Here is a 53,484-nt window from a genome sequence, read left to right as displayed (position 1 = left end):
GATCAAAAGATCGCAGCCTCGTTTCACTCGGCAGCTCCTACAGGAATGTTGCCGGGCTCGGTCACCGAGTAGGAGCTGTCGAGCAACGCGAGGCTGCGATCTTTTCAGCATCACCAAAGAACCTGATGAAACACAGCTTGCCGATTCCCTAACAAATTCAAGATTGGAGAGAGCAATGGCCGAAGCAAAAGTATTGAGTGGCGCCGGGCTACGTGGCCAGGTTGCCGGGCAAACCGCACTGTCCACAGTCGGGCAATCGGGCGCCGGGCTGACCTATCGCGGCTATGACGTTCGCGAACTGGCTGCCGACGCGCGGTTTGAAGAAGTGGCTTACCTGCTGCTGTACGGCGATCTGCCGAACAAGGCGCAACTGGCTGCTTACATGAGCAAACTGAGCACGCTGCGCGACCTGCCGCAAGCCTTGAAGGAAGTGCTCGAACGCATTCCTGCCGACGCGCACCCGATGGACGTGATGCGCACGGGTGCTTCGTTCCTCGGCAATATCGAACCGGAGAAGGATTTCTCTGCGCAACATGACGTCACCGACCGGATGCTGGCCGCGTTCCCGGCGATCATGTGCTACTGGTATCGCTTCAGCCACGATGGCCTGCGGATCAACTGCGTCACTGATGAAGAATCCATCGGCGGGCATTTCCTGCACTTGCTGCATGACAAAAAACCGAGCGAGTTGCACCGCAAAGTCATGGACGTTTCGCTGATCCTCTACGCGGAACACGAGTTCAATGCCTCGACGTTCGCCGCACGGGTTTGCGCCTCGACCTTGTCAGACATGTTCTCCTGCGTAACGGCTGCTATCGGTACCCTGCGCGGCCCGCTGCACGGCGGCGCCAACGAAGCGGCGATGGAAATGATCCAGAAGTTCCAGTCCCCCGAAGAGGCCATCAAAGGCACCCTCGGCATGCTCGAGCGCAAGGACAAGATCATGGGCTTCGGTCACGCGATCTATAAAGACAACGATCCGCGTAACGAAGTGATCAAGGGCTGGTCGAAAAAACTCGCCGACGAAGTGGGCGACAAGGTGCTGTTCCCGGTTTCCGAAGCCATCGACAAGACCATGTGGGAGCAGAAGAAGCTGTTCCCCAACGCTGACTTCTACCATGCCTCGACGTACCACTTCATGGGGATCCCGACCAAGCTGTTCACGCCGATTTTCGTCTGCTCGCGCCTGACCGGCTGGGCCGCGCACGTGTTCGAACAGCGCGCCAACAACCGCATCATCCGCCCGAGCGCCGAGTACACCGGCGTCGAACAGCGCAAGTTCGTGCCAATCGAACAACGCTGACCGGTGGGTGCCGGCGCTGGCAGCTGAATGAAACCGAGAACCCTGTGGGAGCGAGCTTGCTCGCGATGACGGACTGACATTCAACATCAATGTCGACTGATACACCGCTATCGCGAGCAAGCTCGCTCCCACACTAAACCGAGTTCGCTTCAGCTCCAGTACCAGGCGCCCCCTCTGAATTTACCGTGACCGAGTCCTGACGATGAATACTGAATTCCGCAAACCGCTGCCCGGCAGCCATCTGGATTACTTCGACGTCCGTGCGGCTGTCGAGGCCATCCAGCCCGGAGCCTATGACACCCTGCCGTACACCTCCCGCGTGCTGGCGGAAAACCTGGTGCGTCGCTGCGACCCGGCCACGCTCACCGAATCCCTGAAACAATTCATCGAACGCAAGCGCGACCTCGACTTCCCGTGGTTCCCGGCTCGCGTGGTGTGCCACGACATTCTCGGCCAGACCGCGCTGGTCGACCTCGCCGGCCTGCGCGACGCCATCGCCCTGCAAGGTGGTGATCCCGCGCAAGTGAACCCGGTAGTGCCGACTCAATTGATCGTCGATCACTCCCTGGCCGTTGAATCCGGTGGCTCCGATCCCGAGGCTTTCGAAAAGAACCGCGCCATCGAAGACCGTCGCAACGAAGACCGCTTCCACTTCATCAACTGGACCAAAAAAGCCTTTAAGAACGTCGACGTGATCCCGCCGGGCAACGGGATCATGCACCAGATCAACCTGGAGAAAATGTCTCCGGTGATACAGGTGCGTGATGGCGTGGCCTTCCCTGATACCTGCGTCGGTACCGACAGCCACACCCCGCACGTCGATGCCCTGGGCGTGATCGCTATCGGTGTCGGTGGTCTGGAAGCTGAAAGCGTCATGCTCGGCCGCGCCTCCTGGATGCGTCTGCCGGAAAGCGTCGGCGTCGAGCTCACCGGCAAGTTGCAGCCGGGCATCACCGCCACCGACATGGTACTGGCGCTGACCCAGTTCCTGCGCCAGCAAAAGGTGGTTGGCGCCTGGCTGGAGTTCTTCGGTGAAGGTGCCTCGGCCCTGACCTTGGGCGATCGCGCGACCATCTCCAACATGGCCCCGGAATACGGCGCCACCGCGGCGATGTTCTATATCGACCAACAGACCATCGACTACCTCAAGCTCACCGGCCGTGAAGACGAACAGGTGAAACTGGTCGAGAGTTACGCAAAACTGACCGGCCTCTGGGCCGACAGCCTGAAGGGCGCCCAATACGAACGTGGGCTGACCTTCGATCTGTCCTCGGTGGTGCGCAACATGGCGGGCCCGAGCAATCCTCACGCCCGTGTCGCCACCTCGGACCTCGCGGCTCAAGGTATTTCCGGCCAGTGGGACGACGTTCCCGGGCAAATGCCGGATGGTGCGGTAATCATCGCCGCCATCACCAGTTGCACCAACACCAGTAACCCGCGCAACGTCATCGCCGCCGGCCTGTTGGCGCGCAATGCCAACAAGCTCGGGCTGACCCGCAAACCCTGGGTCAAGTCGTCCCTGGCACCCGGTTCGAAAACCGTTGCCTTGTACCTGGACGAAGCGGCCCTGACGACTGAACTGGAGCAATTGGGCTTCGGTATCGTGGCTTTCGCCTGCACCACCTGCAACGGCATGTCCGGCGCGCTGGATCCGCTGATCCAGCAGGAAATCATTGACCGCGACCTGTACGCCACCGCGGTGCTCTCCGGTAACCGCAACTTCGACGGGCGGATTCACCCGTACGCCAAGAATGCGTTCCTCGCGTCGCCGCCACTGGTGGTGGCTTACGCCATTGCCGGGACCATCCGTTTCGACATCGAGAAGGATGTGCTGGGCCTGGATGCCAACGGCAAGGAAATCCGCCTGAAAGACATCTGGCCAAGCGACGAAGAGATCGACGCGGTGGTCAAGGCTTCGGTGAAGCCGGAGCAGTTCCGTCAGGTCTACATCCCGATGTTCGCCATCGAGGAAGACACCGGTCCCAAGGTTGAGCCGCTGTACGACTGGCGCGAGATGAGCACCTATATCCGCCGTCCGCCGTACTGGGAAGGCGCGCTCGCCGGCGCTCGTCCGCTCAAGGGCATGCGCCCTCTGGCGGTGCTGCCGGACAACATCACCACCGACCACTTGTCGCCGTCGAACGCCATCATGCTCGACAGCGCAGCCGGTGAATACCTCGCCAAGATGGGCCTGCCAGAGGTGGACTTCAACTCTTACGCCACCCACCGCGGCGACCACTTGACCGCCCAACGCGCGACCTTTGCCAACCCGAAACTGTTCAACGAAATGGTCCAGGAAAACGGCAAGGTGATACAGGGTTCCCTGGCTCGCGTCGAGCCGGAAGGCCAGGTCATGCGCATGTGGGAAGCCATCGAAACTTACATGGAGCGCAAGCAGCCGCTGATCATCATCGCCGGCGCCGATTACGGTCAGGGCTCGTCCCGTGACTGGGCGGCCAAGGGCGTACGCCTGGCCGGTGTGGAAGCTATCGCTGCCGAAGGCTTCGAACGAATTCACCGCACCAACCTGGTGGGCATGGGCGTGCTGCCGCTGGAGTTCAAACCGGGCACCGATCGCAAGACTCTGGGCATCGACGGCAGTGAAACCTTCGACGTAATCGGCGAACGCATCCCGCGCAGCACCCTGACCCTGGTGATCACCCGCAAGAACGGCGAGCGTCTCGACGTGCCGGTCACTTGCCGCCTCGACACCGCCGAAGAAGTCTCGATCTATGAGGCTGGCGGCGTGCTGCAGCGTTTCGCCCAGGACTTCCTCGAATCGGCTGTTGCCGTCTAACCCGACGTGCAGCGGCGGGCCGACAAGGTCTCGCCGCTGCCAATAAGGAAACCCGCTCCATGGCTCACGCACCACAAATCAGGATTCCCGCCACCTATATGCGCGGCGGCACCAGCAAAGGCGTGTTCTTCAGCCTGCAAGACCTTCCCGAATCCGCACAGGTCCCGGGCGCGGCCCGCGATGCACTGTTGCTGCGGGTAATCGGCAGCCCCGACCCTTATGACAAACAGATCGACGGCATGGGCGCGGCGACCTCGAGCACCAGCAAGACGGTGATCCTGGCGAAAAGCACCCAGGCCGACCATGATGTCGATTACCTGTTCGGTCAGGTCTCTATCGACAAGCCGTTCGTCGACTGGAGTGGCAACTGCGGCAACCTCTCGGCTGCGGTCGGCGCATTCGCCATCAGCAGCGGCCTGGTGGACGCCAGTCGCCTTCCGCGCGACGGCGTGGCCATCGTACGCATCTGGCAAGCCAACATCGGCAAGACCATCATCGCCCATGTGCCCATCACTGATGGCGCGGTGCAGGAAACCGGTGACTTCGAACTCGACGGCGTGACCTTTCCGGCCGCCGAAGTCCAGCTCGAATTCATGGACCCGGCCGCCGAAGAAGAGGGTGGAGGGGGTTCGATGTTCCCTACGGGCAATCTGGTGGATGATCTGGAGGTGCCCGGCGTCGGTACGCTCAAGGTGACCATGATCAATGCCGGGATCCCGACCATCTTCGTCAATGCCGAGGACATTGGTTACACCGGTACCGAACTGCAAGGCCAGATCAACGGCGACCCCAAGGCGCTGGCGATGTTCGAGACCATTCGCGCTCACGGCGCATTGCGCATGGGCCTGATCGAACACCTCGATGAAGCTGCCAAGCGTCAGCACACACCCAAGGTCGCCTTCGTCGGCAAGCCTGCCGATTACCTCGCCTCCAGCGGCAAGCCGGTGGCCGCGGGTGACGTCGACCTGCTGGTGCGCGCACTGTCCATGGGCAAGCTGCACCACGCCATGATGGGCACCGCCGCAGTCGCCATCGGCACCGCCGCGGCGATTCCGGGCACCCTGGTCAACCTCGCCGCGGGCGGCACTGCGCGCAACGCGGTACGCTTCGGTCATCCATCGGGCACCCTGCGCGTAGGCGCCGAGGCTAGCCAGGTCAACGGTGAATGGACCGTGAAAAAAGCCATCATGAGCCGCAGTGCGCGGGTGTTGATGGAAGGCTGGGTGCGTGTGCCTGGTGATGCATTCTGAGAAAACCCATCCCCAAAGGAGCTGTGTAGGAGCTATGTAGGAGCTCCTACAGGGGGTAACGTTTCACCCTTAGCGGAGTAAATGGACCATGAGCGCCAACGTCGACCTGAACATCCGCCCCGACTACGACACCGTCCTGCAGGACATTGCCGACTACGTCCTGACCTTCAAGATCGAGTCCACAGAAGCTCTGGACACCGCCCGCAACTGCCTGATGGACACCCTCGGTTGCGGTCTGCTGGCCTTGCGTTTCCCTGAGTGCACCAAGCACCTGGGGCCTCTCGTCGAAGGCACCATCGTCCCTTTTGGCGCCCGCGTCCCCGGTACCAGTTTTCGGCTTGATCCAGTCAAGGCGGCGTGGGACATCGGTTGCATCGTCCGCTGGCTCGACTACAACGACACCTGGCTGGCGGCCGAGTGGGGCCATCCGTCCGATAACCTCGGCGGGATTCTTGCGGTCGCCGATCACCTGTCACAGAAACGTGTGGCCAATGGCGACGCGCCGTTGACCGTGCGCGCGGTGCTGGAAGCGATGATCATGGCCCACGAGATCCAGGGCGTGATCGCCCTGGAAAACTCCTTCAACCGGGTCGGCCTGGACCACGTGATCCTGGTCAAAGTCGCCTCCACGGCGGTCACCGCGAAACTGATGGGCGCCAACCGCGAACAACTGCTGTCCGCGCTGTCCCATGCATTCGCCGATGGGCAGGCGCTGCGCACCTACCGCCACGCACCGAACGCCGGTTCGCGCAAGTCCTGGGCAGCGGGCGATGCGTCCAGCCGGGGCGTGCGTCTGGCAGATATCGCCCTGCGCGGTGAAATGGGCATCCCCGGCGTGCTGACGGCAAAGCAGTGGGGCTTCTACGACGTGCTGTTCAGCCATACCAACAAGGATCTGGCGCTCAAGCCTGAAAACCAGCGGGTCTTCAGCATCACGCAGAAGTACGGCAGCTACGTGATGGAGAATGTGCTGTTCAAGATCAGCTTCCCCGCCGAGTTCCACGCGCAAACCGCCTGCGAAGCCGCGGTCACTCTGCATCCGCAGGTCAAGGATCGTCTGCACGAGATCGAGAAGATCGTTATCACCACCCACGAGTCGGCGATCCGCATCATCTCCAAGGTCGGTAAATTGGCCAACGCTGCTGACCGCGATCACTGCATCCAGTACATGACTGCCGTGCCGCTGGCGTTCGGCAATCTGGTAGCCGAGCACTACGAAGACGAGTTCCACGCGGCTCATCCAATCATCGACGAGTTGCGCGAGAAGATGGTCATCGTCGAAGACCCGCGTTTCACCCGCGAATACCTGGAAGCCGACAAGCGCTCCATTGCCAACGCGATTCAAGTGTTCTTCAGCGACGGCTCAAGCACCGAACAGGTCGTGGTTGAATACCCGATCGGCCACCGCCGTCGTCGCGTCGAAGGCATTCCATTGCTGGAAGACAAATTCAAGGCGAACCTGGCGACTCGCTTCACCGCCCAGCGCTCGGCGGAAATCTTCGCCCTGTGCAAGGACCAGGCTGCGCTTGAAGCGACGCCGGTCAACCGCTTTGTGGATTTGTTCGTGATCTGAGGGGTGTTTGCACCCTGTGTCATCGTGATGGATCTGTTGCATGTAACCCCCGTAGGAGCTGCCGCAGGCTGCGATCTTTTGATTTTGCTTTGGTGCAATTTTTAAAGATCAAAAGATCGCAGCCTCGTTTCACTCGACAGCTCCTACACAGCTCCTACACAGCTCCTACGTAGCTGCTACACCGACCGTGTGTCACCGTGATTGATCGGTTGCACGCAACCCCCGTAGGAGCTGCCGCAGGCTGCGATCTTTTGATCTTGCGGTTTATTCGAAACGCAAAATCACTCGCCGGTTGTGCTTGCTCTTTTTCTCGATTTTTTCGCAGAAGACCCGGCCAATTTCTTCGGTATTGATGACGTGGGTACCTCCGCAAGGCTGGATATCGACGCCGTTTATTTCGATGACCCGGACCGCGCCTTGTATGACCGGCGGCGCGACGGCTTGAGTGCGGGTTATCTGCAGCAGTGTGGCGTACTCGGACGCCGGCATGGACAGCTGTTTCACCTCCAGGGCTTGAGCCACGAGGGCGTTCAGTTGCTCGGTGATGCGTTCCTTTTCGAGGGTCATTTCTGGCAGGTCGAAATCCAGCCGGCCTTTGTCATGACTGATGCTGCACCCGGTGACTGGAGCATCGATGATCGAGCACAGCAGGTGCAGGCACGTATGCATTCTCATGTGCTGGTAACGTCGTTCCCAGTCCAGGCTTGCGTCGATCTTCAGGCCGGCTCGCAGTTGTGGGGGATAAGCCTCCAGTTGATGCCAGATGATCGAACGCAAGAGCGGGTCGCGCACCGTGCCGGTCACCTTGAGGCTGGTGCCGTCGGGCAAGGTGATCAGGCCGGTGTCCCCGGGTTGGCCGCCACCGGTTGGATAAAACAGCGTGTGCTCCAGGGCGATACCCTGATCGCTGACAGCCACGATCCTCGCGTCGAAAGCGTTCTGGTAGGGCGCGTTATCGTAAAGCGCCAGGGTTTCCATCGTGTGTACTGACATGTTCAACCTCCGACAGATTGAGGACGAGCTTGCATCAGGCGCCGGACCATTGCGCTCAAGCCCGGTGGGGCGATCAAGGTAATGTCCTGGTTGGGGCCGCAGACGTGCAGGTTCAGTGGCAGTCGCGGTGGGTAACCCCCATCTTCGCTGTGAAGAATCCGAAACTGCAGGTGGCTGCGCTCTTTGACGGTGACTTCCAGCGCAAGACTGCGCAGCGGTTGAAAGTCTGCATCCAGTAGGGTGACGTGCTGGCTGTTGCTGACTTCACCGACCAGGTGCAAGCGTTCGTTGAGCGCGAAGGCGCCGAGGAAACCGCCATGATCGGACTCTGAAAATTTCTGCAGCTGGATCTGGTTGACGATCTTCACCTTCGTGTCAGCCGGTACGTCATGGGTAATGACGCACGCCGGGGAGATGAAGACATTGTCGCCAATCGTCACGCAGCCAAGAATTCTGGCTCCCGCGCCGATCTCTACATTGTTGCCCAGGCGCGGGTGGCGTTTGCCATTGGGGTTGTTGGCAATTCCGCGCGCGCCCAGCGTCACGCCGCACAGGATGTAGCAGTCGTGGCCAATTTCGCAGGTTTCGCCAATCACCGTGCCGTAGCCATGATCAAGGACAAACCGGCGCCCGATCCGCGCGGCCGGGTGGATCTCGGCGCCCGAAAGCAGCTTGCCCTGGTTGCTGAGTTTTTGCGCGATACAGGGGAAGTAGCGGTCCTCTTCGCCGCCAAGCTTCAACACCTGATGAGCCAGGCGATAGTAGAGAACGGCCTTGAAGGACGCGTACGACTCCAGGATCAGGTTGCCGCGACCTTGCGATGCTGGGTCGCGGGAGGCGAAGGCCATCAGGTCCTCGGCGAGCCACTCGGCCACACAGGGCAGCAAGCTGTGCAAATGGCCGTCCAGCTGCAGCAAATCAGCAGGTTCCAGGGTGTTGATGAGGTGCGCAAGCAACTCATCGTGCAGCTGTTGCATATCAATGAAGCCCCCCATGGAGGCACCCCGCATTTGGATTATTCGAATAAGGGCAGGTAGGCGTCCGCGCTGTCGTAGACCATGGTCAGGACAGTGGAGTGCTCGGGCATTTCCTTGGCCAGGGTGGCAATGGCCACCAGGTTGGCCGCCGATGAAAGCCCCAGGCTGATAGCATCGGTGCGCATGACCCGTTGCATCATTTCCAGGCATTGATCCTTGGAAACCTTGAGCATGCCGTCCAGTACCGAGAGGTTGAGGATGCTCGGCACGATGCCGATCGACAGCCCCTGGATCTGATGCGGCGCGTGCTGGTCATTGAGCAAGTCGCATTCTTCGGGTTCGACGCCCAATACGCGGATGGCAGGCCAGGTCGCCTTGAGTATTTCGCCGATGCCGGTGATATGACCGCCGGTTCCGATTCCGCCGACAAAATAGTCTATCCGACGGCCGGCAAATGCCCGGACAATTTCCCGGGCGGTGCCTTGGCGGTGAGTTTCGGGGTTGGCCGCGTTACGCTGCTGATTGAGCATCACGTAGCGAGGATTCTCCAGTTGCAGCTCCATGGCTTTCTGGCCATGGGAGTTGTTGCCCAGGCGACTGTCGGACAGCACCACTTCGGCGCCATACAGACGCAGCAATTTTTGTTTTTCCGGGCTGTAGTTGTCCGGAATCACCAAAACCACTTTGTAGCCCAGCACGTTGCCCGCCATCACCAGGCCGATCCCGGTGTTGCCACCGCTGGGCTCGATGATGGTCTGTTGTGTGCCACGCACCAGAATGCCTTTGCGCTCGGCATCGAGGATCATGCCCAATGCGATGCGGGCTTTGTGACTGCCTCCGGGGTTCAGCGATTCGAGTTTGACGAAGACCTCGACGCCGAGGTCAGTGGAGAGTTTTTCCAGGCGCACGATCGGCGTTTGGCCGATGACGTCGAGGATCGAGTTATGCAACATCAGATAAGAGCTCATGGCCACCACCTGTCAATACAAAGGCATGTCGGGTTCGACGTCACGAACCCAGCGTTGCATGCCGCCTTCAAGGACCCGGGTATTGGCGAAACCTGCCGCGAGCAAGGTGCTTGCGGCACGTTCGGCGCGTTTGCCGGCGTAACAGATGACGTAGTGGTGATGGTCGCGATCGAGGGAGTCGAGTCGGGTTTCCAGATCTTCCAGCGGGATATGCAGTACGCCGGGCAATTGGCAGACTTCCAGCTCGGTGGCGTCGCGAACATCCAGCAAAATGTGGGCCTGGCCCCTGCATTCCAGCAGTTGCTTGAGCAGGCGCGGCTTTATGTAGCGTTCCTCGGCCAGTGTCGGCGTTGTCGGCACCGCGCTGGCGCAGCTGACGGCGGTTTGTTCGGCAAGCTGGCCGGTGCGCAGGGTCGAGCAGCACGGGCAATCGGCTCGCCGTTTGAAGCGTATTTCAGAGAAATTCATCGCTAGCGCATCGAAACACATCAGGCGCCCGACCAAAGGTTCGCCGATGCCAATGATCAACTTGATCGCTTCGGTGGCCTGGATCATTCCGACAACGCCGGGCAGGACACCGATCACTCCGCCGGCGCTGCAATTGGGCGCCAGTTCCGCAGGTGGGCTTTTCGGAAACAGGCAGCGATAACAGGGGCCGCCGCGATAGTTGAGGACACTGATCTGCCCGTCAAAACGGTAAATCGACCCATAGACCAACGGCTTACCCAGTTCGACGCAAGCATCGTTGATCAGGTAGCGCGTCGAGAAGTTATCGGTACCGTCGACGACCACGTCGTACTGCCCGATCAGTTCCAGGGCGTTGTCAGTGTTCAGCGCCGTGTTATGTGCGTTGATCTGGATATGTTCGTTGAGGTCTTGCAGGCGTCTTTTCGCCGACTCGACTTTGGGCAGGCCCAAGGTGCTTTTGCCATGCACGATTTGCCGTTGCAGGTTGCTGCTTTCCACCACGTCGAAGTCGACCAGCCCCAGTGTGCCGATGCCGGCAGCGGCCAGGTACATGCACACCGGCGAGCCCAGGCCGCCGGTGCCAATGACCAGCACCCTGGCGTTTTTCAGCTTCAGCTGACCTTCGCGGCCGACGCCCGGCAGGGTGATGTGCCGCACATAGCGCTGGACTTCCTCATTGCTCAAGCGGTCCTGATCGATGCCGCCGGACGTGGCGAGCAGGACGTCGATAGTGCCGCCCGCGGGGAATGCATCATCGGGTTCAATCAGCTCGCCATCGGCGGTAAACAGAAAATGTTCCTTGAATTGATTGTTCTCGTATTGGAGGTGCGCGCGCAGTTGCGGGTGCTCGGTGCAGATGCTTTCGAGCACTTCGCGCAACGTCGTGCCGCTGCCTTCAAGTTGCGAATCGGGCAATTTTGCGATGCGAGCCAGGATGTCGGGGAAAGAGACAGCGTTCATGCGCAACTCCGTGTGTAGGTCGGTGGTGGTTTCAAGAAAACGCCTGGCTGCAAATAAAACTCTGACCATTCCATTCGAACAGTTTGGAACCGGATGCCGTGCCGTCACGGACATCGATGACCAGGTAGCTGACCGGATAAATCGGTTCGCCCATGAACAGGGCCTTGTCCTGGTCCTCGTGGCTGAAATACGCACCGACATCGGGGTGCGAGTGATAGATGACCGTAACGGGGTTATCGCTGCGAAAGCTCTTGTTCATCATTAACGTATCGGCCACCGAGAAGGTGTAGCCCTCGGCTGCGGTGCGCTGATAGACCTCGGGGTTGCGCCGGTGCAGCTCGTTCTGAATGTTCTCGCCGATGTAGACGCTGCCATTTTTGAACACAAACCCGCAGCACTCGTCGGGGTAGGTGCTGATGGCGTGTCGATAGATCTGCTCAAGTGCTTGGGTGCAGAGGCCGTCCATGTTTCTCTCGCGAAGTCAGGTGGATCAGTTCTTTTTGGCCAGCAGTTTTTCGACCGGGAGTTTGGTGATTGCGAACCCCGCCAACAGAACTGCCGAATAGATCATCAGGTCTTTGGAGATCGGCTGGCCTTCGTACCAGGAACCGATGACCACGGCGAACACCGGAAAAATAATGAATACGAAGGACAGGATGATCGGGCTCAGGCGCTTGAGCAGCATGAAGTAGACGATGAAGCCGCCGACCGAAGCGACCAGCCCGAGATAGAACAGGGCACTCCAGGAGCGCAGCGTAATGTCACTGAACATCGGCGTTTCGAAGTACAACCCGGCAACGAACAGCATCAGGCCGGCGATGCCGATGGGCAGGGTGTTGTAGGTGATGACGCTGATGGCGCTGCCTTTCTGCTTGGTGATCACGTAGCACAGAGCGTGCATCACGGCCGCGGCGAGGATCGCAATGACCCCCAGGAACTCGGCATGGTCCAGGTGCAATCCCTGACTGCGGATGATCATGTACAGGCTGCCAAACCCGATGCCGATGCCGATGACTTGGGAAAAGTAGATTTTTTCGCGCAGAAACAGCGCGGAAAAAATCAGGATGAACACCGGCATGCAGCTGAACAGCAGCGCCGTGAGCCCCGAAGAAACGTGCATTTCACCGTAGTTGAGCAAGTAGTAGGGAACGCTGAAGTAGGTCAGCGTAACAAACACAAAGAACCAGCGGCTTTCCCTGGGGAACAACACCGGTTCGCGACGCACTTTGGCGAAGCACAGGAACAATGGAAAGGCGATCAGAAAGCGCAACCCCGCGGAGGTCAGCGGCGGCACGCTTTCCACGGCGATCTTGATGCCCAGCCAGGTGGTTCCCCAGCTCAGGCACACAATCAGGAACAGCACACTGGTGATGGCACCCGCCAGCCACTGTTTTTGAGTCTTTTCACTATTTTCGATGACGGCGGACATTGGCATGGCGACATTTCTTCCATGAGATGGAATTGACCTCTATATTGAAGGCTTCATCCAATAATTGAACCTGTTTAAACCACACTATTAGGGCGAATGATGGCTGTCAAAACAAATATTGACATGGTGTCAATTGTTCGAGAGGGGCTTTCGAACGGGCAGGGCGTGAAGTACAAGCGACTGTCCGACGCCATAGAAACGGGGATCCTCGATGGCCTGATCGAGCCCGGCTGCAAGCTTCCCCCCCACAGGACGCTGGCGGACAATCTCGGCGTGACCATTGGCACCATCAGCCGCGCGTACGGTGAGTTGGAGAAGCTCGGGTTGGTGGTGGCGCGGGTCGGTGATGGCACCTTTGTTCGCAAGCGTGGGCTGGAGCGCAAACGCGATGAGGGCTTTCGCAATGTCAGCGAGGAACCCCGGCAGTATTTCGACATGAGCCGCAACACCCACATTCCCGGTCAGGAAACCGCCTTTTTGGCACAGAGTCTTCAAGCCTTGGCCAACAACCCCAAGGTGCTGCAAGACATCAGTCTCTATACCCCGGACGCGGGATTGCCGCGCTATCGTGCCGCTGGCGCGCACTGGTTGAAGCAGAGTGAGTTTTCCCCGAGCGCCGATCAGGTGATCTGCGTCAACGGTGGCCAGCACGGCTTGCTGTGTGCGCTGATGGCGTTGTTACGCCCAGGGGATACGGTCGTCACCGAGCAACTGACCTACCCGGGGTTGATCACTGCGGCCCGCATGCTGGGCATTCGGTTGATTGGCCTGGATATGGACGACGAAGGTTTACTGCCCTCGGCGCTCGAAGAGGTGTGCCGCACGCACCGGGTTTCAGCCCTTTACTGCACACCAACGATTCAGAACCCGACGACCGCCGTGCTTTCGGTTGCGCGTCGAGAGGCGGTGGCCAGGGTTTGTCGCGAGCATAACCTGCTGGTCCTGGAAGACGAAGCCCACGGCGTGTTGGTTGAAGACCGTCTGCCGCCCCTCAGTTACTTCGCGCCGGAACGCACGATTCTCATCAGTAGCTTGAGCAAGGCAGTTTCGGCGGGTTTACGCGTGGGTTACCTGCATGCACCGCAGGCATTGATGAGTCGGCTGGCGGCGGCCTTGAGGTCCACCTGCTGGATGGCGACACCGCTGACCCTGGAGCTTGCAACCGCCTGGATAGAAAACGGAACGGCCGCCCACTTGTTGCAGCAGCAGATTATCGAGATGGGGCGTCGCAAGGCATTGGTCGAGGATCTGCTGGCCGGGCTTGCCTACAAGACGCATTTGAACAGTCCGCACTTCTGGATCGAGGTCCCGGAGCCATGGCGCGCCTCGGAAATCGAAGCGGAACTCAAGCAAAGCAATTACCTGGTCTCGACGGCTGAAGCCTTCGCGGTGGGGCATGCGGCGGTACCGCAGTTCATTCGGGCGAGTATCTGCAATACGTCGGGCGATGATCAAATGCTGCGCGAAGGATTTGAGGCGCTTGCCGCGGCCTTGGGGCAGGGCGCAGGGCGGTTTAGTTTGTGATTGCCTCACGCCAGTACCCACAGGTTATGCGCAAACCCTGTGGGAGCGAGCTTGCTCGCGATAGCGGTCGGACAGGCAAAACAAATTACTTGAATCGCCGCTCCACACCTTTCTCCACCAGAATCTTCGCTGAAATCTCTTCCACCGAAAAATGCGTGGAATTGATGTGCGCGATGTTTTCCCGGCGGAACAGGTTCTCCACTTCCCGGACCTCGAACTCGCACTGGGCATAGCTCGAATAGCGGCTGTTGGGCTTGCGCTCGTTGCGAATCGCGGTGAGGCGGTCCGGGTCGATGGTCAGGCCAAACAGCTTGTGCTGGTGGGCGCGCAGGGCGGTGGGCAGCTGCAGGCGCTCCATATCGTCTTCGGTCAGCGGGTAGTTGGCCGCGCGGATACCGAATTGCATGGCCATGTACAGACAGGTAGGGGTCTTGCCGCAGCGCGAAACACCTACCAGAATCAGATCGGCCTTATCGTAATAGTGCGTGCGGGCGCCGTCGTCGTTGTCGAGGGCGAAGTTCACCGCCTCGATCCGCTCCATATAATTGGAGTTGTGGCCAATTGAGTGGGACTTGCCGACCGAATACGACGAATGCTCGCGCAATTCCTGCTCCAGGGGCGCGAGGAAGGTCGAGAAAATGTCGATCATGAAACCATTTGACGTTGCGAGGATCTCACGGATGTCCTGATTGACAATGGTGTCGAATATTATCGGCCGGAATCCGTCCTTTTCGGCGGCATTGTTGATTTGTTGTACCATGGCCCGCGCTTTATCCACGTTGTCGATGTACGGCCGAATGACTTTGCTGAAGGTAATATTCTCGAATTGCGCCAACAGGCTTTGACCAAGCGTCTCGGCTGTAATGCCCGTGCCATCGGAGATAAAGAAAGCGGATCGTTTCATTTGCGCCTTGGGCCTTAAGCTAGTGACAATTCTTGGATATGATAGGCGCGGTTTGCCGGCCTCGAATGGCCTGCATTCTCACTTATTTTCCAGGTCCAGGCCATAACGCTGGCAAATGCTCCTCTGAGCCGCCGGCGTCCTGAGCTTTTCCAACACAGTTAGTGGAGAGATCACCTTGGTAGAGTACGTAGTTTCCCTCGATAAGCTCGGCGTCCATGATGTAGAGCATGTGGGGGGCAAGAACGCATCCCTGGGCGAGATGATCAGTAACCTTGCAGGGGCCGGTGTATCGGTTCCTGGTGGCTTTGCTACAACGGCTCAGGCTTACCGTGACTTCCTTGAACTAAGCGGTCTGAACGATCAGATCCACGCCGCACTCGATGCGCTGGACATCGAAGACGTGAACGCCCTGGCGAAAACCGGCGCGCAGATCCGTCAATGGATCATGGATGCCGAATTCCCCGAAAAACTCAACGCCGAGATCCGCACCGCGTTCGCCACGCTGTCGGCCGGCAACCCTGACATGGCCGTCGCCGTGCGCTCTTCGGCCACAGCCGAAGACTTGCCCGACGCATCCTTCGCCGGTCAGCAAGAAACCTTCCTGAACATCCGTGGTGTCGAGAACGTCATTCGCGCCGCCAAGGAAGTGTTCGCTTCGTTGTTCAACGACCGCGCCATTTCCTACCGCGTCCACCAGGGTTTCGACCACAAGCTGGTGGCCTTGTCTGCCGGTGTGCAGCGCATGGTGCGCTCGGAAACCGGTACTGCCGGCGTCATGTTCACCCTCGACACCGAATCGGGTTTCCGTGACGTGGTGTTCATCACCGGTGCCTACGGCCTGGGTGAAACCGTCGTACAAGGCTCGGTGAACCCGGACGAGTTCTATGTCCACAAGCAGACCCTGGCCGCCGGTCGTCCGGCTATTTTGCGCCGCAACCTGGGCAGCAAAGCCATCAAGATGATCTACGGCGAAGTGGCCACGGCCGGCAAGTCGGTCAAGACCATCGATGTCGACAAGGCCGATCGTGCACGTTTCTGCCTCAGCGACGCCGAAGTCAACGAACTGGCCAAGCAAGCGATGATCATCGAGAAGCACTACAAGTGCCCGATGGACATCGAATGGGCCAAAGACGGCGACGACGGCAAGCTGTATATCGTTCAAGCGCGTCCTGAAACCGTGAAGAGCCGCACCTCGGCCAATGTCATGGAGCGTTACCTGCTCAAGGAAACCGGTACCGTGCTGGTGGAAGGCCGTGCCATTGGCCAGCGCATTGGCGCCGGCAAGGTGCGGATCATCAAAGACGTCTCCGAGATGGACAAGGTCCAACCGGGCGACGTACTGGTGTCCGACATGACCGACCCGGACTGGGAACCGGTCATGAAGCGCGCCAGCGCCATCGTCACCAACCGTGGCGGGCGTACCTGCCACGCGGCGATCATCGCTCGCGAACTGGGGATCCCGGCCGTCGTGGGTTGCGGCAACGCCACCGAACTGTTGAAAGACGGCCAGGGCGTTACCGTGTCTTGCGCTGAAGGCGACACCGGTTACATCTTCGAAGGCGAACTGGGCTTCGATATCAAGAAGAACTCCGTCGACGCCATGCCAGATCTGCCGTTCAAGATCATGATGAACGTCGGTAACCCGGACCGTGCCTTCGACTTCGCGCAGCTGCCGAACGCCGGTGTAGGCCTGGCCCGTCTGGAATTCATCATCAACCGCATGATCGGCGTGCACCCCAAGGCGCTGCTCAATTACGCCGGGCTGCCGCAGGACATCAAGGACAGCGTCGACAAGCGCATCGCTGGCTATGACGATCCGGTCGGTTTCTATGTCGAGAAGCTGGTCGAGGGCATCAGCACCCTGGCTGCAGCGTTCACCCCGAAAAAGGTCATCGTGCGTCTGTCGGATTTCAAGTCCAACGAATACGCGAACCTGATCGGCGGCAAACTCTACGAGCCGGAAGAAGAAAACCCGATGCTGGGTTTCCGTGGTGCTTCGCGTTACATCAGCGAATCGTTCCGTGACTGCTTCGAGCTCGAGTGCCGCGCGCTGAAGCGTGTGCGCAACGAGATGGGCCTGACCAACGTCGAAATCATGGTGCCGTTCGTCCGTACCCTGGGCGAAGCCAGCCAGGTCATCGACCTGTTGGCCGAGAACGGTCTTAAGCGGGGCGAAAATGGCCTGCGCATCATCATGATGTGCGAATTGCCGTCCAACGCCATCCTGGCCGAAGAGTTCCTCGAGTTCTTCGACGGTTTCTCCATCGGTTCCAACGACCTGACCCAGCTGACCCTGGGTCTGGATCGCGACTCCGGGATCATCGCGCACCTGTTCGACGAGCGTAATCCGGCGGTCAAGAAGCTGTTGGCCAATGCCATTGCGGCGTGCAACAAGGCCGGCAAATACATCGGTATTTGCGGCCAGGGCCCTTCCGATCACCCTGATCTGGCCAAATGGCTGATGGAGCAGGGTATCGAAAGTGTTTCGTTGAACCCCGATTCCGTACTGGAAACCTGGTTCTTCCTGGCAGAAGCTCAGGCTCCGGTCTGATGTGTGAATGAAGTGTCGGTCAGCGCTGGCTGACCGACGCTTTTAGATTCAAGTAGGGCGGGCTCCATCTGGATGCCGCCCTTTTTTGTGCAAGAGCATTATGCAAAGCAGCAGCAACCTATTTCCTGTGGCCTTGATCAGCGCCGAACGTCGTGGCGATCTGAGTGAGGACGTCTATCGCTTGAAACCGGGCAACAGCCCGGATGGCACCGTGGAACTGGCGGTTACCCGGCTGGGCATGGCCGATGGACCACAAGTGCGCGGTGTTCCGGTCGTCCTGCTTCATGGCAGTTTTTCCAACCGGCGCTTCTGGTTTTCACCCAAGGGGCTTGGGCTGGGTGCCTATCTGGCGCGCGCCGGTTTTGATGTGTGGATTCCCGAGATGCGCGGTCACGGCTTGTCTCGGCGCAATCAGAATTATCGCAAGAACCGCGTCGCCGACTATGCCCGCTACGATCTGCCGGCGATTGCCGCCTTCGTTCGAGAGCAAAGTGGCCAGATTCCTCACTGGCTGGGGCATTCGCTGGGTGGCATTACCCTTGCGGCGGCCTTGGGTGGCCAGTATCTGGGCGAACCCGCGGTAGCGTCCGCTGCGTTTTTCGGCACCCAGGTCAGCCGCACCTACTGGCCCTTGAAAATTCCACCGGTGGAGTGGAGCGGACGCTTTATTTTGAAGCGTTTTGCCCAGATATCCGGTTCAAGGTTCAAACGCGGCCCCGAGGACGAGCCGATTGGCCTGGCCCTGGAAGGCATGCGCTGGTACGGGCTGTTCGGCCGTTTCGGCGATGCCGACAAGGATTGGTGGGCGGGGCTGGCCGAGGTTCAGGTGCCGGTGTTGGCGGTCAGTGCCGCCGGCGATCATCAGGATCCGACGTGGGCCTGCCGTAAACTTTTCGATCAGTTTGGCGGTGAACACAAGCAGTTCGTGTGCCTGGGGCGTGAACAGGGTTTTAGCGACAATTTTGGCCATGTCGAGATGCTGGTCAGCAAAAGTGCCCAAACGGAAGTCTGGCCATTGGTGGAGCGCTGGTTGAAAGATCAGCAGACACCATTACTGACCCAAGAGTCGAATCTGGCCGCAGCAGTCTGAGCCGAACGCTCTAACAAGGGCGTTTCGCTCTGCTCGACTAACGGCTAAGATATGACGCATAGAGCTGTTTTGGTCACTTTCGGTTACTGGGTCAGCATTCATGTTCGTGCCGCTTGAGCGTCTGAGCAATCTGCTAGAAGGCTACCGCCAGACCTTCCAGGTCGAGGGACGTAGCGTGCTCTTGCTGGTGCTGGATAATCAGCCATTGTTGCTCGAAGACCGCTGTCCCCATCGAGGCGCGCCGTTATCCGCTGGCACGGTGGTGGACAATGTATTGCGTTGCGCGCGGCACGGGATGGCGTTCGAACTGCCCAGCGGGCGCGCCTTGCAGCCGTCCTGTCCGGGCTTGAATATGCTCAATCTGGTCTATGATGGTGACCGCATAGGTGTTGAAGTCTAGGCTCGAACCTTGAATATTCGGCGCCGGAATTCGTTTATTAGCGTAATCGCTGCGATTTTCGACGCTTTCTATCGTGTGCTTTCCCTTACAGGAGTTTCTCGATGAACCATTACCTCACTCCCGACCTGTGCGACGCCTACCCGGACCTGGTGCAGGTGGTCGAACCGATGTTCAGCAATTTTGGCGGTCGTGATTCCTTCGGCGGCGAAATCGTGACCATCAAGTGCTTCGAAGACAACTCGCTGGTCAAGGAGCAGGTCGAACTCAAAGGGAACGGCAAGGTACTGGTGGTCGATGGTGGTGGTTCGCTGCGCCGGGCGCTGCTGGGCGACATGCTGGCCGAGAAAGCCGCCAAAAACGGATGGGAAGGGCTGGTGATCTACGGTTGCATCCGCGATGTCGACGTCATCGCGCAAACCGACCTGGGTGTCCAGGCCCTGGCCAGCCACCCGATGAAAACTGACAAGCGCGGTATTGGTGATCTCAACATTGCCGTGACCTTTGCTGGCGTGACCTTTCGTCCAGGCGAGTACCTCTATGCGGACAATAACGGCGTGATCATTTCGCCAAGCCTGCTGAAGATGCCTGAATAAAGCGTTCGACAAAGCAAAGGGGTAAGGATGTTCGAGGAAGAAAACGCGCAGTGGGGGCTGGTTCACGCCCTGGTGCTGGATGGTAAAGGCGGTGCGCGTTCGATTGCCCGGACTGAACTGGATGACCTGCAACTGCAGCCCTGCGAGAGTCTATGGCTGCATTGGGATCGCAGTCACCCGCAAACCCAGACCTGGCTGCGTAAATACAGCGGCCTGAGCGAATTCAGCTGCGACCTGCTGCTTGAAGAAAATACCCGGCCACGGCTGCTGCCGTTGCCGGACAGCGAGCTGCTGCTGTTTTTGCGCGGAATCAACCTCAATCCCGGGGCCGAACCGGAAGACATGGTCTCGGTACGGATTTTCGGTTCCGCCCAGCGGGTGATTTCCCTGCGTTTGCGGCCACTGCGGGCCACCGATGAGCTGCTGGTGCAGCTCGGCGAAGGCAAAGGGCCGAAAACCGCCTCGGAACTGATCCTTTATATGGCCCAGTACCTGACCAACAAGGTCCAGCATCTGGTCAGCGACCTCTCGGAAATCGTCGACGCGGAAGAAGAAAAGCTCGATACCGACGAACGGTATACTCCGGAGCATGGCGCCGTTTTGCAGATCCGTCGCAGAGCAGCCGGGCTGAAACGATTCCTGGCTCCGCAACGGGATATTTTCGGTCAGCTGACGCGGACCAAATTACCCTGGTTCGTCGAAGACGATGGCGACTACTGGAATGAATTGAACAACAGCCTGACGCGCTATCTGGAAGAGCTGGAATTGACCAGAGAGCGCGTGGGGCTTGTGCTGGAGGCCGAGGACCGGCGTTTGAGCGTGCGGATGAATCGCACGATGTACCGCTTCGGCATCATCACCGGGATCTTTCTGCCGATGAGTTTCCTGACCGGTTTGCTGGGTATAAATGTCGGCGGTATTCCCTTCTCCGAGAGTCCTTACGGGTTCCTCGTAGCCTGCCTGATGATGATCTCGGTGGCTCTGGGGCAGTGGTGGTTATTCCGCCGTTTGCGCTGGGTCTGATGGTTTGCCATGTGACCCGAAGAATTTTCATCGCGTCTTTCACAGACATCTCGAGAGGTGCGTATGCACGATCCGTTCGAACAGTCTTTGCGTGACATGCTCCAGGCGACGCCGTCCACCCGCGACGACGATGCCTGCCTGGGCCGCGTATTGAAAACCGCTAATCGTCAGGTAGGTGCAGGTGATCTGTTCACCTTGCTGGGGCACTGGCTGCCCGCGTTGATGATTGCCCTCAATAACGGCTCGGCGCATGTCTCACCGGTTTCCCGTCGTAAATCTACTGCCCGCACTGCTGATAAGGCTGATTGAATATGGAACTTGATCTCTGGACTCAGAGCCTCGTCACTGCGATGACTGCATTGTGGACCAAGGTAGCGAATTTCATCCCCAACCTGTTTGGCGCATTGGTGGTGTTGCTGTTGGGGTTTGTCGTGGCCAAGCTGCTCGACACCTTGCTCTCCAAATTACTGGCAAAACTGGGCCTTGATCGCCTGATGGGCGGTACCGGTTTGACCAAGCTTCTGTCCCGAGCGGGCCTGCAGGTGCCGATCTCGACCCTGATCGGCAAGATTGTATATTGGTTCGTTTTGCTTATTTTTCTGGTTTCTGCTGCAGAATCCCTTGGCTTGGAAAGAGTTTCGGCTACGCTCGATATGCTGGCGCTGTATTTACCGAAGGTCTTCGGTGCCGCGCTGGTGTTGCTGGTAGGGGTATTGCTGGCGCAACTGGCCAATGGGCTGGTGCGGGGCGCAGCAGAGGGCGTAGGGCTGGATTACGCCGCAGGCCTGGGACGTATCGCCCAGGGCCTGGTGATTATCATCAGTATTTCAGTGGCGATCAGCCAGTTGGAGGTCAAAACCGACCTGCTCAACCATGTGATTGTCATCGTATTGATAACCGTTGGTCTGGCAGTTGCCTTGGCCATGGGGTTGGGAAGCAGGGAAATAGCCGGTCAGATTCTTGCGGGAATTTATGTGCGTGAGTTGTATCAGGTTGGGCAACAAGTGCGTGTTGGCGAGGTCGAAGGGCAGATCGAAGAGATCGGCACGGTTAAAACCACATTGCTGACCGATGAGGGTGAGCTAGTCTCTCTCTCCAATCGGATCATGCTGGAACAGCATGTGAGTAGCCGCTAACCCGGCAAACCCTGCTAATGTATGCCGCCGCAAAATGCCCGCTAACGCGGGTTGCGGCGGACATTGACCTGACTGTCGGCACTGACTCGTTTTGAATAAAGCCCAATCGCTATCCATGCGCTACGACCCCCGCGAGCTCTCTGATGAGGAGTTGGTTGCGCGCTCGCACACGGAGCTATTTCACGTAACACGCGCCTATGAAGAGTTGATGCGGCGCTACCAGAGAACCTTATTCAATGTTTGTGCGCGATATTTAGGGAACGATCGTGATGCAGATGATGTCTGTCAGGAGGTGATGCTGAAGGTGTTGTATGGCCTGAAGAACTTCGAGGGCAAATCGAAGTTCAAGACATGGCTATATAGCATCACGTACAACGAGTGCATCACGCAGTATCGGAAGGAACGGCGCAAGCGTCGCTTGATGGACGCTTTGAGTCTCGACCCCCTCGAGGAAGCATCTGATGATAAGATGCCGAAACCTGAGGAAAAGGGTGGACTTGATCGCTGGTTAGTGTATGTGAACCCGATCGACCGGGAAATTCTGGTGCTACGATTTGTCGCAGAGCTGGAATTTCAGGAGATCGCAGACATAATGCATATGGGTTTGAGTGCTACAAAAATGCGTTACAAACGCGCTCTAGATAAATTGCGTGAGAAATTTGCAGGCGTTGCTGAAACTTAGTTCAGCGCAAATATCTCTTACGTGTAGGCAAGTTCTGATAGACTTGCCGCCGAGTTGTCCCCCGGTTTGCGGGACTGCTTCACAATCACCAGATGGGGATTTAACGGATGAAACTGAAAAACACCTTGGGCTTGGCCATTGGTTCTCTTATTGCTGCCACTTCGTTCGGCGCTCTGGCACAAGGCCAAGGCGCAGTTGAAATCGAAGGCTTCGCTAAGAAGGAACAGTTCGACAGCGCTCGTAACTTCAAGAACGACGGCAACCTGTTCGGCGGTTCCGTTGGCTACTTCCTGACCGACGACGTTGAACTGCGTCTGGGCTACGACGAAGTGCACAACGTACGTAGCAATGATGGTCAGAACATCAAGGGCGCGAACACCGCTCTGGACGCTCTGTACCACTTCAACAACCCAGGCGACATGATCCGTCCTTACGTCTCCGCCGGTTTCTCGGATCAGAGCATCGACCAGAACGGCAGCAACGGTCGTAACCGTTCCACCTTCGCCAATGTTGGCGGCGGTGCCAAGCTGTACTTCACCGAGAACTTCTACGCCCGTGCTGGCGTTGAAGCTCAGTACAACATCGACCAGGGCGACACCGAGTGGGCTCCAAGCGTCGGTATCGGCGTGAACTTCGGTGGCGGCTCCAAGCCTGCTGAAGCTCCAGCTCCAGCACCTGCTGAAGTCTGTGCCGACAGCGACAACGATGGCGTGTGCGACAACGTCGACAAGTGCCCGGATACCCCAGCCAACGTAACTGTTGACGCTGATGGCTGCCCAGCAGTTGCTGAAGTTGTTCGTGTTGAGCTGGACGTGAAATTCGACTTCGACAAGTCGGTAGTCAAGCCTAACAGCTACGGCGACATCAAAAACCTCGCTGACTTCATGAAACAGTACCCATCGACCAGCACCACTGTTGAAGGTCACACTGACTCCGTCGGTCCTGACGCTTACAACCAGAAACTGTCCGAGCGTCGTGCAAACGCCGTTAAGCAAGTTCTGACCAACCAGTACGGTGTTGAATCGACCCGCGTTCAGTCCGTTGGCTACGGCGAAACCCGCCCAGTTGCCGACAACGCAACTGACGCAGGCCGCGCTGTAAACCGTCGCGTAGAAGCGCAGGTTGAAGCTGCCGCTAAGTAATTAGCTCGCTGCTCTGAAAAGCCCGGCCTAGGCCGGGCTTTTCTTTGCCTGCGATTTGATGGTTGATCCGCACATTTCCCCGTAGGAGCAGCCACAGCCTGCGATCTTTTCAGCGGTCGATGGAGGTATTGCGGCTGACGCCAGGATCAAAAGATCGCAGCCTGCGGCAGCTCCTACGGTGGCGGGGGTGCCGCAAATCCCGTGTAGGCGCTGGCGAAGCCTGCGATCTTTTCAGTGGTCGATGGAGGTGTCGCGGTTGGCGCCAGGATCAAAAGATCGCAGCCTGCGGCAGCTCCTACGCTAGGCGGGGTGTCCGCAAATCCCGTGTAGGCGCTGGCGAAGCCTGCGATCTTTTCAGTGGTTGGGGCGCAGCTTTCGACAGTTCCTACAGGGCCACGTCTACGCACCACTCTGCCGCAGGCAGCGATTTTTTGACGTCTTCACAAGCTGCCACCGCGCCGATTACCAGGATAGCCGGGCTTTTCAACTGGAAGGCGAGGGCATCTTCCTGCATGGCGGTCAGATCGCTCCGACATTCCCGTTGATGCGGCAGCGAAGCGTTTTCGATCATCGCCACCGGCGTATCCGCCGCCATTCCACCAGCCAGCAGTTGCTCGCGAATTTCGCTGAGCTTGGCCACGCCCATGTAGATCACCAGCGTCGTACCGCCCTGGGCCAGGGCCTGCCAGTTCAGGCTACTGTCGTCTTGAGTGTGGGCGGTTACCAGGGTTACGCCACGGCTGATGCCACGCAACGTCAGCGGGATATTGCATTGCGTCGCTCCGGCCAGGCCGGCGGTGATGCCATTGACCATTTCGACTGCAATCCCGTGGGTCCTGAGCCATTGCGCTTCTTCACCGCCACGTCCGAAAATGCACGGGTCACCGCCCTTGAGTCGCACCACGCACTTGCCTTGGCGGGCATAACGCAGCATCAGCCGATGAATGAACTCCTGCGGCGTGGAGCGACAGCCGCCGCGTTTGCCGACGGCAATGATGCGTGCCTGTGGGCAATGGGCCAGGACGGCCTCGTTGACCAGATCATCGATCAGCACCACATCGGCTTCGCCCAGGGCGCGCACCGCTTTGAGGGTCAGCAATTCGGGATCGCCAGGACCTGCGCCCACCAGCCAGACTTTTGCGCTCATGTTCTATTCCTCACGAAGTGACGGCTATCGGTTGGGCAGTAGCGGCCAACAGACGCTTGATTTCCGGTACGCAGGAGCCGCATTGAGTGCCGCAGCCCAGTTCTTGTTTCAAGCCATTGAGATCCAGGCCGCGGCGGATACCGGCGCAGACTGCGTTTTGGCTGACGTTTTTGCAGTTGCATAAGGTCTTATTGGCGGACGGGTCGCTGGTCGCGCTACCCGGCGGGGTGCTCAGCGGCGCCAGCAGCCAGCGGCGCAATTGTTCGTCGGCTGTGCCCTCGAGCCACAGGCTTTGCAGCCAATGCCGGGCGAGGGTTTCACCGGCCAGGCGGATGGCGGTGATGCGTCCGCTCTCGATCCGCACTCGCTTGCCAATGGAGCGCCGTGGGTCGTCATAGGCCAGTACTGGTCCTTCGTTAAGCCCCAGCTGTTGATCGATGTCCCTGAGCAACTGCGGGTCGGGGGCGACGGCGCTGGCAGCCCGTATCAGCAGCGCCGGACGCTCGCGGCCAGTCAGGCTGAGGCTGACGTAAGTAAAGGCCTCACAGAGCGGTCGCAGGGCTTCGAAATGCGCCTGCACATTACCTTCGATCAAGGCAAACAGCTGCCAGGGCAGTTGCACCGGTTCGATGCGCACGCCGCTGTGTTTGAGTTCCGGTTGTTTCGACAGCGGGTCGAATGCCGGTTGCGTGATGGTATTGATGCCACCCTTGAGGAAGCGGTCGCCCCAGTGCATCGGCAGGAAGGCTTGGCCAGGACGGACGCTGTCATCGCTACCGACCGCGACGATCAGGTCGCCGCGGCGGCTTTTGAGACTGACCAGATCACCGTCTTGCAGGCGGTGCCGGCGCAATTCATCGGGGTGCAGGCTCAATACAGCTTCGTTGACGTGACCGAACAGCTGCGCCGCGGTGCCGGTGCGGCTCATGCCATGCCATTGGTCGCGCAGTCGACCGGTGATCAGGGTTAGCGGAAAGCGCGCGTCGCGCTGCTCTTTGGCCGCGCGGTAAGGATCGGCAACAAACCGGGCACGGCCGCTGGCGGTCGGGAAAACCCCGTCAACGTACAGACGAGGCGTTCCCTCAAGCGCGCCGCCGGGGAAGGGCCATTGTTGCGGGCCGATCCGGTCGAGCAGGGCGTGGCTGATGCCGGACAGGTCGAGGTCACGGTCGCGGGTCAGCTCTTTGTATTCGTCGAAGACCTGTGCCGGTTCGTTGAAAGCAAACAGGCTGGATTGTCCCGGGCGCAGACGTTGTTCCAGGCGTTGCGCGAAATCCACGGTGATGGCCCAGTCCGCCCGCGCTTCGCCGGGTGCGGCAATGGCGCGGCGGACATGGGAAATACGCCGTTCCGAATTGGTCACTGTGCCTTCCTTTTCGCCCCAGCTGGCAGCAGGCAGCAGCAAATCGGCGAACGGCGCGGTTTCAGTGGTACGGAAGGCTTCCTGCAGCACCACGAACGGGCACGCCTGCAACGCCTCGCGCACTGCATTCTGATCCGGCAGGGACTGTGCCGGGTTGGTGCAGGCGATCCACAGGGCTTTGATCTTGCCGTTACCCACTTGTTCGAACAGCTCGATGGCAGTCAGTCCGGGGTTTTCCGGCAGTTGCTCGACTCCCCAGTAGCTGGCGACTTCGGCCCGGTGCTCAGGGTTGGCGGCTTCGCGGTGGCCCGGCAGCAGGTTCGACAGGCTGCCGGTTTCGCGACCGCCCATGGCATTTGGCTGGCCGGTCAGGGAGAACGGTCCGGCGCCCGGCTTGCCGATTTGCCCGGTGGCCAGGTGCAGGTTGATCAGCGCGCTGTTTTTTGCGCTGCCGGCGGTGGACTGGTTGAGCCCCATGCACCACAACGACAGGAAACTGGGCGAGGTACCGATCCACTCGGCGCATTGCTGCAGTTGCTCGGTGCTGATTCCGCATAGCTGCGCGACCATCTGTGGGGTGTAATCGCGGACCAGGTTTTTCAGCTCGGCCAGGCCTTCGGTGTGGGCCTTGATGAAGTCACGGTCGATCCAGTCTTCCCACAGCAGCAGATGCAAAATCCCATGGAACAGCGCGACATCGGTCCCGGGCAAAATCGCCAGATGCAGGTCCGCGAGCTCACAGGTATCGGTGCGCCGTGGATCGATGACGATGACTTTCATCTGTGGTCGGCGGCTTTTGGCCTCTTCCAGGCGACGAAACAGCACCGGGTGGGCGTAGGCCATGTTGCTGCCGACGATCATCACGCAATCGCTCAGTTCCAGGTCTTCATAGCTGCATGGCGGGGCATCGGCACCGAGGCTGCGTTTGTAGCCGACCACCGCCGAAGACATGCACAAGCGTGAATTGCTGTCGATGTTGTTGGTGCCGACCAGCGCCCGGGCCAGCTTGTTGAAGGCGTAATAGTCCTCGGTCAGCAGCTGCCCGGAAATGTAGAACGCCACGCTGTCCGGGCCGTGTTCGGCGATCGTGTCGGCAAATACATTGACCGCGTGATCCAGCGCAGTATCCCAATCGGTGCGACTGCGGGCCAGGCCTTTGCCGAGCCGTAGCTCCGGGTACAGCGCCCGTGCCGTGAGGTCGCCGGTCAGGTGCAGGCTCGCACCTTTGCTGCACAATTTGCCGAAGTTGGCCGGGTGCGTGGGGTCGCCGCTGACGCCGAGGATCTGCTCGCCATCATGCTCGATCAACACACCGCAACCGACCCCGCAGTAACAGCAGGTCGAGGCGGTCGTCTGGCGGTTCATCAGACTGCGTCCCGCAATGCCAGCATCACCCGGCCATTTTCTACTCGGGCCTGATGATGGTGGGCGCAGCCGATGTCCGGGGCCTGGGCTTCGCCGGATTCGAGATCGATCTGCCAGTTGTGCAGCGGGCAGGCGACCCGTTTGCCGTAGATCAAACCTTGAGAGAGCGGGCCGCCCTTGTGCGGGCAGCGGTCATCCAGCGCGAAAACCTCGTCATCACTGGTGCGAAAGATCGCGATATCGCCTTTCGGGCCTTGAATGACCCGCGAGCCGAGGGCGTTGATTTCTTCCAGGGCGCAGATATCCAGCCAGTTCATGCCAGCACCTCCAGCTGTTTCACCACGATGGTGTCGAACTCTTTCTTCAGCAGCGGTTGTTCCAGGCGCTCCTTCCACGGGTCCTGTTCGAACGACAGGGAGAATTGCAGGCGCTCATTGAGGGCCTTGCGTCGTAGCGGATCTTCCAGCACGGCTTTCTTGATGTGCTCCATGCCGACCCGCTGCAGGTAGTGCACGGTGCGCTCCAGGTAGAAGGCTTCTTCGCGATAGAGTTGCAGGAAGGCGCCGTTGTACTCGCGTACCTCTTCGGCGGTTTTGAGCTTGACGAAGAACTCCGCCACTTCGGTCTTGATCCCGCCGTTGCCGCCGATGTACATCTCCCAACCCGAGTCCACGCCGATGATGCCAACGTCCTTGATCCCGGCTTCCGAGCAGTTGCGTGGGCAACCGGAGACTGCCAGCTTGACCTTGTGCGGCGACCACATGTTGAACAGATCATGTTCCAGCTCGATCCCCAGTTGGGTCGAATTCTGCGTGCCGAAGCGGCAGAACTCGCTGCCGACGCAGGTTTTCACGGTGCGGATGGATTTTCCGTAGGCGTGGCCGGACGGCATGTCGAGGTCTTTCCAGACACCCGGCAGGTCCTGTTTCTTGATCCCCAGCAAGTCGATGCGCTGGCCGCCGGTGACCTTGACCATCGGTACGTTGTACTTGTCAGCCACGTCGGCGATGCGCCGCAACTCGGAAGGGTTGGTAACACCGCCCCACATCCGCGGGACCACCGAATAGGTACCATCTTTCTGGATGTTGGCGTGGGCCCGTTCGTTGATCAGGCGCGATTGCGGATCATCCTTGGCTTCGCCGGGCCAGGTGGAAATCAGATAGTAGTTCAGCGCCGGGCGGCAGGTGGCGCAGCCGTTCGGGGTACGCCAGTTCAGGTAGCCCATGGTCCCGGCGATGGTCAGCAGATGCTGTTCGCGAATCGCCTGGCGGATCTGCCCGTGGTTGAGGTCACTGCAACCGCAGATGGCTTTTTCGCTTTTCGGTTTGACGTCCGCCGCGCCGCCGACGGTGTTGATCAGTATCTGCTCCACCAGGCCCGCGCAGGAACCGCAGGAGCTGGCGGCCTTGGTGTGCTTCTTGACGTCGTCGACGCTGAACAGGCCGTGTTCCTGAATCGCCTTGACGATGGCGCCCTTGCACACGCCATTGCAGCCGCAGACTTCAGCGGTGTCGGCCATGCTCATGGCTTTGTCCTGGCCTTGGTGTCCTACGTCACCTAGAGCGTTTTCACCAAACATCAGGTGGTCGCGGATTTCGCCGATGCCGTGGTTCTCGCGGATCTGCCGGAAGTACCAGCCGCCGTCGGCGGTGTCGCCGTACAGGCAGGCGCCGACCAACACGTCATCCTTGATCACCAGCTTCTTGTAGACGCCGCCGATGGGGTCGGAAAGGGTGATGGTTTCAGTGCCTTCGCCACCCATGAAGTCGCCGGTGGAGAACAGGTCGATGCCGGTGACTTTCAATTTGGTCGAAGTCACCGAGCCCTTGTAGGTGGCAAAACCCAATTGTGCGAGGTGGTTGGCGCAGACCTTGGCCTGTTCGAACAGTGGCGCGACCAGACCGTAGGCGATCCCGCGGTGGCTGGCGCATTCGCCAATTGCATAGATGCGTGGGTCGTAGGTTTGCAGGGTGTCATTGACCAGGATTCCGCGATTGCAGGGAATGCCGGATTTTTCCGCCAGTTCGGTGTTCGGGCGGATGCCGGCGGCCATCACCACCAGGTCGGCCGGGATGACATCGCCGTTCTTGAATTGCACCGAGCCGACCCGGCCATTGCCGGCGTCGTGCAAGGCCTGGGTCTGTTCACACAGGCGAAAGTTCAGGCCGCGGCTTTCCAGTGCGCTTTGCAGCAGTTCGCCGCTGGTTTTGTCCAGTTGCCGCTCCAGCAGCCATTCGCCGATGTGCACCACGGTCACGTGCATGCCACGCAACATCAGGCCGTTGGCGGCTTCCAGACCGAGCAGGCCGCCGCCGATGACCACTGCGTGCTTGTGGGTCTTGGCGGTGTCGATCATCGCCTGGGTGTCGGCGATGTCGCGGTAGCCGATCACGCCCTGCAAGGTATTGCCCTGAATCGGCAGAATGAACGGCGTCGAGCCGGTGGCGATCAACAGGCGATCGTATTCGGCCTCGGTGCCGTCTTCGGCGATTACCCGGCGCTTGACCCTGTCGATCTTCACCACTTTGCGGTTGAGCAGCAGCGTGATGTTGTTTTCCTGATACCAGCTCAGGTCGTTGAGCACGATCTCTTCGAACGTCTGCTCACCGGCCAGTACCGGCGACAGCAGGATGCGGTTGTAGTTGGTATGGGGTTCGGCGCCGAAGACCGTGATGTCGTACAGCTCGTTACTCAGCTTGAGCAGCTCTTCCAGGGTGCGAACCCCGGCCATGCCGTTGCCGATCATCACCAGTTTGAGTTTTTTCATAAAGATCTCCGGTGAGCTCAGGCCTGCCTCATCGGGGCGGTCAGGCTGGCTCGACAAATTTTGCGCAAACAAAAAAAGGCGTCCCGCTAGTTAACTAGCGAGGACGCCTTTGTCCTGATCCCGTTCTCTCGGGAAGCGCACCCTTCGTCGTTGAAGGCTGGGCTTTATGTCTGTTGAGAGAGGTAATGCAGTGGTTGTGCCAAGTTTGGCGAAGGTGCGGTTTTATTGGGGGTTGAGGTTGAAAGATTTGTCCGAGAGGGGGTTTTTGCACCAATGCAAGGCGTGTTGCCCACAATTGGCGCGACACAAATCCCGTAGCAGCTGGCGAAGCCTGCGTTCGGCCGCGGAGCGGTCGCAGTCCAGACGACTCCATTTTTTTGCCAGAACCGCGGTATGGCTATTTACGACTGCTTCACAGCCGAACGCAGCCTTCGGCAGCTGCTACAAAAAGCGCGTGCTCAACCGTGAAATAGCAAAAGCAACAGCAGCAGATTAATCAACAACGACACCAGCGCCAAAGTCCGCCAAACCTTCAACGGCTCCCGCTCCAGCAGCGGCCTGGGCCGCACGCTCAAACTACGGCGTTCGCCCTGTTCCAGTAGCAACAGCCACTCCTCGGCAGTTTCAAAGCGTTGCGCCGGATTGACGGCTACCGAACGCTCCAGGCTTTGCTCTAGCCAGTCCGGCAGGTCCGGTCGATAGCGACTGGCACTGACAGGCAGGCCGAAGCGCGGCCGTTGAAAGGCTTCGACCTCTCCATAGGGATAATGCCCGGTTAGCAGGTAATACAGGGTCACGCCCACCGCATACAGGTCCTGTTGTGCCGTTGGCGGATCCCCGTTAAAGGCTTCCGGCGCAATGTAGCTCGGGGTTCCCGGCAGCAAGTGCGCCTGGTCTTCCGACAGTCCGGGGCAATACGCCAGACCGAAATCCAGCAGACGCAATTCCCCATCGTCACTCAACAGCAGGTTTTCCGGTTTGATATCGCGGTGCAGGATCTGCCGCCGATGCAGCATGCCGACTGCCCGTAGCAGGCGTTCGGCGAGCTCCTGCCATTGTGCCAGGGGCAGCGGACCGCTTTGCGCGAACAGCTCGGCCAGTGTCGAGCCTGGGTACTGGCGCATCACGTAGTACAGATGCTGACGTTGGCTGGTGGCATGCACTTCGGGGAAGTGCCGGCCAGCAACCCGCCGCAGAAACCACTCCTCCGACAACAGGCTTTGACCGGCCTGACTGTCGTCATGCAGATGCGCGGGCAGGGTTTTCAGCAGCCAGGGTTGCTGCTGGGCATCACGAACGCGGTAGAGCAGCGACTGCTGGCTCTGTCCGAGTAGCGCTTCGACCTGCCAGCCTTCAAACCATTGGCCGGGTTTGAGCGCAGGGGGCAACGGCCATTGCTGCAAGTGGATCAACGCATCGCCGATGGTCGCCTCGCCGAGGGCGTCGACCCGTACCAGCAACGCACTGGCATTGTCCTGGCTGCCCGCCAGATGCGCGGCGTTGACCAGCGTCTGCGCGGCGCTGTCGAGATCGGGCTGATCGCGCAGGATCGCGCTGATCGCCGTGTCGCCGAGCACCGCCCAAATGCCGTCGCTGAGCATGACGAAGCTCTCGCCCAGGCGCAATTCACTGTCGAGGAAGTCCAGCACCAGGTGCTGATCCAGGCCCAGTGCGCGCTTGAGCACATGCTGCATGCCCGGTTGCTCCCAGACATGATCCTCGGTGATGCGCTGCAACTCTCCCTCGCACCAGCGATAGACCCGGCAATCACCGACATGTGCCAGCGTGAAGCGCTGTCCTCGCAATACCAGCGCACTCACGGTGGTCAGCAAGGGTAGCCCGCCACCGTTGGCCTGCAGCCAGCGATTCTGCGCCAACAATAACCGGTCCAGAGCCTGCGCCACGCCCCAGGTTTCCGGCGTGGCGTAGTAGTCCAGTGCCAATGCCTGCAAGGTCGAACGAGCGGCGAGGCCGCCGTCGGCGCACTGGCTGACACCATCGGCGATGGCGAACAAGTAACCCTTGCTGGCGGCCAGCGCCGGGGTTGGTGTAACCAGGCGCAGGGCGTCCTGGTTTTCCTCCCGCGGGCCGATGGCGCTGGCTTGGGCAAATTTCAGTTGCAGGCTCATTCAGTACTCAGACCCGAGCCGCGGTCACGGCTGCCGAACCCCAGGTAGTTCTCCAGCGACGCTTGACCCCGTGCAGGCCGAACCAGGCCAATACGCCGAGGCTGGCGAACAACCAGAGGGCCAGTTGATAGCTGCCGGTGCTTTGTTTGATTGCACCCATGCCGGCCGCCAGAGCGAAGCCGCCGATGCCGCCCGCCATGCCGATCAGGCCGGTCATCACACCGATCTCCCGACGGAAACGCTGCGGTACCAATTGGAAGACCGCACCATTACCGGCACCCAGACCCAGCATAGTGCAGACGAACAGGGCGAGGGCCGCGTAAGAACTCGGCAGGTTGAAGCCTACCGCGGTAATGCAGATCGCCGCGACGGTGTACATGCCGAGCAAGGTGCGAATGCCACCAAAGCGATCGGCCAGGGCGCCACCCAGCGGACGCATCAGGCTGCCACCAAAGACGCAGGCGGCGGTGTAGTAACCGGCGGTCACCGGGCTCAGGCCGTATTGGTCGTTGAAGTAGCCGGGCAGGGCGCTGGCCAGGCCGATAAAGCCGCCGAAGGTCACGCTGTAGAAGAACATGAACCACCAACTGTCGCGGTCGCCCAACGCCTTGAAGTAGTCAGTCATGGATTTGGGTTTTGGCCGCTCCGGAGCGTTTTTCGCCAGCCAGGCAAAGACGATCAGGGTCAGGATCAGCGGGATCAGCGCGAAGCCGAATACATTGCTCCAGCCAAAGGCGGCGGCCATTACCGGGGCGATCAGTGCCGCCAGTACGGTGCCGGAGTTGCCCGCACCGGCAATGCCCATGGCCTTGCCTTGATGCTGCGGCGGATACCATTGCGAGGCCAGGGGCAGGGCGACCGCGAACGAAGCACCGGCCACGCCGAGAAACAGCCCGAGCACCAAGGCCTGTTCATAGCTGTGAATGCCCAGTTTCCAGGCACCGAACAGCGCGCAGATAACGATCACCTGGCCGATCAGCCCGGCGGTTTTGGGTGACAGGCGATCAGCCAGCAAGCCCATCAAAAAGCGCAGGATGGCACCGGCCAGAATCGGCGTGGCCACTACCATGCCGCGTTGCTGAGTGGTCAGTTGCAGGTCCGTGGCGATCTGCACCGCCAAAGGGCCGAGCAGGTACCAGACCATGAAGCTCAGGTCGAAATAGAGGAAGGCCGCGAACAATGTCGGGGTGTGGCCGGATTTCCAGAAGCTTGAATTCATCGCGCACCTCAGCTGTAAAGAGTCTCGAAAGGAGTCATGAGCTTTCAGGTGGAGCGCCTGTGACGGCCGCACCACCGGCCCCGGGCTATGGAGCCAAAACGAAAAAACGCCGCAACCCGATGTGCTAATGCCAAAGGGTGTGCGACGTCGTTGTCGTAGGTGGGGCAACCGCCGTTGGTTACCTGTATGGATTAATTTGCAAGAGCCGCGCCAACAGTTGAAATTGCGTCGCGGCCAATCGCGAGCAGGCTCGCTCCCACAGGGGACCTATGTCGGCCACATGTTTGTGGTTTGTCACATATCCAATGTGGGAGCGAGCCTGCTCCGGGCGGCGTTCCGACGATAGCGGTGTAACAGGCGCCGCAGGGCTTAAGCCAGGCTCTGCAGGGTCTCAGCCCAACAACTCACTCATGGCAATAATCTGCTCGGCCACCTGTATCAGCTTCTGCTGGCGGCTCATGGCCTGGCGGCGCATCAGGGTGTAGGCCTCTTCTTCCTTGCAGCCCTTCATCTTCATCAACAAGCCCTTGGCCAGTTCGATGCGCTTGCGCTCGGCCAGTTGCTGGTCGCGGGCCTGGAGTTGGGCGCGCAAGGCCTGGTCGCTTTCGAAGCGGGCCATGGCCACGTCGAGGATGGGTTGCAGGCGCGCGGCGAGGATGCCTTCGACGATGTAGGCGCTGACCCCGGACTTGATGGCCTGACGCATCACGTCCGGGTCATGTTCGTCGGTAAACATGACGATCGGTCGTGGCTGGTCGCGGCTGACCAGCACCACTTGCTCCATCACATCGCGGCTCGGTGACTCGGTATCGATCAAAATCACATCTGGACGCACCGTTTCGACGCGTGCCGGCAGGTCGATGGTCAGGCCGGACTCGTCGATTACTTCAAACCCGGCCTCGGTCAGGGCCGCCTTGAGCCGGCCGACTTTTTTCGCGGTGTCGTTGATCAGCAGGATACGCAACATATTCGCAGTCTCCTGTCAGCGGCTGGCGAGAAGGGCGGATGAGTCGGTCATGGCGTGCAACTTGAAGCCGCTGGCATAACCGACCGGGTCGGAACCGTCCCAGATCTTGCCGTCGATCAATTGGCTGCTGCGCATTGTTTCGCCAGAGTGGCCGACGCCAACCGCGCTCGCCGCCTCGCGGTACAACTCGAGTTGCTGGACCTGGCGGGCGACGCCGAGGTAGTCCGGGTCGTCGCGCAGCAAGCCCCAGCGACGGAACTGGGTCATGAACCACATGCCGTCGGACAGGTAGGGCAGGTTGACCTCGCCCGCACCATGGAAGCGCAAGGCATGCGGGTCTTGCCAGCGATTGCCAAGGCCATCGACATAGTCGCCGAGCAGCCGCGGCTGAATGCAGTCCAGGGGCGCGTCCAGGTACTCGCGGGCGCTCAACAGCTGCGCGGTGCTCTGCCGGTTCTCGGTGCTCTGTTCGATAAAGCGACTGGCTTCGAGGATGGCCATGACCAGCGCTCGGGCAGCGTTCGGGTACTGTTCGACAAACGCACGGGTGCAGCCCAGGACCTTTTCCGGATGGTCGGGCCAAATGGTTTGAGTGGTGGCGATGGTAAATCCCAAGTCCTGACGCACCGCGCTGGCGCTCCAGGGCTCGCCGACACAAAAGCCATCGATGCGCCCGGCTTGCAGGTGCGCGACCATTTGCGGCGGCGGCACCACCACGCTGTCGACATCCTGCAACGGATGGATGCCCTGGCTGGCCAGCCAGTAATAGAGCCACATGGCGTGGGTGCCGGTAGGAAAGGTCTGGGCGAAGGTCAGCTTTGCGCGACTTTGGTGCACGTGTCGATCCAGCGCTTCAGGACCGGTCACGCCACGGGCTTGCAGGCCGTGGGACAGGTTGATGCTTTGGCCGTTCTGGTTCAGGCCCATGAGCACTGCCATGTCGGTGGCGGCGACTCCGCCGATGCCCAGGTGCACGGCGTAAATCAAGCCATACAGGCTGTGGGCCGCATCCAGTTCACCGCTGACCAGCTTGTCCCGCAGGTTGGCCCAGGAGGATTGGCGCTTGAGATTCAAGGTCAGGCCATAGGGTTGGGCGAAGCCCTGGGTGGCCGCGACCACCACCGAGGCGCAATCGCTCAGGGCCATGAAACCGAGGTTGATCGCGCTCTTTTCCGGAGCATCGCTGCCATTGACCCAGGCCAGTGGGGCTGCTGGAAATTCGTTCATCAAATGTGCACCTTCCATAAAAAAGCGTCGTACCCGGGTCTCTTGCCAGAGCAAAGCCTTGGTGACGACGCCATTGTTCTTCGACCCATCCCGCCGTTGGCATGAGTGCTGATGCAATCGGTGGTGCAAGGCATATGCCATTCACCGCAGATTTCATCGAGTGCCTCGCTTGCAGCACCGTTGCCCGGCTATAATCGCCGGCTCATTTCGCCGCCAACCGAGTCAAACCCGCCCATGTACACCCTGGCCCGTCAGCTGTTGTTCAAACTTTCCCCGGAAACCTCCCACGATCTGTCCCTGGACCTGATCGGCGCGGGCGGGCGTTTGGGCCTCAATGGCTTGCTGTGCAAGGCGCCAGCGCGGATGCCGGTGAATGTCATGGGCCTGGATTTCCCCAACCCGGTGGGTCTGGCGGCAGGCCTGGACAAAAACGGCACGGCCATCGATGGTTTTGCCCAGTTGGGTTTCGGCTTCGTCGAGATCGGCACCATCACTCCGCGCCCGCAACCAGGCAATCCGAAACCACGGATTTTCCGCTTGCCGGAAGCCGAAGCGATCATCAACCGCATGGGTTTCAACAACCTCGGTGTCGATCACCTGCTGGCCCGGGTCGCGGCGGCCAAGTACAAAGGCATTCTGGGCATCAACATCGGCAAGAACTTCGATACGCCGGTTGAACGCGCAGTGGATGACTACCTGATCTGCCTGGATAAAGTTTACGCCCATGCCAGCTATGTGACAGTCAATGTCAGCTCTCCGAACACCCCGGGCCTGCGCAGCCTGCAGTTCGGCGATTCGCTCAAACAATTGCTCGAAGCCTTGCGTCAGCGCCAGGAAGACTTGGCCCAGCGCCACGGAAAGCGCGTACCGCTGGCGATCAAGATCGCTCCAGACATGACCGACGAAGAGACCGTAGAGGTGGCGCGAGCCTTGATCGAGACCGGGATGGATGCGGTGATCGCCACCAACACCACCCTGAGCCGTGTCGGCGTCGAAGGTATGGAGCATGGCGATGAGGCGGGTGGCCTGTCGGGTGCACCGGTTCGCGACAAGAGCACCCATACCGTCAAGGTGCTGGCTGGCGAATTGGCCGGGCGCCTGCCGATCATTGCCGTGGGCGGCATCACCGAAGGCAGGCACGCGGCTGAGAAAATCGCCGCTGGCGCCAGCCTGGTGCAGTTGTACTCGGGCTTTATCTACAAAGGCCCGGCGCTGATCCGCCAGTCGGTGGATGCGATTGCGGCGTTGCGCTGAAGGCGGGCAACCGTAGGAGCTGCCGCAGGCTGCGATCTTTTGATTTTGATTTTTGGATTCACGCACAAAACGCCGAGAAGCAAGATCAAAAGATCGCAGCCTGCGGCAGCTCCTACAGGGATCGAGTGATGGCCAAGTGAGCACCCATAAAAAAGGGCCCCTTGAAGGAGCCCCTGGGCCGAAGCCCGCCGTCCGGATGGGACGAGCATGGTAAGTCGTAGTGTATTCAGATTTTGGTGTCGGAGTATGTGCCCTGTTTAGCCGACGGCGTGAAGTTCGTTGAGTCTGTGGATACCCGCAGTGCCGGTCATACCGTCCCAGTTGTCGCCGCGTCCTTCTCGCCAGCCGTTAATCCAGGCTTGGCGTACCGACGGTAGAGTAAATGGGCAAAGCTCACGGGATTTGCCACCAACGCCATATTGATATCCGCGTAAAAATGCTCTTTCCAACGGATCACGCTTAAGTCTTCTCATAGGGTGTTTCCCTCACTTGTTGACTGTGTAATGTCCCGTCGACCTCAATCGAGGTCGGGCAGAAATACTCTGCCGTTGGCGGCTCGCTGCCGGCGTCGCGAGCCAAGTTGTTGACGTCGTTGCGGCGTCAACCTGTGTTGAGTTCTAACCAATGCGTCACATCGAGGGAATGATCGTTTTGTCATAAGGACGTAACAATATTGATGTTACGGCCATAAGCAAGCAGGTCCTCATGGCCGGCTGCTTGGCCAAAGCCCACTATGATCAGCCTCCTGCAAGATGATGAGGTTAATGTTGCGGTGAGAATATCGACCTGTGGTCGTCGGGTATTATTCGACGAAGGGTCGAGATATGACATTTTGTTGCACCGAATTTTTTATCTGCCCTTGCATCTAAGCTCATCTGACCTTTAGGTTGGCTGAGCGGCCGGGGTGGCACGGCACACTTTCGTGCCCCGCGAGCGCTCTTCAAGAAAAGCGCTTGATTGAAAACCGAGCGGGCGATGCGTTGCCCGCTCACTTATTGCTTAAAGGCCCTGGAATCCCCATGTCGGATCGTTACGAACTCTTCCTCACCTGTCCCAAAGGCCTTGAAGGCCTGCTTATCGAGGAAGCCATCGGGCTTGGCCTTGAGGAAGCGCGCGAGCACACCTCGGCCGTGCGCGGCATGGCCGACATGGAGACGGCCTATCGCCTGTGCCTCTGGTCGCGGCTGGCCAACCGGGTACTTCTGGTGCTCAAGCGCTTCCCGATGAAGGATGCCGAAGACCTCTATCACGGCGTGCTCGATATCGAGTGGCAAGACCATATGCTCAATGACGGCACCCTGGCCGTCGAGTTCAGCGGTCACGGCTCGGGTATCGACAACACTCACTTCGGCGCCTTGAAGGTCAAGGACGCTATCGTCGACAAATTGCGCACTCCGCAGGGCGATCGTCCGTCCATCGACAAGCTCAACCCGGACCTGCGCATTCACCTGCGCCTGGATCGCGGCGAAGCGATCCTCTCGCTCGACCTGTCCGGCCACAGCCTGCACCAGCGCGGCTATCGCTTGCAGCAAGGCGCGGCACCGCTGAAGGAAAACCTCGCGGCAGCGATTCTGATCCGTGCCGGCTGGCCGCGCATTGCCGCCGATGGCGGGGCACTGGCTGACCCGATGTGCGGTGTCGGGACCTTCCTGGTCGAAGCAGCGATGATCGCCGCCGATATGGCGCCGAACCTGCGGCGCGAGCAGTGGGGTTTCACCGCCTGGCTCGGCCACGTGCCGGCGTTGTGGAAAAAACTTCACGAAGAGGCCACTGGGCGTGCCGCCGCCGGTCTGGCCAAGCCACCGCTGTGGATTCGCGGTTACGAAGCCGACCCACGGTTGATCCAGCCGGGCCGCAACAACATTGAACGTGCCGGCTTGAGTGACTGGATCAAGGTCTACCAAGGCGAAGTCGCGACCTTCGAGCCGCGTCCGGACCAGAACCAGAAAGGCCTGGTGATCTGCAACCCTCCCTATGGCGAACGTCTGGGTGATGAGGCGAGTTTGCTCTATCTCTACCAGAACCTCGGCGAACGTCTGCGTCAAGCCTGCCTGAACTGGGAAGCGGCGGTGTTTACCGGCGCGCCTGAACTGGGCAAGCGCATGGGTATTCGCAGCCATAAGCAGTATGCGTTCTGGAACGGCGCCTTGCCGTGCAAACTGCTGCTGATCAAGGTTACCCCCGACCAGTTCGTCACCGGCGAGCGTCGCACCCCGGAACAGCGTCTGGCCGAGCGTGAGCAAGCTGCAGAGGTCGAAGTCGCAGACAACATCGAGGCGCCGGGCAAGTACGAGAAATACAACAAGAACGGCAATCCGATCAAGCCGGCACCGGTGGTGATTGAGCAACCGCGCCTGAGCGAAGGCGGGCAGATGTTCGCCAATCGCCTGCAAAAGAACCTCAAGGCTATGGGCAAGTGGGTCAAGCGTGAAGGCATCGATTGCTATCGCGTCTACGATGCCGACATGCCGGAATATTCCATGGCCATCGACCTGTATCACGATTGGGTTCACGTCCAGGAATACGCCGCGCCGAAATCCATTGATCCGGAAAAAGCCTCGGCGCGCATGTTCGATGCCCTGGCAGCCATTCCGCAGGCATTGAACATTGACAAGAGCCGCGTGGTGGTCAAGCGTCGCGAGCGTCAAAGCGGTACCAAGCAGTACGAGCGTCAGGCCGCACAGGGCAAGTTCGTCGAGGTCAACGAAGGCGGCGTGAAGCTGCTGGTCAACCTCACCGACTACCTCGACACCGGGCTGTTCCTCGATCACCGGCCAATGCGCATGCGCATTCAGAAAGAGGCGGCCGGCAAGCGCTTCCTCAACCTGTATTGCTACACCGCAACCGCCAGCGTTCACGCGGCCAAGGGCGGCGCGCGCAGCACCACCAGCGTCGACCTGTCCAAAACCTACCTTGACTGGGCGCGGCGCAACCTGTCGCTCAACGGTTTCTCCGACAAGAACCGTCTGGAACAGGGCGATGTAATGGCCTGGCTGGATACCTGTCGCGAGGAGTACGACCTGATCTTCATTGATCCGCCGACCTTCTCCAACTCCAAGCGCATGGAAGGGATTTTCGACGTGCAGCGTGATCAGGTGCAATTGATCGATCTGGCCATGGCTCGCCTGGCACCGGGCGGTGTGTTGTATTTCTCCAACAACTTCCGCAAGTTCCAGCTCGAAGAGAACCTCGGCAGCCGTTACGCGGTTGAGGAAATCACCGCACAGACCATCGACCCGGATTTTGCCCGCAACAGCAAGATCCACCGTGCCTGGAAAATCACCGCCCGCTAAATGCCGATTGGATCCACAGAGCCTTGATTTTCAAAGGCTCTTGGCTCTTTTGGTGCTGGTCAAACTAGTGGCTAATAGCTATAACTGCCTAAAGGCCAATGTAACGCCCAAGCTCGCTGGCGTTATGAGTTCTGCTTATGTCGTTACACGCCGTACGACCCAGGATTCTGGGTTTTATCAGTGAAGATGCTTCGGCCTGGTTTGTCGCGCTACTGGTGCTGCTGGCCGGTAGCGTGCTGACCGGACTGCTGGCCTGGGCGACCGTCAAGGATCACCGGCAGCAGGTGGCACAGCGTTTTCAGCTATTGGTCGGCGAACGCCAGAGCCGGTTTGCCGAGCGTTTCGAAGATCAGGAGCAGCGCCTCGACAGCTTGCGCCGGTTCTTCATCAACTCCGAGACGGTCTCTCGGGAAGAATTCGATGGCTTCACCCGGCCCTTGTTGCACAGGACCCAGGCTTATTCCTGGGCGCCCCGTGTTTCCAGGGCTGAGCGTGCCGAGTTTGAAAATACCGCCCGCGCACAAGGTCTGGCGGGCTTTTCGATCCGCGATTTGAGTCCCTCGGGTGCGCTGGAGCCTGCTGCCGAGCGCGATGAATACGTGCCTGTTTTGTATAACCAGAAGCTCAGTGAGTGGGGCTCATCGCTGGGCCTGGACCTGTCGGTCGTGCCCGGGCGCGGTGCCGCCCTGCAGCGGGCCCGCGAGCGTGGGGGGCTGGCGGTCTCCCAGTTGATACCACTGATCGGCGTCGAGCCTGAATACAATCGAGGTGTGCTGCTGGTCGAACCGGTAATTGAGCGGGCTTCGGCAACTGCGCCTTTGGTTCCGCTGGGGTATGTGCTGGCCGTGATCAGCATGCGTCAGCTGGTGGCTGATGGTTTTCCGGCGCAAAGCCAGGACAACCTGGTGGTGCAGATCCGCGATCGCTCAGCCGATGGCCAGCCAGAAGTGCTCTACGAGTCGAGCAATCCGGTGGCCAAGCAACCGTTGCAATACACCTCGATCTTGCGCCTGGGAGACCGGGTCTACGACCTGAGCATGCGTACCAGCGCGGCGTTCGAGCGTGCCAACCATTCGACGATTACCAGTCTGGTGGTGATGGGCGGTTCGTTGAGCGTGCTGCTCAGCGTCTTGCTGTATGTGCTGGTCAGCCAGCGCCAGCGAGCCCTGGCGCTGGTCGAGCAGCGTACCCGGGAACTGCGCCTGCGCGAGCAGGAGTTGCGCGAGGCCCATGGACAACTGCGCAGCGTATTGGATGCGGCGACGCAGGTAGCGATCATCGCGACGGACTTGCGCGGGGTGATCAGCACCTTCAATGCCGGTGCCGAGCAAATGCTCGGCTATCCAAGTGCCGAGGTGCTCGGGCATGTGACGCTGGAAAGCCTGCACTTGCCCAGAGAGCTGCAGGTACGCGCAATGGAGCTGAGCCGGCGCTACGGCAAACCGATCCCGATGTGCCAGGCGATGCTCGTCGAGGGCGGCGAGGAGGGTGGGCATGAGGCGCGCGAGTGGACGCTGGTGCGTCAGGATGGCAGCTATCTGTCGGTCAATATGCTCGCGGCACCCGTGCTGGATGAGCAGGGGCTGTGGGTCGGGCACCTGGCGATCTGTATTGATGTCACCGAGCGTAAACGGGTGCACGAGGCACTGGCGGCCCGCGATACCCTGTTGAAAAAGCTCAGCGCCCATGTGCCGGGCGGGATTTACCAGTTCATGATGGCAGCGGATGGCAAGTTCAGTGTGATCTATGCCAGTGACGGCATTCGAGAAATTTACGAGCTGGAGCCGGACCTGCTGCAAAAAAATGCCGAGGCGATCTTCCAGCGAATCCATCCGCAAGACTCGTCCCGAGTCCGTGCCTCGATTCGTGCTTCTTCCCAGAAGCTCAGTCCGTGGCGAGAGGAATACCGTGTGCAACTGCCGCAGCGCGGGTTGCGCTGGGTCCGTGGCGAGGCGACGCCGGAAGAGTTGCCGGGCGGCGGGGTGCTGTGGCACGGCTATATCTCGGATATCTCCGATCTGAAGCGGGTCGAGGAGGAACTCCGGGCACTGTCGGTGACCGACTCCCTGACCGGGATTTACAATCGGCGGTATTTCCAGGAACGGCTGAAGACCGAAATGGCCCGCGTCGAGCGCGGCGTCGGGGGATTGGCGGTGATCATGCTCGATATCGACCATTTCAAGCGCATCAATGACCAGCATGGGCATGCCGTGGGGGACCGGGTGCTGCAAGGCGTCTGTGAACGTATCGGTCAGCGCTTGCGGCGCACCGACGTGTTCTGTCGCCTGGGCGGCGAGGAGTTCGTGGTGCTCTGCCCGGACACCGATGGGCAACAGGCCCATACCCTGGCGCTGGAGCTGTGGCAGGGACTGCGCAGCTCGCCGATCGACGGCGTGGGCGTTGTTACCGCAAGTTTCGGGATTGCCGGTTGGCGGGTATCGGAAGGCGCTGACGCCTTGCTGTTACGCGCCGACTCGGGTGTGTATGCCGCGAAGCAGGCAGGAAGGGATCGGGTTGAGGTGGAGCTGAGGTAGGCAAAGCTAGACACAACTCCCTGTGGCAAGGGGGCCTATGTGGCGAGGGGGCTTGCCCCCGCTGGGCTGCGAAGCGGCCCCAAAATCGGCAACCGCGTTACGTCAGGTAAAACCCGTCTGTCGGTTTACGACTGCTGCGCCCGAGCGCGGACCGGCCGGCGGGGGCAAGCCCCCTCGCCACAAAAGCCCCTCACCACATAACTCGGCAGGCCTACAACGCCGAAGCAGCCTCCGCCAGTTTCGGCTGGCGATACAGGTCCAGCAGCACCTGGTCGAGCACCGAGGACGCGCCCCATGGTTTCGGATCATTGAGGATCGCTACCACCGCCCAGGTGTTGCCATTGCTGTCGCGGCTGAAGCCGGCAATCGCGCGCACGGTGTTCAGGGTGCCAGTCTTGATGTGTGCCTCACCGGCCATGGCGGTGCGTTTCAAGCGTTTGCGCATGGTGCCGTCCATGCCGGCAATCGGCATCGAGCTGACGAACTCCGCCGAATAAGGGCTTCTCCAGGCCGCCTGCAACATCGCCCCCATTTCCCGGGCGCTGACTCGTTCGGCGCGGGACAGGCCGGAACCGTTTTCCATCACCAGATGCGGGGCAGTGATGCCTTTCTTCGCCAGCCACTGGCGGACTACCCGTTGCGCGGCTTTGGCGTCATCACCGTCGGCGGCGTTGCGAAACTCTGCGCCGAGGCTGAGAAACAGCTGCTGGGCCATGGTGTTGTTACTGTATTTGTTGATGTCGCGGATGATCTCCGCCAAGTCCGGCGAGAATGCCCGGGCCAGGACCTTGGCATCTTTCGGCACCGCCGCCAGACGATCCTGGCCTTGAATGCTGCCACCCAGCTCCTGCCAGATCGCCCGCACGGCGCCGGCGGTGTAAGTCGCGTGATCCAGCAGCGACAGGTAGGTCTGCGAACTGCACCCTTCGCCCAACTGGCCGTTGACGGTCACGCTCACGCCGCCATCGGCCCGGGCCACCGGGTTGTAGCGCACGTTGCCGGTGCACTGCCTGGAGTTGACGGCCTTGACCTGGTTGTCGATGTGAATGGTGGCAATCGGCGGCTCGACTGAAACCAGAACCTTGCCCGAGTCATTGCGCGCGACGAAGCGCAACGCTTTGAGGTTGACCATCAGCGAATCGGGTTTGACCAGGAACGGTTTGTTCTCGTCATTACCGTCGTCATTGAACTGCGGCAGTTGCGGTTGCACGAAGAAATTGCGGTCCAGCACCAGGTCGCCGGTGACTTGCTGCACGCCATTGGCCCGCAGGTCACGCATCAGCAGCCAGAGCTTTTCCATGTTCAGCTTCGGGTCGCCCCCGCCCTTGAGGTACAGGTTGCCACGCAGGATGCCGCCACTGAGGACACCGTCGGTGTAGAACTCGGTCTTCCACTGATGGTTGGGCCCAAGCATTTCCAGGGCGGCGTAGGTGGTGACCAGCTTCATGGTCGAGGCCGGGTTGACTGACACATCGGCGTTGTAAATCGTCGGGGTGCCCGGGCCGTTGAGCGGGATCATCACCAGAGACAAGGCGTCGTTCTGTAATTTGCTGGCTTTGAGGGCTTGTTGAACCTTGGGCGACAGGGCAGTGTTGATCGGGGCGGAGTGGGCAGGCAGGGCCAGGGGCAGAAGTAGACTGGCAAGCAACAATGGACGCAAAGATTTGATCATCTGTAATAAAACCCTACAGCCGAGGGGAAAAAGACGAGGGCATGTGGACAAATTCCCTCAGTGGTCATGAAAGTGTCGGCATTATGCCCCAAGGTATGGCGACTTGTGCCGTGCCCTGTACCTTCAATCGGCTATTTTTTTACAGACGGCAGGCGCCTGGGCCTATAGAGGCGGGCAAACGCTTGCTTAAGCTGCTAAAGTGCCGCCCGTTATTACTTATGAGGATTGTTCCATGGCGACTAACCGTTCCCAGCGTCTGCGCAAAAAACTATGCGTCGATGAATTTCAAGAGCTGGGTTTCGAGCTGAACCTGGATTTCAAAGAAGATTTGGCTGATGAGGCTATTGACACTTTCCTCAACGAGTTCCTGGAAGAAGCAATGGAGGCCAATGGCCTCGGCTACGTTGGCGGCGATGACTACGGTCTGGTTTGCCTGATCAAACGTGGTTCGGTCAGCGAAGAGCAGCGCGCAGCTGTTGAAGCCTGGCTCAAAGGCCGTACCGAGCTGAAAAGCGTTGAAGTTAGCCCGTTGTTGGACGTCTGGTACCCGGAAAAGCCAATCAATCCGGTAGCTTGATGTCATGAATCAGCGGCCCGTTCGGGCCGCTGATTCGATGCTGCGCTGTCGCAGCTATTCGATTTTTCCCTTCTGATTTGTTTATACCTCGGGTCTGTTTTCCGGGATTTTGTGTGGGCGATGGATTTGTGTCGCTCTTCAGGCCGCCATTCGCGGGCAAGCCCGCTCCCACACTGAATCTCCTGTGAACACAATATTTGTGACCACCGCAAATCTAATGTGGGAGCGAGCTTGCTCGCGATTGGTTTTCAGGGTTTAGAGAACCTCAAGCCTTGCGCCAATTCAGAATCACCAGGGTCAACACCCCCGCAACAATCCCCCAGAACGCCGAACCAATGGAAAACAGTGTCAGCCCCGACGCGGTGACCATGAAGGTAATCAGCGCGGCTTCCCGCTCCTTCACTTCATGCATGGCAATGCTCAGGCCGTTGATGATCGAGCCGAACAGGGCCAGCGCGGCAATCGATAGCACCAATTCTTTGGGCAGCGCGGCGAACAGCGCCGCCAGCGTGGCGCCGAAGACCCCGGCAATCCCGTAGAAAATTCCGCACCAGACCGCCGCGGTGTAACGCTTGTTGCGATCTTCGTGGGCATGCGGCCCGGTGCAGATCGCCGCGCTGATCGCGGCGAGGTTGATGCCATGGGAGCCGAACGGCGCCAATAACAGTGAGGCGATGCCGGTGGTGGTGATCAAGGGCGAAGCCGGCACGTTGTAGCCGTCGGCGCGCAGTACGGCAATGCCGGGCATGTTCTGCGAGGTCATTGCCACCACGAACAGTGGAATACCGATGCTGATGGTCGCCGCTAGGGAGAAATGCGGCGTGGTCCAGACCGGTGTGGCCAGTTCCAGGTTGAAACCGCTGAAGTCCAGCAGGCCCATCATGCCGGAGAGCGCCGTGCCGATCAGCAGCGCAGCCAGTACCGCATAGCGCGGCGACAGACGTTTGATGACTAGATAGGTGAAGAACATACCCAGCACCAGCGCCGTGCGGTGTTGCGCGGCGACGAAAATCTCGCTGCCGATCTTGAACAGAATCCCGGCGAGCAACGCCGCGGCCAGCGACGCGGGAATGCGCTTGACCAGCCGTTCGAAACTGCCGGTAAGCCCGCAAAGGGTCACCAGCACCGCACAGGTGATATAGGCGCCAATGGCTTCGCCGTAACTCACCCCGCCCAGGCTGGTGATCAGCAGCGCCGCACCCGGGGTCGACCAGGCAATGGTGATGGGCGTGCGATAACGCAGGGACAGGCCGATGCTGCACACCGCCATGCCGATCGAGATCGCCCAGATCCACGACGAGATCTGGCCGCTGGTCAGCCCGGCCGCCTGACCGGCCTGAAACATCAGCACCAGCGAACTGGTGTAGCCGGTCATCATCGCGATGAAACCGGCGACGACGGCGGAAGGCGACGTGTCGGCCAATGGGCGTAACTGCGCTTGCGTGGCGTCGGTCATGGAGCAGGGGTCCTTGTACTGGTGAAGATGTCTGCGGTGAGCACAAATCCCCGTAGGAGCTGCCGCAGGCTGCGATCTTTTGATCTTCCGGGATGTGCATTGCGCCCGAAAAGAACTAATGAAGATGTCTGCAGTGAACACAAATCCCTGTAGGAGCTGCCGCAGGCTGCGATCTTTTGATCTTCGGGGATGTGCGGTGCGCCGGAAAAGATCGCAGCCTGCGGCAGCTCCTACGGGGGGAGGTGTTCGCCATGAGTTCTGTGTTCAAGCCTAAACTCAAACCTGGGTGAACGTTGCAATACAGCGGTGACCGCAAACTGCCGTACAGTCGTGTTTGCACCTGGGGTTGTGTACAATGTGCCATGTTTTTCCGCGATATTTGCCCGCGCGCTACCGTGTCGTACTACAGTCACGGTAATTCGTCGCAGTTTCCTCGACTCGAGTGCCCATGAACGATCAGTTGCAGCCCCTCAAGAAACAACCGCGAGCAGGCAAAGCCGGCCGCAGTGGAACCCAGGACGATATCGTCTACGCGCATATCTTCGAGGCCATTCTCGAACAGCGCCTGGCGCCCGGCACCAAGTTGAGCGAAGAAGCGCTGGGGGAAATTTTCGGGGTCAGCCGCACCATCATTCGTCGCGCCCTGTCGCGTCTGGCCCATGAGGGCGTGGTATTGCTGCGCCCCAATCGTGGTGCCGTGGTGGCCAGCCCGAGCGTCAATGAGGCCCGCCAGGTGTTCCTCGCCAGGCGTCTGGTGGAACGAGCGATTACCGAGTTGGCGGTGCAGCATGCGACAGCCGAGGAGCTGGCGGCGCTGAGGCAGATGGTCAACGACGAGCGCGACAGCTTCTCCCGTGGCGACCGTGGGGCGGGTATCCGGCTCTCTGGCGAGTTCCACCTGAAGCTTGCCGAAGCGGCGAAGAATGCTCCGCTGATCAGCTTCCAGCGCAGCCTGGTGTCCCAGACCTCATTGATCATTGCCCAGTACGAAAGCGGCAACCGTTCGCACTGTTCCTATGATGAACACACTCAGTTGATCGACGCCATCGAGGCGCGCGACGCGACACTTGCGGTGAACCTGATGATGCATCACATGGATCACATCGACAGCAAGCTCAACCTCGACGAAGAAAGCGCCTCGGACGATCTGCACGCGGTGTTCTCGCATCTGTTGCAGACCAAAAAGCCGGGTCGGACAACCGCCAAGCTCTGATTTGTTGGGCTCGCCGAAAAGATCGCAGCCTTCGGCAGCTCCTACATGGGAATGCGTACACCTGTAGGAGCTGCCGAAGGCTGCGATCTTTTGGCATTCTGACAGGCAATAAAAAATCCCTCGCAACCAACGATTGCGGGGGATTTTTTATGCCCGGAATATCTTAGCGCTGATGCACCAGATTCCCCGCCGCATAGGTCTGCAGCACCGTCCGGTCATCTCCCAGGGTCATCAATACAAACAAGGTTTCGGCGATGTTTTTCGCCTGTTTCAGGCGATAGCCGAGCAGCGGCGTGGCGTTGTAGTCGAGCACCAGGAAGTCGGCGTCGGTGCCCGGTTGCAGGGTGCCGATCTTGTCTTCCAGGCGCAGTGCCCGGGCGCCGCCGAGGGTCGCCAGGTACAGTGACTTGAACGGGCTCAGGCGCGCGCCCTGCATTTGCATGACCTTGTAGGCCTCGTTGAGGGTTTGCAGCAGCGAGAAGCTGGTGCCGCCACCGACGTCCGTGCCCAGGCCGACATTCAGGTTGTGCTTCTCGGCCATTGGCAGGTTGAACAGGCCACTGCCAAGGAAGAAGTTCGAAGTCGGGCAAAAGGCGATTGCCGACCCGGTTTCCGCCAGCCGCGCGCATTCGTCGTCACACAGATGCACGCCGTGGGCGAATACCGAGCGCTCGCCGAGCAATTGGTAGTGATCGTAGACGTCCAGGTAGCCTTTGCGCTCCGGGAACAGCTCCTTGACCCATTCGACTTCCTGCAGGTTTTCACTGATGTGGGTCTGCATGTACAAATCGGGGTACTCGCTGAGCAGTTGCCCGGCCAGGGTCAGCTGTTCCGGGGTGCTGGTCGGTGCGAAGCGCGGGGTCACGGCGTAGTGCAGGCGGCCCTTGCCGTGCCAGCGTTCGATCAGCGCCTTGCTTTCGAGGTAGCTCGATTCCGCGGTGTCGGTCAGGTAATCCGGCGCATTGCGGTCCATCATCACTTTGCCGGCGATCATCCGCAGGTCCAGTCGCTCGGCGGCTTCGAAGAATGAGGTCACCGATTGCGGGTGCACGCTACCGAATACCAGCGCGGTGGTGGTGCCGTTGCGCAGCAGTTCCTTGATGAAAATGCCCGCGACCTCTTCGGCGTGGGCCTTGTCGGCGAACTGGCTTTCACAGGGGAAGGTGTAGGTGTTGAGCCAATCCAGCAGTTGTTCACCGTAGGCACCGACCATGCCGGTCTGCGGCAGGTGGATGTGGGTGTCGATAAAGCCGGGGGTGATCAGCGCATCCTGGTAATGGGTGATTTCGATATCCGCTGGCAGGCTGGCGAGTAGTTCGCTGGCGTGGCCGAGGGCGCTGATCCGGCCGTTGTCGATCACCAGCAAACCGTCTTCGAAATACTCATAGGACGCTTCGATCCCCACGACGGCAGGGTCGGCGATGCTGTGCAGGATGGCGGCACGGTAGGCTTTACGAGTCAAAGGCATGAGGGTTTCTCAGTTCGTGGCTTGGCTGCGGCGCGAGGCGGGCAGCAGTTTGGCAATGGGTTCGGCGCTGGCGCTGTGCTGGCCGAAATTCGCGTTATAGGTGGCGATGATTTCGCCGGCGATGGAGATGGCGATTTCCACAGGCAGCTTGCCTTTGACTTCGCCGATGCCCATCGGGCAGCGCATGCGTTGCAGCAGCGCGCTGTCGAAACCGCGATCGCGCAGGCGATGCTCGAACTTGACCCGTTTGGTCTTCGAGCCGATCAGGCCGAAGTAGGTGAAGTCGTTGCGCTTGAGGATTGCGGCGGTCAGTTCCAGATCGAGCTGGTGATTGTGGGTCATGACGATGCAGTAGCTGCCGGAGGGCAAATCGTCGACTTCATCCACCGGTTCTTCGCTGACGATTTTGCGCACACCGTGAGGGATCTGTTCGGGGAATTCCTGTTCCCGCGAATCGATCCAGCGTACCCGGCAGGGCAGGCTGGCCAGTAGCGGTACCAGCGCTCGACCGACATGGCCGGCGCCGAACACGGCGATCTGCGCCTGGACCTGACCCATCGGTTCGAAGAGCAACACGGTGACGCCGCCGCAGCACTGACCGAGGCTGGCACCGAGGGTGAAGCGCTCCAGGTGGGTGTCCTGCTTGCCGCTGGCGAGCATTTCCCGGGCGAGCTGCATGGCCTTGTATTCCAGGTGCCCGCCACCGATGGTGTCGAAGCTCTGGGTGGCGCTGACAACCATCTTCGAACCGGCATTGCGCGGAGTCGAGCCGAGCTCTTCGATGATGGTCACCAGGACGCAGGGTTCGCCGTGGGTTTGCAGGTCGGCGAGGGCGCTGATCCAGTTGTTCATGTATCACCTCTTGCAACTGTGGTGTTTGTTCGGCCGTCATCGTCGGAACGCCGCCCGGAGCGAGCTCGCTCCCACATTGGACTTGTATTGGTCCATAAGTCAGCACATGACCCTGTGGGAGCGAGCTTGCTCGCGATGGCCGCGACGCGGTCCTTACAGCGAAGCCAACTCAACCTCGGCTTCCACGGCCTTCGCCACCTTCAACTGGCGCATCTGCTCACACCCCCACAACACCCGCTCCGGAGTGGCAGGCGCGTCGATTTTCGGTTGATGCTTGTAGTCGCCCAGGCTCGCCACCGCATCCTTGATCGCGCACCAGGCGGCGATGCCGAGCATGAACGGCGGCTCGCCGACGGCCTTGGAATGGAACACCGTGTCTTCCGGGTTCTTGCGGTTTTCCACCAGCTTCACCCGCAGGTCCAGCGGCATGTCGGCGACTGCCGGGATCTTGTAGCTGGCCGGGCCGTTGGTCATCAGCTTGCCCTTGGCATTCCACACCAGCTCTTCCATCGTCAGCCAACCCATGCCCTGGATGAAGCCGCCTTCGACCTGGCCGATGTCGATAGCCGGGTTCAGCGAGGCACCGACGTCGTGCAGGATGTCGGTACGCAACATCTTGTACTCGCCGGTCAGGGTGTCGACTATCACTTCGGCACAGGCCGCGCCGAAGGCGTAATAGTAGAACGGCCGACCACGAGCCTGGCTGCGGTCGTAGAAGATTTTCGGGGTCTTGTAGAAGCCGGTGCTGGACAGCGACACTTGGGCGAAATACGCCTGCTGGATCAACGCCTCGAAGGTCAGTATGTGATCGCGGACCCGCACGTGGCCGTTGTGGAATTCAACGTCTTCCTCGCTGACCTTGTACTGGCGCGCGGCAAATTCCACCAGGCGCTGCTTGATGATTTGCGCGGCGTTCTGCGCGGCCTTGCCGTTCAGGTCGGCACCGCTGGAGGCGGCGGTCGGCGAGGTGTTCGGCACCTTGTCGGTATTGGTCGCGGTGATCTGCACCCGGTCGATTTCGACCTGGAATACCTGGGCCACCACTTGCGCGACCTTGACGTTCAGCCCCTGGCCCATCTCCGTGCCGCCATGGTTCAGGTGGATGCTGCCGTCGGTGTAGATGTGGATCAAGGCACCGGCCTGGTTAAGGAAACTGGCGGTGAAGGAAATACCGAATTTCACCGGGGTCAGCGCCAGGCCTTTTTTCAGGATCGGGCTGTTGGCGTTGTAGCGACGGATCGCTTCACGCCGCTCGGCGTACTGGCTGCTTTCTTCGAGTTCAGCAGTCATTTCCTCGAGCATGTTGTGCTCGACGGTCTGGTAGTAATGGGTGACGTTGCGCTCGGTCTTGCCGTAGTAGTTGGCCTTGCGCACCCCCAGCGGATCGAGCGCCAGATGGCGGGCGATGGCGTCCATGACTTCTTCGATGGCGACCATCCCTTGCGGGCCACCGAAGCCCCGATAAGCGGTGTTCGACGCAGTGTTGGTCTTGCAGCGGTGACCGTTGATGGTCGCATCGCCAAGGTAATAAGAGTTGTCGGCATGGAACATCGCACGGTCGACGATCGATGCCGAGAGGTCCGGCGAACAGCCGCAGTTACCCGCCAGCTCCAGTTGAATGCCGTGCAGCCGCCCGCTGCTGTCGAAGCCGACGTCGTACTCGATGTAGAACGGGTGACGCTTGCCGGTCATCAGCATGTCTTCGACCCGCGGCAGGCGCATTTTGGTCGGCTGGCCGGTCAGGTGCGCGACCACTGCGCACAAACAGGCCGGGCTCGCGGCCTGGGTTTCCTTGCCGCCGAAACCACCGCCCATGCGGCGCATGTCGACGACGATTTTGTTCATCGACACGTCCAGTACTTCCGCCACCAGCTTCTGCACTTCGGTGGGGTTCTGGGTCGAGCAGTAGACGATCATCCCGCCGTCTTCGGTCGGCATTACCGACGAGATCTGGGTTTCCAGATAGAAATGTTCCTGGCCACCGATGTGCAGCGTGCCCTGAATCCGGTGCTCGGCGGTGGCCAGGGCGTTGGCCGAATCGCCGCGTTTATGGGTGTGACTGTCGAGCACGAAATGCTTTTTTCGCAGGGCTTCGACCACGTCCAGTACCGGTTCGAGGTCTTCGTATTCGATGACGGCGGCCATGGCTGCTGTACGCGCCGTTTCAAGATCCCGGGCCGCTACTGCCAGCACCACCTGACCGACGAATTGCACGTCATCGATCGCCAGCAAGGGGTCGCCGGGCAACAGTGGGCCGATGTCCTTCAGGCCCGGCACATCCTTGTGGGTGATGACGATGCGCACGCCTTCGAAGGCGTAGCAGGGCGCGGTGTCGATGCTGATGATTTTCGCGTGGGCGCGGTCCGACAGCCGCGCGTACAGATGCAGCTGATTAGGGAATTCCAGGCGGTCATCGATGTACACCGCTTCGCCGGATACATGCTTGTCGGCGCTGTCGTGCTTGACGCTGCGGCCGACACCTGAAGTCAGGTCCTGGGCAAACAGTTCGGCAAGTTCCGCCTGAGTTTTTTCGACGGCATGATGATTAGACATAAGCGGTCACCCGAGTCTCGATGTGCGGTGTTTGCAGTTCGATGAAATATTTGCGCAGCAGGTTCTGCGCACTGAGCAGGCGGTATTCCTTGCTGGCGCGGAAGTCCGAAAGCGGCGTGAAGTCTTCGCCCAGCGCCGCGCAAGCGCGCTCGACCGTGGATGAATTCCATGGCGAACCGAGCAGGGCGGTTTCGCAGCTCTTGGCGCGTTTCGGAGTGGCGGCCATACCGCCAAAGGCGACCCGGGCGTCAGCGATCACACCGTTCTCGATGCGCAGATTGAACGCCGCGCAGACTGCGGAAATATCGTCGTCCAGACGCTTGGAAACCTTGTAGGCACGGAACAATTGCTTGGCGCTGGCGCGGGGCACGATGATTTTTTCGATGAACTCGCTTTCCTGGCGCGCGGTCACCCGGTAATCGATGAAATAGTCTTCCAGTGCCAGGGTGCGGCGGGTCTCGCCTTTGCACAGAACGATCTGTGCACCGAGGGCGATCAGCAAGGGTGGCGAGTCACCGATAGGCGAGGCGTTGCCGATGTTGCCGCCCAGCGTGCCCTGGTTGCGGATCTGCAGGGAGGCAAAGCGTTGCAGCAATTCGCCGAAGTCCGGGTATTCGGCCTTGAGCGCTTCATAGCAATCGGACAGCGAAGTGGCGGCGCCGATT

General features: G+C 60.0%; 39 protein-coding genes and 1 pseudogene (1 of these 40 running past the window's edge). 19 read left to right on the top strand and 21 right to left on the bottom strand.

Annotation, left to right across the window (positions count from 1 at the left end; all coding sequences use genetic code 11):
• The first annotated feature begins 175 nt into the window (after positions 1-175).
• From prpC to prpD, 4 genes are all read left to right on the top strand, one after another.
• The gene (prpC, locus tag F8N85_RS17805; protein ID WP_150804854.1) at positions 176-1,303 is read left to right on the top strand and encodes a 2-methylcitrate synthase; all 1,128 of its coding nucleotides are present in this window, start codon (positions 176-178) and stop codon (positions 1,301-1,303) included.
• 202 nt (positions 1,304-1,505) lie between these two features.
• A complete protein-coding gene (gene acnD, locus F8N85_RS17800; protein WP_150804853.1) occupies positions 1,506-4,100 on the top strand; it encodes a Fe/S-dependent 2-methylisocitrate dehydratase AcnD in 2,595 nt (864 codons plus the stop codon).
• A 59-nt stretch (positions 4,101-4,159) separates the two neighbouring features.
• On the top strand, positions 4,160-5,350 hold the full coding sequence (gene prpF, locus F8N85_RS17795; RefSeq protein WP_150804852.1) for a 2-methylaconitate cis-trans isomerase PrpF: 1,191 nt from the start codon (positions 4,160-4,162) through the stop codon (positions 5,348-5,350).
• Positions 5,351-5,438: 88 nt separating this feature from the next.
• A complete protein-coding gene (gene prpD / locus F8N85_RS17790) occupies positions 5,439-6,923 on the top strand; it encodes a 2-methylcitrate dehydratase (RefSeq protein WP_150804851.1) in 1,485 nt (494 codons plus the stop codon).
• 264 nt (positions 6,924-7,187) lie between these two features.
• Here the strand turns inward: prpD and F8N85_RS17785 are convergent, their stop codons facing one another.
• The 5 genes and pseudogenes from F8N85_RS17785 to F8N85_RS17765 form a co-directional block, all read right to left on the bottom strand.
• On the bottom strand, positions 7,188-7,916 hold the full coding sequence (locus F8N85_RS17785; RefSeq protein WP_150804850.1) for an alanyl-tRNA editing protein: 729 nt from the start codon (positions 7,914-7,916) through the stop codon (positions 7,188-7,190).
• A gap of 2 nt (positions 7,917-7,918) precedes the next feature.
• Positions 7,919-8,911 (bottom strand): serine O-acetyltransferase, encoded by a 993-nt coding sequence (locus F8N85_RS17780; protein ID WP_150804849.1) that lies wholly within the window; start codon positions 8,909-8,911, stop codon positions 7,919-7,921.
• A gap of 20 nt (positions 8,912-8,931) precedes the next feature.
• On the bottom strand, positions 8,932-9,846 hold the full coding sequence (locus F8N85_RS17775; RefSeq protein WP_150804860.1) for a PLP-dependent cysteine synthase family protein: 915 nt from the start codon (positions 9,844-9,846) through the stop codon (positions 8,932-8,934).
• Positions 9,847-9,873: 27 nt separating this feature from the next.
• Positions 9,874-11,755 (bottom strand): annotated as a pseudogene (moeB, locus tag F8N85_RS17770) (molybdopterin-synthase adenylyltransferase MoeB).
• 24 nt (positions 11,756-11,779) lie between these two features.
• Positions 11,780-12,718, bottom strand: coding sequence for a DMT family transporter (locus tag F8N85_RS17765; RefSeq protein ID WP_150804859.1), 939 nt, complete (start codon positions 12,716-12,718; stop codon positions 11,780-11,782).
• Between the two features lie 99 nt (positions 12,719-12,817).
• Here F8N85_RS17765 and F8N85_RS17760 point away from each other — a divergent pair, with 99 nt between their 5' ends.
• Positions 12,818-14,242 carry a PLP-dependent aminotransferase family protein gene (locus F8N85_RS17760; protein ID WP_150804848.1) on the top strand — a complete coding sequence of 475 codons (1,425 nt, stop codon included), beginning with the start codon at positions 12,818-12,820 and terminating at the stop codon, positions 14,240-14,242.
• 85 nt (positions 14,243-14,327) lie between these two features.
• Here F8N85_RS17760 and F8N85_RS17755 read toward each other — a convergent pair whose 3' ends face one another.
• Entirely contained in the window at positions 14,328-15,146 is an 819-nt protein-coding gene (locus F8N85_RS17755; RefSeq protein WP_150804847.1) for a pyruvate, water dikinase regulatory protein, read from the bottom strand.
• Between the two features lie 175 nt (positions 15,147-15,321).
• On the opposite strand from F8N85_RS17755, the gene ppsA reads away from it, so the two are divergent.
• The 9 genes from ppsA (at position 15,322) to F8N85_RS17710 (ending at position 23,763) form a co-directional block, all read left to right on the top strand.
• Positions 15,322-17,697 (top strand): phosphoenolpyruvate synthase, encoded by a 2,376-nt coding sequence (ppsA, locus tag F8N85_RS17750; RefSeq protein ID WP_150804846.1) that lies wholly within the window; start codon positions 15,322-15,324, stop codon positions 17,695-17,697.
• 100 nt (positions 17,698-17,797) lie between these two features.
• Positions 17,798-18,787, top strand: a complete 990-nt coding sequence (locus F8N85_RS17745; RefSeq protein WP_150804845.1) for an alpha/beta fold hydrolase — start codon at positions 17,798-17,800, stop codon at positions 18,785-18,787.
• Between the two features lie 100 nt (positions 18,788-18,887).
• Positions 18,888-19,187: a Rieske (2Fe-2S) protein gene (locus F8N85_RS17740; RefSeq protein WP_150804844.1), complete on the top strand. Its 300-nt coding sequence runs from the start codon at positions 18,888-18,890 to the stop codon at positions 19,185-19,187.
• A gap of 101 nt (positions 19,188-19,288) precedes the next feature.
• Positions 19,289-19,780, top strand: a complete 492-nt coding sequence (rraA, locus tag F8N85_RS17735) for a ribonuclease E activity regulator RraA (protein WP_150804843.1) — start codon at positions 19,289-19,291, stop codon at positions 19,778-19,780.
• A gap of 27 nt (positions 19,781-19,807) precedes the next feature.
• Positions 19,808-20,803: a zinc transporter ZntB gene (locus F8N85_RS17730; RefSeq protein WP_150804842.1), complete on the top strand. Its 996-nt coding sequence runs from the start codon at positions 19,808-19,810 to the stop codon at positions 20,801-20,803.
• A 63-nt stretch (positions 20,804-20,866) separates the two neighbouring features.
• On the top strand, positions 20,867-21,112 hold the full coding sequence (locus F8N85_RS17725) for a CrfX protein (protein WP_150804841.1): 246 nt from the start codon (positions 20,867-20,869) through the stop codon (positions 21,110-21,112).
• 2 nt (positions 21,113-21,114) lie between these two features.
• Positions 21,115-21,939: a mechanosensitive ion channel family protein gene (locus tag F8N85_RS17720; protein ID WP_150804840.1), complete on the top strand. Its 825-nt coding sequence runs from the start codon at positions 21,115-21,117 to the stop codon at positions 21,937-21,939.
• A 91-nt stretch (positions 21,940-22,030) separates the two neighbouring features.
• Complete coding sequence (gene sigX, locus F8N85_RS17715; RefSeq protein WP_150804839.1) at positions 22,031-22,621, top strand: RNA polymerase sigma factor SigX; 591 nt, start codon at positions 22,031-22,033, stop codon at positions 22,619-22,621.
• 107 nt (positions 22,622-22,728) lie between these two features.
• Entirely contained in the window at positions 22,729-23,763 is a 1,035-nt protein-coding gene (locus tag F8N85_RS17710) for an OmpA family protein (RefSeq protein WP_150804838.1), read from the top strand.
• Between the two features lie 385 nt (positions 23,764-24,148).
• On the opposite strand, the gene cobA is transcribed toward F8N85_RS17710, so the two are convergent.
• The 8 genes from cobA to F8N85_RS17670 form a co-directional block, all read right to left on the bottom strand.
• Complete coding sequence (cobA, locus tag F8N85_RS17705; RefSeq protein ID WP_150804837.1) at positions 24,149-24,910, bottom strand: uroporphyrinogen-III C-methyltransferase; 762 nt, start codon at positions 24,908-24,910, stop codon at positions 24,149-24,151.
• Between the two features lie 10 nt (positions 24,911-24,920).
• Positions 24,921-27,638: a nitrate reductase gene (locus F8N85_RS17700; protein WP_150804836.1), complete on the bottom strand. Its 2,718-nt coding sequence runs from the start codon at positions 27,636-27,638 to the stop codon at positions 24,921-24,923.
• Complete coding sequence (nirD, locus tag F8N85_RS17695; RefSeq protein ID WP_150804835.1) at positions 27,638-27,955, bottom strand: nitrite reductase small subunit NirD; 318 nt, start codon at positions 27,953-27,955, stop codon at positions 27,638-27,640. Before nirD ends, F8N85_RS17700 begins: the two co-directional genes overlap by 1 nt.
• Positions 27,952-30,405: a nitrite reductase large subunit NirB gene (gene nirB, locus F8N85_RS17690; protein ID WP_150804834.1), complete on the bottom strand. Its 2,454-nt coding sequence runs from the start codon at positions 30,403-30,405 to the stop codon at positions 27,952-27,954. Before nirB ends, nirD begins: the two co-directional genes overlap by 4 nt.
• A 458-nt stretch (positions 30,406-30,863) precedes the next feature.
• Positions 30,864-32,534 carry a bifunctional protein-serine/threonine kinase/phosphatase gene (locus F8N85_RS17685; RefSeq protein WP_150804833.1) on the bottom strand — a complete coding sequence of 557 codons (1,671 nt, stop codon included), beginning with the start codon at positions 32,532-32,534 and terminating at the stop codon, positions 30,864-30,866.
• Positions 32,535-32,541: 7 nt separating this feature from the next.
• Positions 32,542-33,753, bottom strand: coding sequence for a nitrate/nitrite transporter (locus F8N85_RS17680; protein WP_150804832.1), 1,212 nt, complete (start codon positions 33,751-33,753; stop codon positions 32,542-32,544).
• A gap of 391 nt (positions 33,754-34,144) precedes the next feature.
• A complete protein-coding gene (locus F8N85_RS17675) occupies positions 34,145-34,720 on the bottom strand; it encodes an ANTAR domain-containing response regulator (protein WP_150804831.1) in 576 nt (191 codons plus the stop codon).
• Positions 34,721-34,735: 15 nt separating this feature from the next.
• Positions 34,736-35,947 (bottom strand): CmpA/NrtA family ABC transporter substrate-binding protein, encoded by a 1,212-nt coding sequence (locus tag F8N85_RS17670; RefSeq protein WP_150804830.1) that lies wholly within the window; start codon positions 35,945-35,947, stop codon positions 34,736-34,738.
• A 234-nt stretch (positions 35,948-36,181) separates the two neighbouring features.
• Here F8N85_RS17670 and F8N85_RS17665 point away from each other — a divergent pair, with 234 nt between their 5' ends.
• Positions 36,182-37,201 (top strand): quinone-dependent dihydroorotate dehydrogenase, encoded by a 1,020-nt coding sequence (locus tag F8N85_RS17665; RefSeq protein ID WP_150804829.1) that lies wholly within the window; start codon positions 36,182-36,184, stop codon positions 37,199-37,201.
• 257 nt (positions 37,202-37,458) lie between these two features.
• Here the strand turns inward: F8N85_RS17665 and rmf are convergent, their stop codons facing one another.
• On the bottom strand, positions 37,459-37,674 hold the full coding sequence (rmf, locus tag F8N85_RS17660; protein ID WP_003223300.1) for a ribosome modulation factor: 216 nt from the start codon (positions 37,672-37,674) through the stop codon (positions 37,459-37,461).
• 546 nt (positions 37,675-38,220) lie between these two features.
• Between rmf and rlmKL the strand changes: the two genes are divergently transcribed.
• Both rlmKL and F8N85_RS17645 read left to right on the top strand, forming a co-directional pair.
• Positions 38,221-40,494 (top strand): bifunctional 23S rRNA (guanine(2069)-N(7))-methyltransferase RlmK/23S rRNA (guanine(2445)-N(2))-methyltransferase RlmL, encoded by a 2,274-nt coding sequence (rlmKL, locus tag F8N85_RS17650; protein ID WP_150804828.1) that lies wholly within the window; start codon positions 38,221-38,223, stop codon positions 40,492-40,494.
• Positions 40,495-40,631: 137 nt separating this feature from the next.
• Positions 40,632-43,028, top strand: a complete 2,397-nt coding sequence (locus F8N85_RS17645) for a diguanylate cyclase (RefSeq protein ID WP_150804827.1) — start codon at positions 40,632-40,634, stop codon at positions 43,026-43,028.
• A 211-nt stretch (positions 43,029-43,239) separates the two neighbouring features.
• On the opposite strand, the gene dacB is transcribed toward F8N85_RS17645, so the two are convergent.
• Positions 43,240-44,700 carry a D-alanyl-D-alanine carboxypeptidase/D-alanyl-D-alanine-endopeptidase gene (dacB, locus tag F8N85_RS17640; RefSeq protein WP_150804826.1) on the bottom strand — a complete coding sequence of 487 codons (1,461 nt, stop codon included), beginning with the start codon at positions 44,698-44,700 and terminating at the stop codon, positions 43,240-43,242.
• 232 nt (positions 44,701-44,932) lie between these two features.
• Between dacB and F8N85_RS17635 the strand changes: the two genes are divergently transcribed.
• Positions 44,933-45,277, top strand: a complete 345-nt coding sequence (locus F8N85_RS17635) for a YggL family protein (protein WP_150642826.1) — start codon at positions 44,933-44,935, stop codon at positions 45,275-45,277.
• A gap of 265 nt (positions 45,278-45,542) precedes the next feature.
• On the opposite strand, the gene F8N85_RS17630 is transcribed toward F8N85_RS17635, so the two are convergent.
• Complete coding sequence (locus tag F8N85_RS17630; protein ID WP_150804825.1) at positions 45,543-46,733, bottom strand: benzoate/H(+) symporter BenE family transporter; 1,191 nt, start codon at positions 46,731-46,733, stop codon at positions 45,543-45,545.
• A 448-nt stretch (positions 46,734-47,181) separates the two neighbouring features.
• On the opposite strand from F8N85_RS17630, the gene F8N85_RS17625 reads away from it, so the two are divergent.
• Positions 47,182-47,946, top strand: coding sequence for a GntR family transcriptional regulator (locus F8N85_RS17625; RefSeq protein WP_150804824.1), 765 nt, complete (start codon positions 47,182-47,184; stop codon positions 47,944-47,946).
• 163 nt (positions 47,947-48,109) lie between these two features.
• On the opposite strand, the gene guaD is transcribed toward F8N85_RS17625, so the two are convergent.
• From guaD to xdhA, 4 genes are all read right to left on the bottom strand, one after another.
• On the bottom strand, positions 48,110-49,414 hold the full coding sequence (gene guaD, locus F8N85_RS17620) for a guanine deaminase (RefSeq protein ID WP_150804823.1): 1,305 nt from the start codon (positions 49,412-49,414) through the stop codon (positions 48,110-48,112).
• A gap of 9 nt (positions 49,415-49,423) precedes the next feature.
• Entirely contained in the window at positions 49,424-50,266 is an 843-nt protein-coding gene (xdhC, locus tag F8N85_RS17615; protein ID WP_150804822.1) for a xanthine dehydrogenase accessory protein XdhC, read from the bottom strand.
• Between the two features lie 153 nt (positions 50,267-50,419).
• Positions 50,420-52,819: a xanthine dehydrogenase molybdopterin binding subunit gene (gene xdhB / locus F8N85_RS17610; RefSeq protein ID WP_150804821.1), complete on the bottom strand. Its 2,400-nt coding sequence runs from the start codon at positions 52,817-52,819 to the stop codon at positions 50,420-50,422.
• On the bottom strand, positions 52,812-53,484 hold the 3' end of the coding sequence (gene xdhA / locus F8N85_RS17605; RefSeq protein WP_150804820.1) for a xanthine dehydrogenase small subunit. 782 nt of this gene lie beyond the right edge of the window; the window shows 673 of its 1,455 coding nt (coding positions 783-1,455); its start codon lies off the right edge, out of view; its stop codon occupies positions 52,812-52,814. The genes xdhB and xdhA overlap by 8 nt, the downstream gene beginning before the upstream one ends.

It is taken from the genome of Pseudomonas fluorescens, assembly GCF_902497875.1.
Taxonomy (GTDB): domain Bacteria; phylum Pseudomonadota; class Gammaproteobacteria; order Pseudomonadales; family Pseudomonadaceae; genus Aquipseudomonas; species Aquipseudomonas fluorescens_BR.
This window is presented reverse-complemented; position numbering and strand designations above follow the sequence as displayed.

Excerpts from the sequence above, each read along its gene's own strand:
- prpC (WP_150804854.1), top strand. The coding sequence starts at position 176 with ATGGCCGAAGCAAAAGTATTGAGTGGCGCCGGGCTACGTGGCCAGGTT.
- acnD (WP_150804853.1), top strand. The coding sequence starts at position 1,506 with ATGAATACTGAATTCCGCAAACCGCTGCCCGGCAGCCATCTGGATTAC.
- prpF (WP_150804852.1), top strand. The coding sequence starts at position 4,160 with ATGGCTCACGCACCACAAATCAGGATTCCCGCCACCTATATGCGCGGC.
- prpD (WP_150804851.1), top strand. The coding sequence starts at position 5,439 with ATGAGCGCCAACGTCGACCTGAACATCCGCCCCGACTACGACACCGTC.
- F8N85_RS17785 (WP_150804850.1), bottom strand. The coding sequence starts at position 7,916 with ATGTCAGTACACACGATGGAAACCCTGGCGCTTTACGATAACGCGCCC.
- F8N85_RS17780 (WP_150804849.1), bottom strand. The coding sequence starts at position 8,911 with ATGGGGGGCTTCATTGATATGCAACAGCTGCACGATGAGTTGCTTGCG.
- F8N85_RS17775 (WP_150804860.1), bottom strand. The coding sequence starts at position 9,846 with ATGTTGCATAACTCGATCCTCGACGTCATCGGCCAAACGCCGATCGTG.
- F8N85_RS17765 (WP_150804859.1), bottom strand. The coding sequence starts at position 12,718 with ATGTCCGCCGTCATCGAAAATAGTGAAAAGACTCAAAAACAGTGGCTG.
- F8N85_RS17760 (WP_150804848.1), top strand. The coding sequence starts at position 12,818 with ATGGCTGTCAAAACAAATATTGACATGGTGTCAATTGTTCGAGAGGGG.
- F8N85_RS17755 (WP_150804847.1), bottom strand. The coding sequence starts at position 15,146 with ATGAAACGATCCGCTTTCTTTATCTCCGATGGCACGGGCATTACAGCC.
- F8N85_RS17745 (WP_150804845.1), top strand. The coding sequence starts at position 17,798 with ATGCAAAGCAGCAGCAACCTATTTCCTGTGGCCTTGATCAGCGCCGAA.
- F8N85_RS17740 (WP_150804844.1), top strand. The coding sequence starts at position 18,888 with ATGTTCGTGCCGCTTGAGCGTCTGAGCAATCTGCTAGAAGGCTACCGC.
- rraA (WP_150804843.1), top strand. The coding sequence starts at position 19,289 with ATGAACCATTACCTCACTCCCGACCTGTGCGACGCCTACCCGGACCTG.
- F8N85_RS17730 (WP_150804842.1), top strand. The coding sequence starts at position 19,808 with ATGTTCGAGGAAGAAAACGCGCAGTGGGGGCTGGTTCACGCCCTGGTG.
- F8N85_RS17725 (WP_150804841.1), top strand. The coding sequence starts at position 20,867 with ATGCACGATCCGTTCGAACAGTCTTTGCGTGACATGCTCCAGGCGACG.
- F8N85_RS17720 (WP_150804840.1), top strand. The coding sequence starts at position 21,115 with ATGGAACTTGATCTCTGGACTCAGAGCCTCGTCACTGCGATGACTGCA.
- F8N85_RS17710 (WP_150804838.1), top strand. The coding sequence starts at position 22,729 with ATGAAACTGAAAAACACCTTGGGCTTGGCCATTGGTTCTCTTATTGCT.
- cobA (WP_150804837.1), bottom strand. The coding sequence starts at position 24,910 with ATGAGCGCAAAAGTCTGGCTGGTGGGCGCAGGTCCTGGCGATCCCGAA.
- F8N85_RS17700 (WP_150804836.1), bottom strand. The coding sequence starts at position 27,638 with ATGAACCGCCAGACGACCGCCTCGACCTGCTGTTACTGCGGGGTCGGT.
- nirD (WP_150804835.1), bottom strand. The coding sequence starts at position 27,955 with ATGAACTGGCTGGATATCTGCGCCCTGGAAGAAATCAACGCCCTCGGC.
- nirB (WP_150804834.1), bottom strand. The coding sequence starts at position 30,405 with ATGAAAAAACTCAAACTGGTGATGATCGGCAACGGCATGGCCGGGGTT.
- F8N85_RS17685 (WP_150804833.1), bottom strand. The coding sequence starts at position 32,534 with ATGAGCCTGCAACTGAAATTTGCCCAAGCCAGCGCCATCGGCCCGCGG.
- F8N85_RS17680 (WP_150804832.1), bottom strand. The coding sequence starts at position 33,753 with ATGAATTCAAGCTTCTGGAAATCCGGCCACACCCCGACATTGTTCGCG.
- F8N85_RS17675 (WP_150804831.1), bottom strand. The coding sequence starts at position 34,720 with ATGTTGCGTATCCTGCTGATCAACGACACCGCGAAAAAAGTCGGCCGG.
- F8N85_RS17670 (WP_150804830.1), bottom strand. The coding sequence starts at position 35,947 with ATGAACGAATTTCCAGCAGCCCCACTGGCCTGGGTCAATGGCAGCGAT.
- F8N85_RS17665 (WP_150804829.1), top strand. The coding sequence starts at position 36,182 with ATGTACACCCTGGCCCGTCAGCTGTTGTTCAAACTTTCCCCGGAAACC.
- rmf (WP_003223300.1), bottom strand. The coding sequence starts at position 37,674 with ATGAGAAGACTTAAGCGTGATCCGTTGGAAAGAGCATTTTTACGCGGA.
- rlmKL (WP_150804828.1), top strand. The coding sequence starts at position 38,221 with ATGTCGGATCGTTACGAACTCTTCCTCACCTGTCCCAAAGGCCTTGAA.
- F8N85_RS17645 (WP_150804827.1), top strand. The coding sequence starts at position 40,632 with ATGTCGTTACACGCCGTACGACCCAGGATTCTGGGTTTTATCAGTGAA.
- dacB (WP_150804826.1), bottom strand. The coding sequence starts at position 44,700 with ATGATCAAATCTTTGCGTCCATTGTTGCTTGCCAGTCTACTTCTGCCC.
- F8N85_RS17635 (WP_150642826.1), top strand. The coding sequence starts at position 44,933 with ATGGCGACTAACCGTTCCCAGCGTCTGCGCAAAAAACTATGCGTCGAT.
- F8N85_RS17630 (WP_150804825.1), bottom strand. The coding sequence starts at position 46,733 with ATGACCGACGCCACGCAAGCGCAGTTACGCCCATTGGCCGACACGTCG.
- F8N85_RS17625 (WP_150804824.1), top strand. The coding sequence starts at position 47,182 with ATGAACGATCAGTTGCAGCCCCTCAAGAAACAACCGCGAGCAGGCAAA.
- guaD (WP_150804823.1), bottom strand. The coding sequence starts at position 49,414 with ATGCCTTTGACTCGTAAAGCCTACCGTGCCGCCATCCTGCACAGCATC.
- xdhC (WP_150804822.1), bottom strand. The coding sequence starts at position 50,266 with ATGAACAACTGGATCAGCGCCCTCGCCGACCTGCAAACCCACGGCGAA.
- xdhB (WP_150804821.1), bottom strand. The coding sequence starts at position 52,819 with ATGTCTAATCATCATGCCGTCGAAAAAACTCAGGCGGAACTTGCCGAA.